Raw genomic sequence first — 54,402 nt, forward strand, 5'->3', positions numbered from 1 at the left:
TGATATTGATGGGTTCAAAGAAAAAATATGGTCGTTGGTTTTTGATACCTGCTTTAATCTGCATCAGATTACCTTAGCTGATTCCCTCATCCTCTTACAGCAGCAATACCCTGAGCATACAGCTGAATTAATAATGGTAGCCAAGTATCACACCAGAAAATGTGCTGAAATGAGCTCATAAAAATATCACTGTAGGGTGCAATAAGCGTAGCGCATTGCACCTCTTGCATTTTTAATTAGCGGTGCAATTCACTTCGTTCATTGCACCCTACCTTTCCCCTCTGGCACATAAAGACTCCATCGCAGCCAAACCGCATCCCCTTTGCCATCCTGCCAGCATTTAATTAGCGATTACTTTATCGTCTATTTATTATACGTTTTGGTAAAAGAGAGTAGCCAAACCACTTCGCTAGATAAAACAAACAGTTGCCTGGATTATCGCGGCCCATTTCAATCGCCGGATAATTAATTCTCTTACTCAAATTGAACTTTTGATTATTTATAACTGAGCATAGTCCCGCAGAGTGTGTGTCATTATAAGCTTAATGACAGATGAACAGACTGTGTTCCATGACAAGCAGATCACTATTCCGTTAGCGCCCTTTCCCATCGCAATCCATTAATTCTCTCCCGATTAAATATCACGACTCTCTTGGTAGGTCGGGCAGCTGTGCGTTGGCAAACGTGTAAACATCAAACTGACAAGATGAACTCATGAACTGTGATAAACAACAAGCCACTCCCGGCGTTATGCTGGCGGCGATTGGCGTAGTCTATGGCGATATCGGCACCAGCCCGCTCTATACCTTGCGCGAGTGCCTGTCAGGTCAATTCGGATTCGGCGTCGAGCCGGCCTCCATTCTCGGCTTTCTCTCGCTGATCTTCTGGCTGCTGATCCTGGTGGTGTCGGTCAAGTACCTCTCCTTTGTGATGCGGGCCGACAACGCCGGCGAGGGTGGCATTCTCACCCTGATGTCGCTGGCGACCCGCAACGCCTCCACCCGCTGGACGCCGCTGCTGATCATCCTCGGCCTGATTGGCGGCAGCTTCTTCTATGGCGAGGTGGTGATCACCCCGGCGATGTCGGTGATGTCGGCCATCGAGGGTCTGAGCATTCTCACCCCCGCCCTCGACCCCTATATCGTCACCCTCTCGGTGCTGGTGCTGACCCTGCTGTTTGCCATCCAGAAACATGGCACCGCCATGGTGGGCAAGCTGTTTGCCCCCATCATGCTGATCTGGTTTATGACGCTGGCGGTGCTGGGGCTGCGCGGCATCATCCACAACCCCGAGGTGCTGGGGGCGCTCAACCCCATCTGGGCGGTGCGCTTCTTTGTCCAGTACCAGACCACCTCCTTCTTTGCTCTCGGCGCCGTGGTGCTGGCCATCACAGGGGTGGAGGCGCTCTACGCGGATATGGGCCACTTTGGCAAAAATCCAATTCGCCTCGCCTGGTTTATCGTGGTGCTGCCCTCGCTGGTGCTCAACTACTTCGGTCAGGGGGCGCTGCTACTGAGTAACCCCGCTGCCATTGCCAACCCCTTCTTCCTGCTTACGCCGAAATGGGCGCTGGTGCCGCTGCTGCTGCTGGCAACCATGGCGACGGTGATCGCCTCCCAGGCGGTGATCTCCGGGGTCTTTTCGCTGACCCGGCAGGCGGTGCGCCTCGGTTATCTCTCACCCATTCGCATCGTTCACACCTCCGAGCAGGAGTCCGGCCAGATCTATATTCCGGTCATCAACTGGATGCTCTATATCTCGGTGGTGATCGTCATCATGAGCTTCGAGCACTCCAGCAATCTGGCGGCGGCCTACGGCATCGCGGTGACCGGTACCATGGTGCTCACCTCCATCCTCTCCTGCTCGGTGGCCAAGAACAGCTGGCACTGGAACAAGTATCTGGTGGCCATCCTCTTTGCCGCGCTGCTCTGTATCGACGTGCCGCTGTTTGCCGCCAACCTCGCCAAGATCTTCTCCGGCGGCTGGCTGCCGCTCACCCTGGGCGCGGTGATGTTCACCGTGATGACCAGCTGGAAGAGCGAGCGTTTCCAGCTTATTCGCCGCCTGAACGAGCACGGCAACTCGCTGGAGCCGATGATCGCCTCGCTGGAGAAATCCCCGCCGACCCGGGTGGCCGGCACTGCGGTCTATATGTCGCGGGTGGTCAATGTGATCCCCCATGCGCTGCTGCACAACCTCAAGCACAACAAGGTGCTGCACGAGCGGATCATCCTGCTCACCCTGCGGGTGGAAGAGGTGCCCTACGTCCACAATGTGCGCCGGGTCTGCATCGAGCAGCTCTCCCCCACCTTCTGGCGGGTGGTGGCGAGCTACGGCTGGCGCGAGACCCCGAACGTGGAGGAGATCTTCCACCGCTGCAACGCCGAGGGGCTGAGCTGCCGGATGATGGAGACCTCGTTCTTTATGGCCCACGAGTCGCTCATCATGAAAGACCGCCCATGGTATCTCTATCTGCGCGGCAAGCTCTTTATGCTGCTGCAGCGCAACGCCCTGCGCGCCCCGGATCAGTTCGAGATCCCGCCCAACCGGGTCATCGAGCTGGGCTCCCAGGTGGATATCTGATGGCGGGTTGATGGCCTCTTGATGACATAGAAAACATCAGCAAATAGAGAGGGAGGCATTGGCCTCCCTCTGTTGTTTCCGTTAACCCCAATTACCGCGCCCCTCATCCCCAGCCCTTCTCCCGCAAGGGGAGAAGGGAGCAAACCACATCCCCCCCCCACAGACATCCCACCGTAGGGTGCAACAAGCGCAGCGCCGTGCACCGCGACCAGATGGCTGACTTCCCCTCATCCCCAACCCTTCTCACACAAGGGGAGAAGGGAGCACACCACCGCGACCAGATGGCTGACTTCCCCCTCATCCCCAGCCCTTCTCCCGCAAGGGGAGAAGGGGGCACACCACCGCGACCAGATGGCTGACGTCCCCCTCATCCCCAGCCCTTCTCCCGCGAGGGGAGAAGGGAGCAAACCACCACGACCATATGTTGCCAACGGTGCAATTCACTGCGTTCATTGCACCCTACTCCCGGTATGCTGCCGATATATTTCCGTTCTCGTGCGTCCGATTACGCTTCGCTAATCGAACCTACGGTTTCAACACAGACGGGCTCTATGCGAACAGACAGACCGCCGTAGGGTGCAACAAGCGCAGCGCCATGCACCGCGACCAGATGGCTGACTTCCCCTTATCCCCGGCCCTCATCCCCTGCCCTTTTGGTGCAAACCATGGCGAGCAGAGGGTGGCTCACTGCCGATAGCTTCCTTTTTCAAACAACGGCACTCAGGATCATGACGCCCAAGTCGTTACCCCTTGCAGCACTTCTTCACCGCCCGCACCACGTTCTGATAGCCGGTACAGCGGCAGAGGTTGCCCGACAGCCCGCGGCGGATCTCCGCATCGGTCAGCGGACGGCGCTCGGTCTTGTCGAGCAGGGCGGCGCTCGCCATCACCAGGCCCGGGGTGCAAAAACCGCACTGCACCGCCCCCTCGTCGATAAAGGCCTGCTGCACGTCGGAGAGCTCATTGCCTTTGCGCTCCCCCTCCACGGTGCGAATGGATTTGCCATCGGCCCAGACCGCCAGATAGAGGCAGCTGTCGATGGCAGTGCCATTCACCCGCACGGTACAGGCGCCGCACTCACCGACACTGCACCCCTCTTTCACGCTGATCAGCCCCTGCCCACGCAGGAAGTGGAGCAGCGACATGGTGGGCGACACGGCATAAGAGTAAGGCTTGCCGTTGATCTCGCACTGGATCTCTACGGCGGGACAGCTTTGCGGTTGCATCATAGGATCTTCCCTCCGGCACGTTCGACTGCGCAGGCGACCACCCGCTGCGCCAGGGTTTTGATAAGGTGCAGGCGAAACTCCTTCTCTGCCCGCCAGGAGGATCGCGGCGCCACATCGGCTACCACCGCCTCGGCAATCGCGGCCAGCGTCGCCTGGGTCAGGGGTTGCCCCTCGGCCACGGCTTCCGCGTGAGGGGTGCGCACCGGGGTCGGGGCTGCCACCCCATAGGCCAGCCGCAGGCGCTTGAAATGGCCATGCTCAATCTGGCAGTAGGCGGCGCAGCCGATGGTGGCGATATCCATGGCATCGCGCATGGCGTATTTGAAGTAGTGGGAGCCCACATGGGGGTGAGAATCCGGCGCAAAGTGAAATGCTACCAGGATCTCCGCCGGTTGCAGCGCCACCTTGCCCGGGCCGGTGTGAAAACCGGCAATGGGGATGCGGCGGGTACCATTGGGGCCGGCGATTTCCAATTCGGCTTCCAGCGCCACCGTGGGCGCCGCCGAGTCGGCACTGGTGGCGCCGTTGCAGATATTGCCGCCATAGGTGGCGACGTTGCGGATCTGCGGCCCCGCGATGGTGGCGGCCGCTTCGGCCAGCATTGGCAGGCGGCGCTGCACCAGCTCGTTTTCGATGATCTCGGTAAAGGTGGTGCCAGAGCCGATGCGGATAGAACCGTCAGGCAACTCGCTCACCCCTTTGAGCTCGGGCAAGTCGTGAATATCGACGATATGGCGATAGGCGGCGTTGAGGTGATGCAGCTGGATCATCACATCGGTGCCACCGGCCAAGAGGCGCGCCTCGGGGTCGGCCTGACGCAGGGCGACCGCCTCGGCGACACTGTGCGCCTTGTAGTAACGGGCAATATCAAACATGGTGTTGCTCCTCCCCTGATCCCTCGCCAATCAAACCCGCGGCGACAAACTCCCGGAACAGGGTCTTGGGGGTGATAGGCAGCTCGTTGATAGCCACCCCGGTCGCCATGCGAATGGCGTTACGGATAGCGGGGCCCGGCGAGATGATGGGCGGTTCCCCCAGAGATTTGTGACCATAAACCGACTGGGGCTCATAGGTCTGCACGAAGTCGCACTCGAGCTCGGGCAAGTCCAGCATGGTGGGGAACTTGTAGTCGAGCAGGTTGGGGTTGCGCACCACGCCGGTTTTCGGGTCGATGATCATCTCCTCGAACAGGGACCAGCCGATCCCCATCCCCATGCCGCCGTGCACTTGCCCCTCTGCCAGCTGCGGGTTGAGGATCTTGCCCGCATCGTGCAGGTTGATGATGCGATTGATGGTCACCTTGCAGAGATCGATATCGACGCTGAGATCGACAAAGGTACAGCCGAAACTGGGCGGGTTGGTGGTGGTCTTGTGGGAGACTTCCGACGTGATCTGGCCGCCGATGGTGAGGTGGTAATAGGCGTTGACCGACACCTCGGCGACGCTTACCAGCACCTTGTCCGGCGCACCGGCCAGCACCACGTACCCGTCGATCAGGGTGAGCGATCCCACATCCTGATGACAGAGCTGGGCTGCCAGCGACAAAATGCGGGCCCGCAGTTGCAGCGCCGCCTGATGGATGGCGGGCGCCGCCACATAACTCTGGCGCGAGGCGAACGAGCCCGGATCATAGGCGGTAATGTCGGTATCCTGAGTCGAGATGACCCGGATCTGCTCAAACGGAATGCCTAACGTCTCGGCCGCCATCTGGGCAAAGACGGTATCCGATCCCTGCCCTATCTCGGTGGCGCCGATCTGCAGATTGACGGTGCCATCCTGATTGAGCAGCATACGGGCGCCGGCAATTTCGACCCCCACCGGATAGGTGTTGGAGCCGTAGCTGAAACAGGCGACCCCGATGCCGCGCCGCACCCGGCTGGCAGGATCCTGTGCCAAGCATTCGGCCTTGAGTCGATCCCACTCAAACAGTTCGCGACCACGGAGCAGGCACTCCGGCAGCCCGGCGCTGTAGATGGTCTTCTGGTTGACCTGATTGACGTCCCCCTCCCGCGCCACGTTGGCGATCCGCACATCGAGCGGGTCCAGCCCCAGTTCGGCGCAGCCATCGTCCAGCATGCATTCGAGGGCAAAGATCACCTGCGGCGCGCCGTAACCGCGCATGGCACCGGCGGTGGGCAGGTTGCTGTAGAAGGTTTTGGCGTCATAACCGAAGGCGCTGCGCGGATAGAGGTAGCTGATCTTGTTGGCACCGGCGCTGGCGATGGAGTGGCCGTGGGAGGCATAACCGCCGGTGTTGGAGAGCACGTCCAGCTGATAGCCCTTGAGGGTGCCGTCGCGGTTGAGGCCCATCTTGCCGTCGATGGCAAAGCCGTGGCGGGTGCGAGAGGCAAAAAAGCACTCTTCCCGGCTCAAGGTCACCTTGACCGGCACGCCGCCAAGCTTGTAGCTCAAAAATGCCGCCATCGGCTCTTCCAGCACATCCTGCTTGTTGCCAAAACCGCCGCCCATATAGGGCTTGATCACCCGCACGCTCGACCAGGGCAGACCGAGGGACTTGGCCACTCGGCTGCGCACTATCTGGGGGATCTGGGTACTGCTGACGACGATGATGTGGTCCGGTTGATCCATATAGGCGTAACAGGTCACCGTCTCCAGATGGCAGTGCTGCACCACAGGTGTTCGATAGTCGCCCTGAAACTGCAGATCGGCCGCAGCGATAGCATGCTCCGGGTCATTAGCACGAAGTTGGCTTTGGCGTAGCAGATTGCCGCTCGGGTGGATGGGATAGGCACCGTCGGCCAGCGCACTCTGGGCATCCGTCATCACCGGCAGCGGCTCGTAAGTTACCTTGACCAGGGCGGCCGCTTTTTCGGCCACCAGCGGATCCCGGGCCACCACGATGGCGACCCCATCGCCGAAGTGGCGCACATGGTCGGTGAGCAGACGGCGGTCTTTCACATCCCGCTTCGCCTCATCGAGGGACCAGGCGTGACCGGCGGTGCGAAAACAGGTGGTGGGGACATCTTCATGGGTGAACACGGCTTCGACCCCGTGCAGGGCCAGCGCCTCGGTCGCATCGATGGCAAGCACCTTGCCGTGGGCGATATGGCTTCGCACGTATTTGGCGTGGCGCATCCCGAGCATGATGTTGTCATCGGTATAGCGGGCGCTGCCGGTCACCTTGGCCTCGGCATCCACCCGCTTGAGCGGTAATCCTATGGACATATGCAAGTCCTTTTTCGAAGGGAAAAATCTGGAACCGGCATTAAAAACAGCAAGATATGCGCCTGTTTCCCGCCATCGCCAGAACAATGGGGATAAATGTGAAGGGGATCCCATCTAGCCTGCCTTTGCTGGCCCGCAGCGACAAGCCAAGGGCAACCCCTGAGCACACGGGGCACATCAGCGGTGAAAAAAGCGGCAGAGCGAAGAGAGCAAGGGCGGGCCCCTATCAATCTGGTAGGGGGATTTATCAAAATGGTATCGCGATGACACCGCTTACTGCAGGCAGCACAGGCGTGTTAGTCGGCGCAGACGGTCAACGCTCAGCAGAGATAACCGCCGCAGCGATAAAAAGTAACAGGCAGAACAATGGGGCCACCGTGCGGCCCCAAACGGGCGGGTTATCTCTAAATAGCCCACCCCCCAGCATAAAAGAGCACCAGTGCCAGGGCGATGACCACGGTGCCGACGTTGAGCTTGTGCCACTCCTTCGAGCAGAGGCGGCCAATCACCAGCGAGCTGAATCCCAGCATGATGCCGGTAACGATATTGCAGGTGAGCACGATAAAGACGGCGCACACCAACCCGGACATGGCACCGACCGAATCATTGAAATCGAGCTTGGTGACATTGCTCAGCATCAAGAGCCCCACATACATCAGGGCCGGTGCGGTGGCATAGGCGGGCACCAGATAAGAGAGCGGCGAGAGGAACAACATCAGCAGGAACAGGCCGCCGACCACGGTCGCGGTGAGACCGGTCTTGCCCCCCGCCGCCGTGCCCGCTGCCGATTCGATATAGACGGCAGCCGGTGCCGCCCCCACCAGACCGGAGAAGATGCTGCTGACCGAGTCGGCACTGAGCGCCTTGCCGCTGTTGATGATGTGACCCTCTTTATCCAGCAGGTTGGCCTGCCCCGCCACGGCGCGAATGGTGCCGGTGGCGTCAAAGACCGCCGTCATCACCAGTGCCAACACGCTGGGCAGCACCAGCGGCGAGAGGGCCCCCATGATATCCAGACTGAAGATAAGGGACTGACCCTGATCGTCCGAGAGGCTCGGCAGGGCGAACAATCCCTGATAGGTCACCGCCGGATCGAAGATAAGGCCGAAGATGGAGATGGCGATGATCACCAGCAGGATCCCCCCCGGTACCTTGAGCTTCTCCAGCCCGACGATCACCGCAAGGCCGATCAGGGACATGATGACCGGCATGGAGGTGAAGGCCCCCAGCGCTACCGGCAGCCCCTCAAGCGGGTTCTTGATCACCAGCCCCACCCCGTTGGCGGCGATAAGCAGCAAGAAGAGACCAATCCCGATGCCGGTACCGTGGGCAATCCCCATCGGCAGGTTGTCGAGGATCCAGCTACGCACCCCGGTCACCGAGATGGCGGTAAAGAGCACCCCCATCAGGAAGACCGCCCCCAACGCCACCGGAATGGGGATCTGCTGCCCCAGCACCAGACTGAAGGCAGTAAACGCCGTGAGGGAAATAGCACAACCGATGGCCATCGGCAGCTTGGCCCAGAGCCCCATCAAGAGCGAACCGAAACCCGCCACCAGACAGGTGGCGACAAACACGGCGCCGGGAGGAAAGCCCGCCTTGCCGAGCATGCTCGGTACCACGATCACCGAGTAGACCATGGCAAGGAAGGTGGTGAGGCCCGCCAGCACCTCCTGTCTGACATTGCTGCCCCGCTCGCTGATCATAAAGTAGCGATCAAGAGCCGTGAGCGGTTGCTGCTTGAGTGTGCTCTGGCTGGCGTCATCATTGGCCAGCGCCTCCATACTCTCGGTACTGCTATTTGTTTGGGTCATACCCAACTCCTTTACAGGCATCTGAATGTTCCATGACGAAATGGCAACAGGATCTGCGGGTCTGCCTTGCGCCAGTCTGATGAGAAACAGGCGATGGCGGCAGAGAGTGCTGCAGACAGACCAGGGTGGGCAGCCTTGACTCAAACGTTTGCCTTTCTGATCAAAAAAACCGGGCCATTTCACCTTCTATGGGGGGAGCCCCCCTGTCGTGCGGCAAGACTGGCGTCCCTGTGGGGCACGCCAGCCGCCGTATTCGTTGGGCTGCGCCGCGGCAGCCCACTACAAGCCCTACCCTCGTTCATGCACCAGTTGGCCATCCACATAGGTGCGGTAGATGGATCTGTCATCCCCCAGGGTCAACAGCACAAAGAGCTTGTCCCGCAGGGTGGTGGAGTTGTCATAACGCAGCTGCTGCAGCGGGGTGGCGACCGGGTCGAGCACCACGAAGTCCCCCTCCTTGCCCACCGCAAAGCTGCCGATCTTCTCATCCAGCCCTAGCGAATGGGCGCCGCCCAGGGTGGCCAGATAGAAGGCCTGATAGGCCGAGAGCCGCTCCCCCTGCAACTGCATCACCTTGTAGGCCTCGTTGAGGGTCTGCAGCATGTTGAAGGTGGTGCCCGCGCCGATGTCGGTGCCCATCCCTACCTTCACCTGCTTGCGCCACGCCTTGTGCAGCTTGAACAGACCACTGCCGAGATAGAGATTGGAGGTGGGACAGAAGGCGATGGTGGAGCCGGTCTCCTTCAGGCAATCCCACTCCTGCTCTTCCAGATGGACGCAGTGGGCAAAGACGCAGTTGTGACCGGTCAACCCATGCTGGTGATAGACATCGAGATAACCCTTGTGCGCCGGGAAGAGGGATTTCACCCAGGCGATCTCGTCCTTGTTCTCGCACAGATGGGTGTGCAGATAGGTGGTGGGAAACTCTTCGCGCAGTCGCTGCGCCATCGCCAGCTGCTCGGGTGTCGAGGTGGGTGCAAATCGTGGTGTGATGGCATATAGCAGGCGACCATTGCCGTGCCAGCGCTCGATAAGCTGCTTGCTCTGCACATAACTGCTCTCGGCAGTATCGAGCAGATAATCGGGCGCATTGCGATCCATCATTACCTTGCCGGCGATCATCCGCATATTGATGCGGCTGGCCGCCTCGAACAGGGCGTCCACCGACTCGGGGTGAACGGTGCCGAACACCAGCGCCGTGGTGGTGCCGTTTCGCAGCAACTGCTTGATAAAGAAGGTGGACATCTCGCGGGCATATTCGAGATCGTTGTAACGCCGCTCGGCCGGGAAGGTGTGGCGGTTGAGCCACTCCAGCAGCTGCTCGCCATAGGCCCCTACCATCTCGCTCTGGGGATAGTGAATGTGGGTATCGACAAAGCCCGGCACTATCATCTTGCCGCGATAATCCCGCACCCGCACTTCGGCCGGAATGCGATCTTTCCCCTCCTCCCACTCACCGAACCAGTCGATGCAACCGTTGCGAATGATCAGCAGACCATCCTCGATAAGGCGGGCGTTGGACTCAATCTCCTCGGGCTGATCCACCACCCGGGTGATATCGAAGAAGCTGCCACGCACCGCTTTGACAGAGTTATCGTTTTTCATCACTGTTTCCCTGTTTCTGTTGTTCTGTTGACGTTTTTTGCCGGTTTAACCGTCAGAACCGTTCCACTTGTGGCGCCACCGCCTGCCCGGGCACTGGCTCTGGTGAACCCTCCCCCTTGCTGGCCGATGACAGGCCCGCGCTGCGGGCGGTAAAGATCACATCCGGTTTGTCGCTCAGCTGGATCACCTCCACCGCCTCGGCATCCCTGACGGCCGCCTTGCGTTTGCGGCTTTGCGGCAGCACCAGATTCATGATGATGGCGGTGATGCCGCCGGCGCAGATGGGATTCTCCACCAGCATGTAGATACCCGCCGGCAGCACCTTGAAGACGTTCGGGTCATAGGAGACCCCGAGCCCAAGACCCAGCGAGGTGGCGACAATCAGGGTCTCCCGTCGATCGAAGCCGTGGCTGATGATGATGCGACCACCGGCGATGGCGATCATCGAGAACATGATGACCATGGCGCCCCCCATCACAGGTGACGGTATGGTGGTAAAGAAGCGCCCCACCACCGGGAAGAGCCCCAGCAGCACCAGAATGACGGCGATAAACTTGCCCACATGGCGTGACGCCACCCCGGTCATCTGGATGACGCCGTTGTTCTGGGCAAAGGTGGTGAGCGGCAAAGAGCCAAGGGCCGAAGCAATGACCGAGACCAACCCATCCGCCAGCACGCCGCCGGAGAGTCGCTTTTGAAACTCGGGGCCCTGAATATCCCGGTGGGAGACCATGGCGGTGGCGGTGATGTCCCCCACCGCCTCCAGCACGCTCAACAGATAGATGGTGCCCGCCAGCATAAAGGCGTGAAAATCGAAGGAGAAACCGTACTTGAACGGAACAGGCACAGTGATAAGCGGCAGGTTCTCAAGGGCGGAGAAATCCACCATGCCAAGCATCAGGGCCACCGCATAGCCCACCATCAGACCGATGGCAATGCCGCTCATCCGCAGCAGCGGGCTTTTGCTGCAGTTAAAGGCGACGATGACGCAGAGCACCAAAAGCCCCAGCCCGATGTGCTCGTATTTGCCAAAGGTGCCGCTGCTCATGGCGGAGAAGCCGCCGCCAAAGTCGATGATCCCCACCTTGATTAGGCTCAGGCCAATCATCAGTACCACCACACCGCTCACGGTCGGGGTGATCACCCGCTTGAGGTAGGGCAGCACGAAGGAGGAGCCCATCACCAGAAAGGCACCGACAAAGGAGACCCCGAGCAGGGTCGAGACGATCAGCTCCTCGTGGATGCCATCACTCTTCATGGCACCGCCCAGCGCGATCATCACGGTGACGAAGGAGAAGTTGACCGACTGGATGGAGAGCAGCCCAGAACCGATGGGGCCATAACGGTTCACCTGCAACCAGGTGCCGATGCCGGAGGCGATCATCGCCATGGAGACCAGATAGGCGGTGGTCTCGGTAGATAGGCCCAGGGCGCCGCCGACGATCAGCGCCGGGGTCACCATGGGGACAAAAATGGCCAGCAGATGGGTCACTGCGCCCATCAGGGTTTGATAAAACGGGGGTTTGTCTTCCAGCTCGTAGATAAGATCCGAGTGCTTGCGTGTTGTTTTAGACATCGTATTTGTCCCATCACACAGAAGGTAGGCGGAGTACTCATTCCGCTGTCAGGCGCTGGGGGCGAGCTGGCGCCCGCCCCTCACCTTTTCTTTTGTTATGCCGACACGTGTTGCTCCAGCTTGCCCAGTTCGCGCAAGATCTGCTCCGGCGTGAAGTGCCACTTGCGCAGCCAGACACCGCAGGCGTCGTGGATAGCGGTGGCGATGGCGGGCGCCGCACCGTTCACCCCGATCTCCGAGATGGACTTGGCGCCGTAAGGGCCGACCTTGTCGTCACTCGGCACCAGAAAGGCCCGGAAGTCGCGGGGAATGTCGCCAATCTTGGGCGCGCCATAGCTCTTCAGATCCCGGGTGAGCGGGATGCCCTTGCTGTCGTAGCAGATCTCTTCGGTCATGGTGTGGCCGATGGCCCGCATGGTCGCCCCGTAGATCTGGCCGAGGGCCAGCTCCGGGTTGATGGGGGTACCGCAGTCGAGCAGGGCGTAGAACTTGTCGAGACGGATCTCGCCGGTTCTGAGGTTGACCGCCACCTCGGCGAAGTTGGCCCCATACGGGAAGGCAAGCTCAGAGGTGATATAGCTGGCGGTGCCCACCAGAATACCGAAACCGGTACCTGTCTCCGCCTTGTGGGCCAACTTGGCAAGGCTCACCTCCCCCTGCTTGCCGCGCACGATACCCGGGTGAACCAGATCTACGTCTTCGACCGGCTCGCCCAGCATGGCGGCACCGTGGAACAGGATCTTCGCCTTGAGGTTCTCGGCCGCCATCTTGGCCGCGTTGCCGGAGAAGCAGGTACCGGACGAGGCGTAGGCCCCCTTGTCGAACAGGGCGTGGTCGGTGTCACCGGAGATCACATGCACATCGCTGAGCGGGCAACCGAGCACCTCGGCGGTCAGCTTAGCCACCACGGTATCGAGGCCGGTACCGATATCGGCGCCACCGGAGTGGACGATAAAGGTGCCGTCCGATTCCAGTTTGACCATGCAGTTGGCCTGATCGATATCCGGGATCCCCGATTTTTGCATGATGATGGCGACGCCACGACCGATGCGCCAATCCCCGTCGGCGGGTTTGGGGCTATCCCAGGCAATCAGCTCCCGTCCCTGCTTGAGGATGGGCTCGAGGGCGCAGCTGGCGGCGTGGGGCACAGAGGTCGGCATCTTGCCCTCGCCGATGGCACCCAGCACCTTGAGGATGTCCCCTTCGTGCACCCGGTTGTGCTCCACCATGTCGAGCTGATCGAGGCCCAGTTTCTCGGCAAGCTCGGCAATGGCCATGGTCAGCGCGAAGTTGCCCTTGGGCGCGCCATAACCCTGATAGGCGCCGGTCGGGCAGATGTTGCTGTAGTAGGTGTTGACGGTAAAGCGCACGTTGTCGCACGGATAGAGCGGCAGGGAGAGCGCCGGGCCGTTGCTTGGTACCGTCAATGAGTGGTTGCCGTAAGGGCCGGTGTTGGCACGAAAATCCATGTCGATGGCGGTGATGGTGCCATCTTTCTTGGCCCCCACTTTCACCTTCACCTTGGCCACATGGCGCGAGGTGTTGCTGATGAACTCCTCTTCACGGGTGTAGCGGAAGGTGACCGGACGGCCGGTGACCCTGGTCGCCCAGGCGCACACCTCTTCCAGCAGGATATCCTGCTTGGAGCCAAAGCCGCCTCCTACCCGCTCCTTGATCACATGCACCTGGTGCTGCTTCATGCCGACAATGCGCGCCACCTGACGGCGCACGTGCCACGGCACCTGGGTGGAGGCGTGAATAACCAGACGATCCCCATCCATATAGGTAAAGCAGATGTGCGGCTCGGTCGGGCACTGCTGGGCCTGGGTCGATTCGTAGGTGCGCTCGACTATCTCGTCCGCCTCGGCAAAGCCTGTTGCCACGTCACCGATCTGGCCATGGACGCTGGCGGCCAGGTTCTCGTGGGGGCGGGAACCGATGGGGAAGTTGATGATCATGTGCTCGTTACCACGACGTACCGAGCAGGCGTTCTGCTGCTCGAGATCCGCCGGCGCACCGGCCATGTAGACGATGGGTTCGTCGTGGACCAGGGGTGCATTGGGGGCCATCGCCTCATCGATGGTCATGACCGCCGGCAGCACCTGATACTCGACCTCGATGAGCTTGAGCGCGGCCAATGCGATGGCTTCGCTCTCGGCCACCACAGCGGCGACCCTGTCACCTACGTGGCGCACCTTGCGGCTGAACATGCGGCGATCGAGGGGTGACGGCTCGGGCGCGCTCTGGCCACCCGGGGTGTAGTAGATATCCGGGCAGTTGAGGTGAGTGATGACATGAACGACGCCCGGCAGCGCCTCGGCGCGGCTCACGTCGAGTTTGGTGATCACTGCATGAGGATGGGGACTGCGCAGCATCTTGATGATCAGCGCATCCTCGGTAACCCGATCCTCCACGTAGCAGGGCTTGGCCTGCACCATCTTGGCGGCGTCCACTTTCGGACAGCTCTTGCCGATATGGCGCAAATCGTCGCGAAACTCCGGGGCGATCTGGCACAGATAATCCGGGTCCTTCATCCGTGAGCAGGCAAGCTCGATGGCCTGATAGAACTGCTGGTAGCCACCGTCCCGGTGAAACAGGCCCGAGAGGGCATCGTCGATTTGATCACGGCTGGGCTCGGGGTGGCGATCAAGCAGGTCGGTGACGATAAGCGCCGCAGCCGGATCGTTGTAGCCGGACTGCACCACCCCCACATCTACCATCGCCTGCTGTACCAGACTGAGCTGGTTCCAGCTACCCAGCGACTCGGCGGTGCGCACCTGCGCCCCCTCCAGCTGGGCGGCAATCAGCAGGGAAGCGTTGATCACCTTGCCGTTGAAGAGGATGGCGTCGGAGCCGGCGAAACCAAAGCCATCGTCACTGTTGCGCACCGAGTGCATCCGGCACTGGTTGAACAGCACCCGCTGGGCATTGTCACCAGCCTTGCAGATGACGGTGCGCAGGGCACCGTTCAGGGTAAAGTTGAGTTCCATCATGCTTGCACCTCCTGCTGCTGGCACTCCACCAGCAGATCCGCCACTACCACGCCGCTGATATACCGCTTGTAACTTATGCTGCCCGCCAGATCCTCACGGGGCGCCACCAGCTCGCTCACGGCTGCTTCCAGCACGGCATCGTGCAGTTCGCGGCGCTCCAGATCCCGCAGACGCATCGGTTGCGGGGTAACGCCAGCGACGGCGACCCGCATCTCGCCAAGGGCGTCGAGGGCCACGGCGGCGGTCATCACCGCCAAGCCATCGGCATTGCGGCTGATGCGGCGAGTGGCGCAGCGCAGTTCGGGCTCCGGCAGCACAACTCCCAGCACCAGGGCATTGCGCTGCCCCGTCAGATAGGCGTCGATGGGTTGCAGCAGGTTATTCTCCAGCACCACCACTGCTTCAAGCACCAGCAGTACCGGCAACAGCGGGGAGTCCTGCTGCTGGCAGGCAATCTCGCCGCCAATGGTGGCCTGATTGCGCAGATGGCGGGAGTAGACAAACCCCAGCGCCTCGCACAGGGCGGCCGGGGTACGGGGATCATCTTTCAGGGTCTGCAGGGTGACGGTGGCGCCGATATGGAGCTGGCCATGCTGTTGCTCAATCTGGTTCAGTCCCAGCTTGTCCAGCGAGATAGCGACCTTCTTGTCGGTGCGAGTCGGAGCGGCGTTAAGCTTGCTGCCGCCCCCCATGTAGACGGCGTCGTTGCCAAAGTGGGCCTTGAGTTCCAAAGCCTGACCCAGTTGCTCGGGTCGGAAGAATTGCTCAATCATGTGTCGTCCTTACTCTTGCTGCCCGCCGCCGGGAAAATCCACCGGGCGGGCAATCCGGTCCAAAACTGTGGAAGGTGGCCTTAGGCCAGCTGATCCATCCGTTGCCACAGGCGGCTCGCCACCTTGCTGGCCTGCTCATAAATGGGCGCGACATCGAACGGGAACTCGCGATCCTGATAGACCATGCGCCCCTCTACCATCACGCTGTTGACGCTGGCAGATCCCATGCTGAAGGCGAGATGGCCACCGAGGTTGCGCGGCGCCAGCGGAGTCGGCGCGTCGTAGTCGCAAATGGTGAGGTCGGCCTTGTAGCCGGGCTCCAGGCGGCCAAATTTGGCGCCGAAGTTGCGTTCCAGCAGGGTGTTGCCGTTCCAGAGGAAGCGGGCAAAGCTGTCGGGCCACAGGGCGCCACCGGCATCCTTGTGCTTGAAGTAGGCGAACTTGAGCTCTTCGAGCATGTCGGAGCCGATGCCGTCGGTGCCGAGCGCCAGATTGCGATACTCCGGCAGGTGCATGTTGTAGCCCACGTGGTTGTTCATGTTGGAGCGGGCGTTGTGCACCAGGAAGGCATCGCGGCTGTTGAGCAGCTCGATGTCAGCCGGGCTCAGGTAAATACCGTGGGCGATCAGGGTCTTGCTGTCGACAAGGCCAAACTCGTCCAACCGGGCGATGGGCTCCTTGCCATAGTGGTGGTGACCATGGGCCATGTCGTAACGGTCTTCCGCCACATGGATATGCAGCCCGCGACCGGTGACCTGCACCGCTTCGCGCAGCATGGCGAGCCCCTCGTCGGGCACGGTGAAGGGGGCGTGGGCGCCGATATGGGCCTCCACCAGATAGGGTTCGCTCCCCTTGGCTTTGGCCGCATCGATCTGTTGGGCAAACAGGATGTTCTCCTCCACCCCGGCCTGCAGCTCGGCAAGGCCGCCGTTGCGATCCGTGGTCTCGAAGCAGGTCATGCCGCGCAGACCCGCCTCCACAAACCCTTTGCGCAATACATTCAACGAGCCCTTGATGAAGTTGGGCGAGGCGTGGTGGTCGATCACCGCACTGCAACCGCTTTTGAGCGCTTCCAGCGAGCAGATGAGGCCGCTGTAGTAGAGGGACTCTTCATCGAGCGCCCGATCGAGCCGCCACCAGAGGTTTTTCAGGGTCGAGATAAAGTCTGGGCAGGGGGCAATATTGGCCATGATCCCCCGCGACAGGCCGGAGTAGAAGTGGTTGTGGGCACAGACGATGCCCGGCATCACCAGCTTGCCCCCCATCTCCCGATAGTTGGCTTCCGGGTAAAGGGCCCGCAGATTGGGCCCCACCGCTTTGATAAGCGATCCTTCGATGGCGATATCCACCCCTTCCAGTACCCGGGTCGGCTCCAGCTGGACGGCGGTGACGTTTTTCAGAATAAACATGGTGTGCTCCTTCGCTTATTCGTGGTTCGCTCAGGCCTCAACGGCCCCCAGCAGGTAGTGGTGATGGGCATGGACATGGCTGATGATGCGGCACATGTCAGCGAGCGCCTCGGGGGCATCCTTGATACGGCTCTGTGCATCGATAGTCAGGCGATAGGTCTCACCAGCCTGACGCACCCGCAGCTCACCCTCCCCTTTGCCACCATCCGCCAGATAGAAACCGGGGTTGCGGCTGTTGTCGAAGTCCTCGGGCAGGCTGAAGATGGTCACCTTGTCCTGATAGGGCTTGCCCTGCCACGGGCAGAACTGGGCGCAGTTGCCGCACTCGTTGCAGTAGGCATCCAGGTGCAGGGTCTGGAACTGATCCTTGAAGCCCGGCACCGCGATGGCGACGTTGGCCCGGTTGGGACAGACATCCACACACTTGCTGCAGAGGTAGTTGCACTCGAGGCAACGGTGCGCCTCTTGCGCCACGAAGGCATCCCGCTCGCCCTTGTCAACCATGGTGACGGCGATGCTCCCCTTGCGGCGGTAGATCTCATCCTTGCCCGACGGCTGGATGGTCACTTCACTCTGCTGGCTGGCGACATGCTCGCGAGAGAGCACCAGATCCGCGGCGCGGCGAGCACCACCGATGGCGCCGACGATGGAGGACGGACCGCTCTGCACGTCACCGATGAGGAAGACGTTGCGACGGCTGGTTTCGCCGGTCTGGCCATCCACCTCGGGCCAGCCATCGCTGCCAAGGGGAATCCCCATCGCGTTGAGCACCTCGCAGTCAGGCTGCTCGCCGATGGCGGTGATCAGGGCATCCATCTGCATCACTTCAGTCTGCTCGGTGGGCACCGGTCGGCGGCGGCCCTGCTCGTCAGGATCCCCCAGCGCCATCATCCGCACAGTGAGCTTGCCATCTTTCTCAAAGCGCTCCGGATTGGTGAGGAAGCAGAAACGCACCCCATCCTCCACCGCTTCCAGATACTCCTCGCGATAGGCGGGCATCTCTTTTTCGCTGCGGCGGTAGATCACGGTCACATCGCTGACACCCGGCACCTTGAGGGCGGCACGGGCACAGTCCATGGCGGTGTTGCCGGCACCGATCACCGCCACATGGCGGCCCAGCGGCAGCGGTTTGCCCTGATTGAAGCTGCGCAGGAAGTGGAAGGATTTGTAAATCCGATCATGCCCCCCCTCGAGGCGCATGCCGCCATTCTTGTCGGCGCCGATGCCGACGAATACATAGGTAAAGCCCTGGGCGTGCAGCTTGTCGACGGTGAGCGCCGGATCGCAGCCAAACTCGAACTTGACCCCGTGGGCGGCAACAAAGTCGATGTCATGCTGGATCAGTTCAGCCGGAATGCGGAACTCGGGGATGATGTGCTTGACCACGCCACCGGCATCGGCTTCACGCTCGAACACGGTGACCGGATGACCGGCACGGGCCAGGAAGTAACCGGCGGAGAGACCGGCCGGACCGGCACCAATCACCGCAACCGGGTGCTTGTCACCGCTGCCTGCCGGTTTGTGCCAGCGCGCCTTGTACCCTTCCCAGCCGCGCTCTAGCGCCACTTTTTTCAGCTCGCGGATATTGAGCGGGCTGTCGTAGTCGAGACGGGTGCAGTTGTACTGACACTGGTGATCGCAGATATGGCCGGTGATCGCGGGCAAGGCGTTGCGCTGATAAATCAGCTCAAGGGCCGCCACATACTCCCCCTCGCCCATCAGGCGAATGTACTCGGGGATATCCTGATGCACGGCGCAGGCGGTGACGCAGGGCGCTACGTAGCAGTCGGTCAGCGGCAGGCCGCCGCCCACTTCGATACGATCGTCGGACTTCCACTCCTTCTGGGTGTAATCCATGGTGAGGGCCTTGGCGGCAAGCGCCTCCAGCTTGGCCACATCCACCTGACTCATGCCCCAGCAGTCCGACGCATCTATCTCTTTGAGGCACTCGATCTGGCGCAGGTAGCCACCCGGCTTGAGCAGGTCGGTGGCCATGGTGATGGGACGAATACCGGTTTCGAAGATCTCCGCGATGTTGAACTTGCTGGCGCCGCCCGAGTAGGAGATAGGCAGCTTGCCATCGAAGGCGCGGGACAGCACGGCGGCCACGTTAATAGAGAGCGGGAACAGCGCCCGGCCGGACATATACATCTCATCGCCGGGCAGCGCCCCTTTGCGGTTAATGGTGCCGAGGGTGTTGGTGAGCTTGACCCCGAAGGTGAGCCCCTTCTCGGCCCCCAGCGCCATCAGGCGAACCAGCATCCCTTTGGCCTGATCCAGCTTGAGGTCGTGATCGAACGACGCTTCGCTCAGACCGATGTAATCAAAACCGCAGGTATCGAGGATCTCGCGTACCCGCGGGTAACCCAGCAGGGTCGGGTTGAGTTTGACGAAGGTGTTGAGCCCCTTCTCTTCCAGCATGTAGCGGCAGATGGCCTCGATCTCGTTGGGCGGGCAGCCGTGCATGGTAGAGAGGGTGACGCCGTGCACCAGATTGGCCGGGATACGATCCACCAGCTGTTGCAGGCGATCGCGGCGGCTAGCCAGTCCCAGCTCGGCGATAAACTGCTCATCGGCCACCAGCTCGCGAACCACCTGCTGGTACTCGGCAAACTTCGGACTGCTGCTGGCATCCTTCAAACTGTGGATGAACTGCTGCATCGGCGGCTGTTTGATGCCATCGAGGTTGTACCCCACGCTCATGTTGAAGATGAAGGACTTGGCCTCTCCGTCGAGGCGTGGGTCAAATACCTCCTCTAGCAGGTAGAGGGCAAACCAGGCTTTCAGATACTCGTCAAACGCCTTGGGCAGGGTGAACTCGGTGGACCACTCGGTGTTGAAGCACTCGTCTTCGGCATCGATGCAGGGCTTTGCCAGTTCGAGACGGTCCAGGATCTGCACCGTCTTGAGCTCGATAAAGCGCCCGCCGGTCAGCCAGGAGGTGACGATATTCTGGGCCAACTGGGTATGAGGGCCGGCTGCCGGGCCAATGGGAGTCTCGCAGGTTTCACCGAACACCTTGATCTTGCGTTCGTCCTGCTTGCGATAAAATTGTGCGGCGGGAATACCGAAAATGCTCTGACTCTCTTTATATTCCGCAAAAATACGGGTCAGCAGGTTCTTGAAGGGAACGGGTCGCATAATATCGCCCATGGCTATCTCCTTGCAGCTGTGCTGCTCATTGGCAGCATGAATAAATGGGGTATCCCGCACGGGTGTTCCCCCTTGGCAAGGAGAAGGGCAACTATCAGGCCACTACAGTTACAAAACGAGCTACAAAACTATTTTTTAGGATAAAAGCGTGAGACAGCTCCAATTAATGATGAAAATTTACGATGCCACCATTATGGGTGTTGCGAGTAATTATCAATCACCCTGGAATTTACTTACTGAGCTGATTCAGAAGAACTCGCCCTATCAGTTTAAGTGCGAGAAATATCACTTTGATACGCCATTTATCTCCCCGTTATCCTTTAAACAGCGTTATTTCGTGGGCTCGCGCTCATTTTCAAGAATGCCACCCAGCAGCGCCTGATAGCGCGCCGGGGTATCCACATCAAACAGGATGGCGGGGCTGTCGACGGGCACCATACGGTGCGGCTGCCCTTGCAACCAGCGCCGTACCGACGACTGCACCGGGGCCGCTGCCAGCTCGCGGACAAGGGATTTTGGCAGCAACACCGGATGGCCCGCCTCCCCCTGCCAGGTGGGAAAGAGCGCCTCACAACCCCGTGCCTGCCAGAGCTGTTGATAGACCTCGCGCGGGATACAGGGGAGATCCCCGTGGCTGATAAAGAGGTAGTCAGCGTCACTGGCCGCCAGGGCGCAGCGGATTGAGCTGCCCAGCCCCAGCCGATAGTCTGGGTTGTGGACGACAACGATATCTGGCCGTGAGCCGTAGCGTGCTTGAAGTTCCTCGCCACGATGACCCACCACCAGAATAACCCGCTGACAGAAGGCCAGGGCATTTTTGAGACTTGCATCAAGCATTGTCCCCTGGCAATAAGGTAGCATCATTTTCCAGGTACCCATTCGGGAAGATAAACCCGCAGCCGTTATTATACAGTCACACTGTACTTGTTCCTGGCAACGTTGTTTCCCACTCCCTTCGATATTTATTTTGGTCGTCATTATGTCGCTACCACAGGTTGTTGCTGTCACATTTCCAGATATAGAACTGCTATTAAACCCGCTCACCAAAAATATTGATAGCCATACCACCTTAATTAGCCTCTGCGGGGCCGGTGGCAAAACCAGCACCCTGTTCTGGTTGGCGGAATATTTTTATCAACAGGGTAAAAGGGTGCTAATTACCACCACCACCCGGATGTTTCTGCCTACCCCGTCACACTATCGGGAATTGATTATTGAAGCCGATCCCGTCCGCCAGCTGACCCGCTGCCAGCAACTGCCCGATAAACCGACCCTGGTCGCCCTGTTCAGCCATATCGACCAGGCCAGCGGCAAGGTGGCGGGCCCCACGCCCCAGCAGGTTGATCTCATCAAGGGGCAGCAGCGCTTCGATCTCATCCTGGTCGAAGCGGATGGTGCCAATCACAAGTTATTGAAAGTGCCCGCTTTGCACGAACCTTGTATTCCACACCAGAGTGACTGGGTGATCGCCCTGACGGGCGGCGCCATGGTGGGGGCCAAGGCCGACCCGCAGCAGATCCACCGCTGGGCAGAGCTTCAGACCCTGTGCGGGATAGAGGCCGGTGACCCCCTCGACTGGGCGCTGTTTCACCAGCTGCTCTCTCACCCCGAGGGGCTGTTCAAGGGCACCCCGGCCAGGGCGCGCCGGATCTGGTTTATCAATGGGGATTATCAAAATGAGGCGTCGTGGCTCGATGAATTGATAAAGCTGCATAGCCGCCACCCCGAGATCCATGCCATCTGGCAGGGGGCGGTTCGCGAGCCACAGCCCATTCGCCACGCACTCGGTGACTTCGCTCAGGATGGGGCACAGCCGCCTCGCCCATGATGGTTTAAGGATAACAAGAGGTACCTTATGAATCTGTTTGCACACGCAGCCCGACTGGAACAGGAGAACACCCCCTTTGCCATGGCCCAGATCATCGAGAGCCGGGGCTCCACCCCGCGCCATCAGGCCCAGATGCTGGTGATGGCCGATGGCCGGATCCTCGGCACCATCGGCGGCGGCATGATAGAGCGGCTGGTGATAGAAGAAGCGATGGCCGCCATTGCCGAGCGCAAGTCGCGCATCTTCCACGGCCGGATGGCGCGCAACGGCGAACATGCGGTCGGGTCGGATTGTGGCGGCGCCATGTCGGTCTATATCGATGTCTATGGCCTGCGCCCCCGTCTGGTACTGATCGGCGCCGGTCACGTCAACCGGGCGCTGGCCCATGCCGCCGCACCGCTGGGTTTTGATATCCATGTGGGCGACTGTTTTGAAGGGAGCCTCAACCCCGATCACTTCCCAACCGGCACTCACCTCAAACAGGCCGATACCATCGGCACGGTGATTGAGGCGCTGGCCATCGAGCCCGCCAACTTCGTCATCATCGCCACCAACCATCAGGACAAGGAGGCGCTGGATCGGCTCATCAGCCGTCCCCTCGCCTATCTGGGGCTGCTCGCCAGCAAACGCAAGGTACAGACCTTCACCCAGGCCCTGCGCCAGCAAGGGGTGAGTCAGGCCCAACTGCAGCGGCTGCACGCCCCCATCGGCTACAACATAGGTGCCGAGACCCCCGAGGAGATCGCCATCAGCATCCTCGCCGAGCTGCTGCAGGTAAAAAACGGTAAAGCGGGTGGCCTGATGCAGGATGATGTGCGCCTCAAGCGGGATCAGCTGGTGGTGATGCGTGGCTCCGGTGATATCGCCACCGGGGTGGCGCTGCGCCTCTACCATGCCGGCTTCAAGGTGGTGATGCTGGATCTCGACAAGCCCACGGTGATCCGCCGCACCGTCGCCTTCGCCCAGGGGATGTTCGACGGTGAAACCAGTGTCGAAGGGGTGCGAGCCAAGCGGGTCGAGAGCGTCGAGCAGGCGTTCGAGCAGCTGGATCGGGGCGTCATTCCGCTGCTGGTTGACCCCGACTGCGCCACCCTCGCCGAACTCAAGCCCCGCTATCTGGTGGATGCCATTCTCGCCAAGCAGAATCTCGGCACCCACAGGGAGATGGCCCCCATCACGGTGGCCCTTGGACCGGGGTTTGAAGCGGGACGCGACTGCGATGCGGTCATTGAGACCAATCGCGGCCACCATCTGGGGCGGGTCATCTATCAGGGCCCTGCCCAGCCCAATACCGGCATTCCCGGGGTGATCGAGGGGCACTCCGCCCGCCGGGTGGTGCGTGCCCCCGTCGCCGGGGTGATGAAGAGCCTGATCAAGCTCGGCGATCTGGTGCAGGAGGGGGACGTGATCGCCCATCTGGGGGACGCCCCCATTATCGCGCCGCTCTCTGGCATGGTGCGGGGGCTGCTCAGCGATGGCATTGAGGTCACCGTCGGCTTCAAGATCGGTGACATCGACCCCAGAGGCGAGCGGGCCGATGCAACTACGGTATCGGACAAGGCTCGCGCCATTGGCGGCGCCGTGCTGGAGGCCATGATGCATCTGGCCCAGCGCAGATAAGAGAGTGTTCTTAAAACCAGAAGGGCCCGCCATGATGGCGGGCCCTTTTTATCTCTTAGCTGGCAATCGGCTCAGCCGTGCTTGATGCGAGTCTCCCCCGCCACCGACACCACGGAGCGTTTGCCCTTGCGGCTAATCACCAACAGCGCCAGCACGATAAGGGCGATACCGCTCCCCTCCACCGGCCCCGGGTTTTCTCCCAGCAGCCACCAGGAGAGCAGCACGCCGGTTACCGGCACCGCCAGGGTGCTGAGGCTGGCAATCCCCGCAGACAACTTTTTCAGCACAAACAGCCAGAGACTCCAGGCGATGGCGGTGGCAAAAATAGCGCTATAAGCCAGCGCCCCCATCACATAGGGTTGCCAGTCGATGGGACGCTCAGGCACCAGCGCGGCCACCAGCGCCATCACCAAGGTGGCGTAGATCATCTGCCAGGTGGTGAGGGACATCAGATCCACCCCGGGGTGGCGGGCATACATCCGCTTGGCGATGATGGCGCTGATCCCCCAGCAGATACCGGAGAGGATTGCCAAGAGGGCGCTCTTGAGGGATTCATGATGCAGCAACCAGGGCTGGATCACCAGCAGCAGCCCGCAGGCCGCCGCTCCAACCGCCAGATAGTGCAGCTTGCGCATCCGCTCGCCGAGAAAGAGCGCCGCGAAGCTCACCACCCAGAACGGCATGGTGTAACTCAGAATGGCCACCTTGCCCGCCCCGCCGCTGATGAGCGCCCACTGAGCCAACCCCACCATGCCGCAGGTCTGGAACAGGGCGATGGCGAGGGTATAGCGAAACGGGGTGGGTTTGAGATAACGGCGCCCGCGCAGGCACTGCACCAGCAGCAACACCAGGGATCCGCACAGGCAGCGCAGGGCGGTGAACTCGAACGCCCCCGCGTAGAGCATCACCTGCTTCATCACGATCCAGCTGTAACTCCAGATGGCGGTGAGCAGGACCAATCCCCCCAGCGCCGCCATGTTCAACTTGCTATTCATTGTGTTGCCTTGTTGCTGCGGCCGGTGCGTCCGCCATTCGGGGCGCCATCTTACTCCTCTGCCGTCCCCCTGCCCACCGCAGATAAGAGCTGGCCGGCCCATGCATCCCTCTGCCAACCCCCTGCACCAACCAACAGAAAGGGGGCCAACGGCCCCCAGGTTACAACCTTGCTCGCTCCTACTGGCTTATCAGGGTGCCGGTCTTGCCGGCAATGCCATCGGCGGCCTTCTCCAGCAGGGTGATCAGGGATTTGCGCCCCGCCATGGAGGTGGCGAACGAGAGCGCCGCCTCCACCTTGGGCAGCATGGAGCCTTTGGCAAACTGCCCCTGGGCGATAAAGCTGTTGGCATCGGCCACGCTCAGGGTATCGAGCCACTGCACCTCGGGCTTGCCGAAGTTGATGGCGACCTTCTCCACCGCGGTAAGGATGATCAGCATGTCGGCATCGATGAGCTCCGCCAGCCTGGCACTGGCCCAATCCTTGTCGATCACCGCGCTGGCACCGCGCAGGTGATTGCCCTCCCGCAGCACCGGAATGCCGCCGCCACCGACGGTGATCACCACCTGACCGGCGGCCAGCATGGCAGAGACGGTCTCTTTCTCGATGATATCGATGGGTTTGGGAGATGCCACCACCCGGCGATAGCCGCGGCCGGCATCCTCTTTGAGCCGCTCGCCCTTGGCCATCAATGCTTCGGCCTCCTCCTTGCTGAAGAAACCGCCAATGGGTTTGCTCGGGTCGAGGAAGGCGGGATCGTTTTTATCCACCTCCACCTGGGTCACCAAAGTGGCAACCGGCTTGTGAATACCACGCGCCAGCAAGGCCTCGCGCAGGGCGTTTTGCAGGTCATAACCGATATAACCCTGACTCAGGGCCACGCAGACCGACATGGGCAGATGGGGCGCCTTGGGGTCGTGGCGGGCCGCCACCTCGAACGCCTGCTGGATCATCCCCACCTGCGGGCCGTTGCCGTGGGTCACCACCACTTCATGCCCCTGAGCGATCAGGTCGGCAATGGTGCCCGCCGTGCTCTGCACCGCCTTCATCTGCTCGGGCAGGTTGTTGCCCAGCGCATTGCCACCAAGGGCCAGTACGATTCTCTGTTTCATCTTGTTCTCTCCAGTGAGGGGACAAGCCGGCGCAATGCCGGCTCACCTTTCGTTGTTCACATACCCTTGCTGATCTGCCTGTTTCGAACGAATTGTCAGCCTGCCACCAAGGGGCAAGGCGAGCACAGATCCGGCGCCAAGGCCGGATCAAAGGGCGCTCTGGCCAGAAAGCGGCCATGACCACGCCGCCCCAGAAACTCGCCATCGCGGGCGACTATCTCGCCACGGCTCAGAGTCATTCTGATCCGGCCGGGGCAGCGCATCCCCTCGTAGGGGCTGTAGTCACCGTTGTCGTGCAACTGTTGATGGGAAATCAGGGTGTCACCGCGGGGATCCATGATCACCAGATCGGCGTCAGACCCCGGTTGCAGGTTGCCCTTGCGCGGCCAGAGGCCAAACAGGCGCGCCGGATTGGCGCTGGTGAGAGCTACAAAGCGTGATGGCGAGATACGCCCGCCCAACACCCCGTGGGCAAAGAGCAGCAGCATCCGGTTTTCGACCCCGGGCAAGCCGTTGGGACAGCGGCTGAAATCGCCCCCCGAGAGGGTCATGCGCTGGGCGTGGGAGAAGTTGCAGTGATCGGTCGCCACCGTGTCGATGTCACCCGCAGCGATACCGACCCACAGCTTGTCCTGCTCGCGGCGCGAGCGCAGCGGCGGACTCAGCAGATAGTCGACCCCGTTCTCCTTGTAATAACACTGCTCATCGAGCAGCAGATATTGCGGGCAGGTCTCCACCCAGACCGGTTGCCCCTGACGGCGCGCCAGTTTCAGATACTCCAGCCCCAAGCCGTTGGAGAGGTGAACGATATAGAGCGGCGCATTGCCCGCCAGCCCCGCCAGATTGATCATCCGGGCGATGGCCTCCGCCTCGCACTCCAGCGGGCGGCTTTGCGGGTGAAACCAGGGCTCATGATGGCCAGCGGCCAGCAGGGCCGACCGGCGCGCCGCGATGGCAGCATCGTTCTCGGGATGGACGGTGGCCAGTGCCCCCACCTCGTTGAGGCGGGCCAGCGCGCGCAACACATCGTGATCGCCGAGCTTGTACTGGTAGGTGAGATAGAGCTTGAAGCTGCTGATCCCCTCCTCCTGCACCATGGCGGCCATTTCATTGAGGATGGCGTCATCCACATGCTGGATCACGCCGTGAAAGCTGTAATCGATCACCGCCTGTGTGGCGGCGTAGTCGTGATAGCGGGCCAGCTGGTGATGCAGATTGCACCCCGCCGGGCCAAATCCCATGTGATCGATGATGGAAGTCGTACCACCACAAGCGGCGGCACGGGTACCGCTGAAAAAGTCATCGCAACTGCGGGCAATCCCCACATCGATGTTGAAGTGGGTGTGAACGTCGATGCCACCCGGCATCACGTAGCAGCCGCTGGCATCGATCACCCCGATTTCGCCATCGGGCTGGATATCGGCGGCGTGCGCGCGGATCACCCCGTTCTCGATCAGCAGATCCTGACGATATTCCCCCTGCGCATCGACCAGCACGCCGTTTTTGATCAGCCGTTTCATCCCCACCACCTCGCATGCATTTTGCCTTCAAACAGCAAGGCCCCGCCTCAACACAGACGGGGCACTTGCCACATTTGCAACAGCCGGGCAGTGATGATAGTCACCACCCGGCTGACCCCTTACTTGTCCAGCTCGGCCAGATAGAGCATGGGGATCACGGCGTACATGGCGGCGCACTTGACCAGATGCTCCTTCCAGGTCTTCTCGTTCGGTGCGTGGGCTTCCGGCTCTTTACCCGGACCAAAACCGATCACCGGAATACCGTGGCGCCCCATGATGGAGACCCCGTTGGTCGAGAAGGTCCACTTGTCCACCACCGGCTCCTTGTTGAACAGCTCGCGATAAGCCTTGGAGAGGGTTTTGACGGTGATGTGATCCTCTTCCACCTTCCAGGTCGGGAAGTAGCACTCGGTCGGATAGACCAGACCGGTATAGGCCGGACGGTCGTACTGATACATGGAGACCTCGGCACCGGCGGCTTGCACCGCTGGCAGGGCGCGGATCTCGTCCAGCGCACCTTGCCAGGTCTCGCCCCAGGTGAGGCGGCGGTCGATGGAGACGGCGCAGCTGTCCGCCACGGCGCAGCGGCTTGGGGAGGTGAAGAAGATCTCGGAGACGGTCAGGGTGCCCTTGCCGAGGAAGTCGTCATGGCCGAGGTTGTGGCTCAGCTCCTGCAATTCGCCGAGGATCGGGCCCATCTTGAAGATGGCGTTGTCACCGCGCTCCGGTGCGGAGCCGTGGCAGCTCACCCCCTGCACTTCCACGCGGATCTCCATGCGGCCGCGCTGGCCACGGTAGATCTGGCAGTCGGTGGGTTCGGTACTGACCACGAACTCGGGACGGATCTTGCTCTGCTCGATGATGTACTGCCAGCAAAGACCGTCGCAATCCTCCTCCTGCACGGTACCGGTCACCAGCAGGGTGTAGTGATCTTCCAGCCCCAGATCCTTGATGATCTTGCCCGCGTAAACCATGGAGGCCATGCCCCCTTCCTGATCGGATGCACCGCGACCACCGATGATCTCGTGATCTTCCATCCCCTCATAGGGGTCGAAGGTCCAGTTGGCGCGGTTGCCGACACCGACGGTATCGATATGAGCATCCATGGCGATCAGGTGCGGGCCATGGCCGATATAGCCCAGCACGTTGCCCATGGGGTCGATCTCGACCTTGTCAAAACCAACCTTCTCCATCTCCTGCTTGATGCGCAGCACCACGCGCTCTTCATCGCAGCTCTCGCTCGGGATGGCGATCATATCGCGCAGGAACTGACTCATCTCGGCCTTGTACTGGTAGGCCTTCTCCAACACCATTTCAAACGGAATGTGCTTGCTCATTGTGATTCTCCAAACATTCGAGAATGCGCGGCCTGTTCGTCGGCAGCGCCCTGTGCCCGTTACCGCGCCCCGTTGGCGAGGCGCGATCAGTTCTTCAATTCGTCTCTCTGCTCTTGCAGGGAGTGACTCGCAGCCGAAATTACTCGCAGGCAGGATGTTTGCCTTCCCACACCACTTCCCGGTAGTGGGTCACATCGGTGTCCCCTTCGGTGTTGATGATGAGTACCACCGAGTTGCTATCCAGCCCCAGACGCGCCATCAGCGCGGCGCGATCCGGGTGGTGACGCACCGCCGCCAGCACGCCGGTGCCGACCGAGCCGGACTCACCGGAGATGATGCGGGGGTCATTGCCAAGGGGGTTGCCGAGCACCCGCATACCCAGCGCCGACACCTTGTCGTGGCAGGAGATAAACTGGGTGGTGCAGCTCTTGAGCAGCGGCCAGCCGAGGGGGTTGGGCTCACCGCAGGCGAGACCGGCCATGATGGTGCCCATATCGCCCCCCACGTTGACCATCTCCCCCGCCACACCGGAGCGGTAGATGCAGTCAGCCTGATCCGGTTCGACCACGATACTGTGCAGGTTTTTCGCCCCGAAGCAGTCCACCAGATAACCGAGCACCCCGCCCGCCAGTGCCCCGACCCCGGCCTGCAGCAGCACGTGGGTCGGCTGCTTGATGCCCATATCCTGCATCTGCTCGACCGCTTCGTCGGCCAGGGTGGAGTAACCCTGCATGATCCAGGTCGGGATCTTGGTGTAACCCTCCCAGGCGGTGTCCTGCACTATGTGCCAACCGCGCTCTTCGGCCATCTTCATGGTCAGGCGCACGGTGTCGTCGTAGTTCATGTCGGTGACGATGCACTCGGCACCGAGATTGAGAATGTGGTCCACCCGCTCCCGGGCCGAGCCCTTGGGCATGTAGACCACCGCATGCTGGCCCACCTGCTTGGCGGCCCAGGCGACACCGCGACCGTGGTTGCCATCCGTGGTGGTGGCGAAGGTCATCGGCTCCTTGATGGTGCGTTTGATGAGCTCGAAGGAGAAGTCCTCGATGGCCACCCCGTACTTTTCACAGAGCAGGTTGGCGATGGCATAGACGCCACCCAGCATCTTGAAGGCGTTGAGACCAAAACGCTTTGACTCGTCTTTGACCAATATATTTTTCACCCCGATATAGGCGGCCAGATCTTTCAGGTCGCACAATGGGGTCGGCTTATAACCGGCCAGTTTTTTATGAAAAGCGCGAGCCTTTTGTGCTTCGGCGCGAGAAAACAGCGGTGATGGCTCGGCGGTAAAAAAGCGGTTATCGGCAATATCCATCTTCAGCGAAAATTGGGACATGCTTACCTCACTAGACGTTACCTGAGAAAGAGCTGCCTCGCCGGGAGATCCGTTATTCAGATACCACGGGGAGAAAACTCGAAATAATGGGTTAGACAGTGTGGGCAGGGTGAATATTCATCCTGCCCTGCCGTTATTTATTTCACCCGCTTTTGCGCCTCTTTAATCAGATTCTCCAGGGTTTCTGCCGGGGCAGAGAATTTACGGGCCATGATCATGGCGGCGATAATATAGGGCTTCCAGCTCGCCTCTTTGTAAGTGGCGATACGGTATTTCTCGAATACCCCCTCGGTTACTTCCCCTTCCTTGCAGGAGACACCGGAAATATCGGCGGGCAGGCAGTGCATATAGAGCGCCTCGCCACCCTTGGTGAGCTTCATCATCTCCTCGGTGCAGTGCCAATCCTTGTGCTTGGCGTTCTGCTCAAGGCAATGTTTCTCCAGCTCTTTGAGGCCGGCGTGGTCATTGGCACGCAGCAGCTCGGTGCGCTGCTCCATCACCTTGTAGGGGGCCCAGGACTTGGGATAGACGATATCTGCATCCTTGAACGCCTCTTCCATTGAGGTGACCTGACGGAAGCTGCCGCCGGAGGCCTTGGCATTCTCCTTGGCCACGTCGATCACGTCCGGGATCAGATCATACCCTTGCGGATGGGCCAGGGTTACGTCCATGCCAAAACGGGTCATCAGACCTATGATGCCCTGGGGCACGGAGAGCGGCTTGCCGTAGCTCGGGGAGTAAGCCCAGGTCATCGCAATCTTCTTGCCCTTGAGGCTCTCCAGGCTGCCGAAGTGCTCCTGCAACCAGGCGAGATCAGCCATCGACTGGGTCGGGTGATCAATGTCGCACTGCAGGTTGACCAGTGCCGGACGCTGGGGCAGCACCCCCTTCTCGAACCCTTCGTCCAGTGCAGCCCCCACTTCGCGCATATAGGCATTACCGGCACCGAGGAACATGTCGTCACGGATCCCGATGGCATCGGCGCAGAAGGAGATCATGTTGGCGGTTTCACGGACGGTCTCACCGTGGGCGATCTGGGATTTGCCCTCATCCAGATCCTGCTGGGCCAGACCGAGCAGGTTCAATGCAGAGGCATAAGAGAAGCGGGTTCGGGTGGAGTTATCGCGGAAAACCGAGATACCGAGCCCGCTGTTAAACAGTTTGGTGCAGATATTTTCGGCGCGTAGTGTCTTGAGTGATTCAGCCAGTTTCAATACCAGCTCCAGCTCCTGAGGGGTTTGCTCCCAGGTCAGCAGAAAATCTTTTTCATGCAGGTTGGATTTGAGTGCCCTGATCTCTTTGATTAATTCGTTAACTGCTTTCATCGTTCGCCCCAATCATTGGATGAGATATGGATAGCTCCCCTTTCACTCACGATGTCACCAGTATCCCGGTTGTGGGTGAGCGCGTCGGTTAGCGTCGACATGAAGCAATCAATAACCATGCCAAACCAATAAAATGCAGGCAGATATTAATAAAAGGAAAAAGTGTGTGACGTCCCCCACAAAATTAGCGGCTATTTCAGCGATGTATTCCATAAAAGGAGGGATGGGGCGACCAAGCGATAAAATAGCCGAATGATAATAATCAGAGGCGATATCCCGGCATCAGTGAGAATTATCATCAAAGGCCGGTTTCAGGGGCTGAAATGATATCAGCGGGGCTGCCGTTATCATTATGATAATGCCCCTGTTGGATTTAACTGCCCACAGCGGCCAATGGCCAACACTGCCAGCGCGCAGCCAGGATCAACACCTCTTGTTCCAGCCAAGTCCCGTCTGTGATCAGTTTATCGAGCCAGGGCACTCCTGCCGGCGAGTCATGACCATCGACCTGATCAGCCTGCTTCGTCACACGCCAGGGCACCTTGCCACTGTTCGTCGCAAAGGTGCGTACCGGACGGGCGTAGTGATCCAGATAAGGTTGCAACTCACAGGGGAGCCAGAGCATGGCCGGTCGATTTAGCTCGCGCGCCAGCTCGATGGCAATATCGATACCCCGCTGATCGAGATCGCCAAAATGGGCCCACTGCACGCTTGCAGGCAACAGCGGGATCAGCCGTTTGGCCAGGGTGGTATTGCGACCAGGAGCAAAGAGCAGTAGCTGCCCCGGTTGCAGCGGGTAGTCGACAAAAGCCCCCTTGTTCTCCACCGTAATGACCCGCTCCCCTTGCCAGCCGATGGCCGCCAGCGTGCCCAGAGCCCGCTCCGGCAACGCCAACTCCCCCAGCAACGTCATCATTGCCGTCATATCGTGCAGTTGACCCTGCCGACCGACCAGCAAGAGCGGCTCGAGGGTGCGGATGCGCAGCACCTCATCCTGCATAAGCGTCAACTCCGCAAGCTGAGGCGCTGCAAAGGATGCTGACCGAGGATGCTTGCTGTCCCCATGCCAAAGGGCATAAAAGCTGGCCTGATTGAGGCAAGTTGGCAAACTCACCCCCAAGCTTCGCAGATCTTCACGCTTGTCCGGTTCGGGGGGAACGACCTGCGCTAACTGTCCAGCCAGATAAGCTCGGCCTGTGTCGGTCAGTGCATATAGCGCACCACGGCCAACCGGCCTAAGCCCGCCAACTGCCTGCAACAGATCCTTCAACTCGCGACCATGCCTGCTCTCCAGGGAGCAGCCTTTCCCGCTCTGGCTATCGAGCAACCGTGCACACAGCTCCTGTACCCGCACTGCATCAAACAACGACATCCTTCGATCTTCTCCTCATCACTTTCTATAACGCAGTAGAAGCGATTTTCTTCCTTGTTACCGTGACCAGCTTCGCACAGGGTACCATCAGTTTCACCCTGGCCGGCACCGACACTGGTAAACCGGCGCCAAACCGCGCAAGCTGGTTGATATCAGGCCGATCCGTTGGCAACCCTCTTTACACAAGGCGTTCCCATGACCGACACCACAGAAAAGTCACCCCCCTCCTCCTGGCATCTGTCAGATATCCGCGAGCTGGCACACCTGCTGACCCTGGCGCTACCCGCCGTAGTGCAGCTCACCGAAGCGGTACATCAGGCAGTGCTCAGCGGTATGGGGATCAAGGGGCGGGATGAGGGAAAAACCGCCGGGATCACCGGGCTGGTCTACAAGGGGGTGCATGGCGCCGCCAACACCCTGGGCTGCGGCATCAACCATCTGCTCAGCCGGCTGCCAGCCACACCGCCGCCCCACCAGATCCCCGAAACCCCGAAACGTGCGGCCCTGATCGCCACGCTCAACGGCGTGTTGGGGGACAAGCTGGTCGAGCACCACAATGCTCTCGCCACCCCCATGACCCTGCGCTATCAGGGCCAGCTCCTCGATTGGCAGGCGATGCCAAAGGATCTCCCCCGCGAGGGACGGGTGCTGCTGATGATCCATGGCCTGTGCATGAACGATCTGCAGTGGCAGACCGAGCATCAAGGCAAGCCGGTCAATCACGGGGAGCAAGTTGCCGCCGCCCTTGGCTATCTGCCTCTTTACCTGCGCTACAACTCGGGCCTGCCCATCGCACAAAACGGGCAGCAACTTGCCCTGTTGCTGGAGCAGCTGCTCGCCCACTGGCCGGGAGAGCTCAAAGAGATCACGATAATGGGCTATAGCATGGGGGGGCTGGTTGCACGCAGCGCCTGCCACCATGCCAGCGAGGCCGGGCTCAGCTGGCCTGCACGCCTTGCCAATCTGATCTTTCTTGGCACGCCACACCACGGCGCACCGCTCGAACACGCCGGACACTGGCTGGAGCAGCTGCTGCCCGCCACCGCCTACAGCGAGCCCTTCGTCAAGCTGGCACGGCTGCGCAGTGCAGGCATCAAGGATCTGCGCCACGGCAAGGTGACCGATGCCGTTGCACGGCCGGATCCCGCCGTCCCCTCACAGGATCCCCGCGAGCCGCTTCCCCTCCCCTGCGGCGTCAACTGCTATGCCATTGCCGCCACCACAGCCGCCAAGCGCAACCTGCTGGCCGACCGGCTGATTGGCGATGGACTGGTGCCGCTTCGTAGTGCCCTCGGCCAGCACAGGGAGGCGCGCCACCAGCTGGCCTTTCTTCCCGCCCATACCCTGATTGTCTATCGCACCAGCCATATGGCCCTGCTCACCAGCCCGCAGGTTGGCCAGCAACTGCTGCGCTGGCTCCGCCCCTTGCCGACATAGCGACGGACTATCACAGCAACAGAGTGCTGGTCTACCAGGTAGCCCTGTGGCACTCTGAGACGTCAAAGGAAAGACCCACCCTGACACCTCATGTGTCCCCACTGCAAAGGAGCGCCACCGATGGCCAAAGCAAGCAAGAAAGAGATCAAGAAGAAGATCGCCGCCCGTCTTGAGAAAATTGCCAAGCATGAAGGCAAGATCAAGAAGCTGAAGAAGGCCCTGAAGTAGGGCCCAACGCATAAGAGAAACCGCCAGCTGGCGGTTTTTTCATCCCCCTTTTCGCTCCTTTACCATCGTTTTGATACCAATGGCCTTGATGTAAACACCTCAAGCGCACCTCAGCAAAACAACCCGACTGAAGCTACGCTCATTCTCATCGCTGATATTTGGTCTAACAGCGCCAATCGGGCGCCGCGCGCGCCTATGCCAGCAACTACCTTCAACGGAGTGTTTGATATGAGCCAGCAGTGGAGCGCCATATGTACTCTTACACCCTCACCTTCAAGAAAGATGTCGATCGCCTGACCGCCCCCGAGCAGGAGGTCTCCTTGCAAAGCCCTGCCCAGGCGGGCGATTTCCTTATCCTCTCCGACGGCAGCCGCCATCAGGTGATGTTTGTCACCCACCGCGCCCACTACAGCAGCCTCTATCTCGATAAAGGGGTCAGGGTGCCACAGAGTTAGTGGCTATCGCCTTCAATTGATGGGGCTGAGTGAAATATTCACGCTGTTGACATAATAATCATCGCATCATGTCAATGTTCCTTTATCTCTATCACGATATATCTGAGAAAGCGCGATGAAAAAATACAACATTGTCTTATATCAAATTCAATTTATTTAGCCACGAAAAAGCAAATCATACCTCACAAAAACGAACCACCATCACTCAATATCATTGACCACATCCTTGGTGCGCTATAAAAATTACTTTGCTGAACATATTTATTCGCAAGTCATTATTATTGATGGAGTTATCACAATGAATAAAGTTATCTTACCCATAGCATTAATTACCTGTGCCACGCTCGCTCACGCAGAGTCCAGCACTATTATCAACGGTCTGGATTTTGGTCCATTAGCTCAGTTGGCTGGTACATGGAAAAGCACCGATGCTGGTGGTGTAGATGTAGCACCCGGCCAGGAGGGCAGCAAAGTTGGCAAAGGGGGGCCAGCAGTGGAACCCTTTTACGAAGTCATTACTTTTGAACCGGCTGCCGATGCTAAAAATGCCAGCGAACAATATCTGGTAGCCATGTATTACAAGCAGGAAGTATTCAGAAAAAGTGATAATGGGAAATTTCATGACCAACGCGGTTATCTGATTTATGACAAGAGCAATAAGCTTGTTTACAACTCATACTGTATACCCCGCGCAGTCTGTGTGGTCACTGAAGGCAAAGCGGGTAACAAAATCGAGTTCAAGACGGGCAAGCGCGGTATTGCGGAAAGCAATTATATGACCATTAATGATTCCACCGCTGATTTCTCGATGACACTGGACTTCTCAGAGAAAGATCTCCTCAAATACAGTCAAACCACCAACCTGATGGTGTATGGCAAGCCATTCGCACACTCCGATAGTGCATCCCTGACCAAAACCAATTGATGTTTCATGGCCAAGGTATTCATTACCTTGGCTTTTTTATATTCGTCGATAATCTATCCTGATGGCATCCCTATCCCACTCGGGATTGAGCACACCGGCATACCAGAGTGTCAGAATGACATCCATCTGATTGTTATGCTTCACAACCTTACCGCTCTTACAGGCCGAGATCACTTCCAGCCATAACTGCTCGGGATTGATCGGTTTGGTAATATCCTTGTGTGACAATAAATCAATAGCAGCCAACACATATGCTCTGGTTTTGGTCGCAGCTACATAATGAACTGGCATGATGCAACTGATACAACCAAGACTGCAAAGAGTCAAAAAAGTTACCTTTGGATTATTTTTGAATTTTCCTGTGCTGATATCACCACCAAATGCTTCAGCAATAGCCATATCCCAGGCGGTGGCATGCCCATAATTATTCTGCACCATCAGATGAACAGCTCTCAGCGCTGCACCACCATATTTACCATAGATAATCATCACTAATCCCTCCGTTTGCCCCATAGTAAGGCCGAACAGGCGAGATAAGCTAAAATAAATATCAATCACGATCATCGATTTTTCCCATTGATAACAAATCCATTTTTTAGCTGAATTAAATATTAATCCATATCAATGTTATATCTTTATCTACCGAAAGGCTGACTGGTCGATGTCAGCCTTCCATTATCATTCATCAACATCCATTTTCGTGTATAAACGGGTTCACCCAGCCTAGAGCACCTCTATTTTTACTTTGATAATCCCGTCGCGAATATTGCCGATGGTGCCAAAGGCCGATTTGGAGAGATCGATAATACGTCCCCTTTTAAAGGCACCGCGATCATTGACCTTGACCACTACGCTCTTGCCGTTGGCGAGGTTGGTGACCCGCACCATGGCGCCAAAGGGCAATTCCATATGGGCGGCGCTATTGAGGTTGTTGCGATAGATCTCGCCGCTGGCGGTCTTTTTGCCGTGATAACGGTCGGCATAATAGCTGGCGTAACCGGTCTCGCTATAGCCGCGCCAGCTGCCGCCGTGGCTCTCGTCATAACGGCTGCTACAGGCCGCCAGCAGCAGGCAAAGAGATAACAGCAGTCCTTTCTGGATATGTTGCACCTTTCCCCTCTCCTCTCTTCTTTTCGCTCTGCGCACTTTTTACTCTTCGATTCAACCGATAATGCTGGCGACACATTTACAGGCGGGAGCTCTCACCTTGCCATAGCTCCAAGGCACTCACCATGTTACTCGCCTTGTTGTCAGGCAGCAGCGACCGTGCGGCTACTTTGCCATATCTTCCATGTAAAAAGGGAGGCAAATGCCTCCCTTTTAACTAGTTACCGTTCATCCCGTGTCGGGATGGGCCAGAGACTTCTCAGGCAATCAGCTTGTCATCGCTAAAGCCAAAGCCACGCAGCCCCACCACATGCACGTGCTCGTGCTTGCCCTGCACCTTGCGGATGAGCTTGTAGGTGGTGCCCTTCTCGGGGCTGATGTTCTCGGGCGCCGCGATAAGCAGCTGCATATCCTGCCGCTCGCACAGCTCGAACAGGGTGGCGATGGATTTGCCATCCAGACGGGCCGCTTCGTCGAGGAACAGCAGACGGCAGGGGGCGATATCCTTGCCGCGCAGACGGCGGGACTCCTCCTCCCAGCTGATCAGCACCATCAAGAGGATGGCCTGACCGGTACCGATCGCCTCACCGGTGGAGAGCGCGCCGCTCTCGGCACGCAGCCAGCCATCGGCGCCGCGCTGCACCTCGATCTCCAGCTCCAGATAGTTGCGATAGTCGAGCAGCACGTCGCCCATCACCTGATAGCTGCGATCTCCCTGCTCTACTTGCGGGTTCAGGCGCTGGAACAGCTTGGCCATCGCCTCGGAGAAGCTGAGCTCCTTGTCGGCGAACAGATCGTTGTGCATGGCAGTTTGGTCGGCCAGCGCCGTCAGCAGACGGGTATGGGCCTCGCGGATATTGACGTTGAGGCGCACCCCGCGCACCAGACCGAAGGCGATGTTCTGCAAACCCTGGTTGAGCACCCGAATGCGGTTCTGCTCGCGGCGGATGATGTTGGTGATCTTGGCCGCCACCTCGTGGGAGGAGAGCGACAGATGGGTTTCCCGCTGCTTGAGCTCGTCAGCCAGACGGGCCAGTTCGATCTCCATCTCCTCGATCGCCTCCACCGGATCATCGGAGCGGATGATGTCGTTGCGGATGCGATCTTTAAGGTAACGGTAGACCTGCACGTAGAAGGCGACCTTCTGCTCGGTGCTGCGGTTGCCCTCCGACAGTCGCAGCGCATCGCGCAGGGCCTCGTCGTGGGCCACCGCCACCCGCAGGGCGCCGAGGGCCTTGTCCGACATGGAGCGCAGCTCGTCGCTGTCAAGATACGCCAGCTCGCGCTTGTTTAAACGCTTCTCGACGTCGGTCTCCCGCGCCAGCCGCACCACCCGCGACCAGCTCGCCTTGTGACCCACCAGAGATTTACGGGCGCTGTAGTAATCCTTGCCTTCCAGCTTGAGACGACCGCCCAGGGATTCGATCTCCCGCTTGGTCACCTGCAACTGGGCCTCGGCGCTGGTGCGACGGGAGCGGGTGCGAATGAGCAGCTCTTCGATCTCTTTCTTGTGGGCGCGCGCCTTCTCTTCCATATCGTCAGAGAGGGTCAGCCCCATGGCTGCCAGCTCCTGCTCGAACTCGGTCAGGGTCTGGCGCTTGGCCGAGGCGCTGGAATCGAGGGCGGTGCGCAGTTGCAACGCCTCGGTGTGGCGCTGGGCAATCTGCTTGTGCTGCTCGCCAGCGGTGCGGGCCGCCAGCTCGGCCGCTTTCAGCTTCTCTTTGAGTCGCTCGCTCATCTCGGAGGCCTTGCCCAGCAGGTCTTGAGCATCCTGATAGGCAAAGTGCGGCAGGCGGGCCACCAGCTGATCGAGGGCGTAGCACCGGCGCTTCTGCTCGGCCAGCAGGGTGTTGGCTTCATCATAGGCCGCCTGCAACGCCGCGAGATCCTGCGGATCCTGACGCAGCACCTGCACCATGGTTTCCAGTTTTTCCAACGACTTGCCGTGTTTGGCGATAAAGGCTTCGGCTGTTTTAAGGGCCTCCACATCGGCGTGTGCCGCCTCGAGGCGAGCCGCCAGCTCTGTCTCGGCAAACAGGTGGGCAAAGGGCAGCATGCCCTGCACCAGCTGGATATGGCGGGTCAGCTGGGCAGCGGCTGCTTTGGCATCACTCAGCTGCTTGTCGCACTCGCCGATGGCTGCTTGCAAGGCGCGCAGTTCGGCCTGTTTGGCCTGCACTTCGGCTTCGGGGTCGGGGCGGAAGGCGATATCCAGATGCTGACCGATAAAGTCGCGAAAGTGACCGTAGAGGCGGTGGTACTTCTGCTGCTCAAACGCAGCCTTGGCGTAACCCTCGATCAGCCCTTCACGCTCAAGGTCGAGCTGCTCGATCCGTTTTTCCCGGGCGGCGCGGCCAAACAGCGGCAGCTCGGGGTAACGGGAGAAGCGCACCTGACGCTTGCTGGTGCGCACCAGCACGGCGTCCCCCAGCTCGTCCGCTTCCACCAGATCCTCGTCAAAGGAGTCTGGGTTGCCCTGAATCAGGTAGATATCTTCCGGGCAATCTTCCAGCTTTTTCAGCCGCTCGATGGCACCCTCAAGGTCGAGCACCACCAGGGCGCTGCGAGCCGGGCCGTAGAGCGCGGAGTAGTAAGGGGCATCGTCGATGGAGATGTCGTCGTAGACATCGGAGAGCAGCACCCCCCCCACCTGCTCGGCGATGCGGGCAAGGCGGGGATCCGCCTCGCCAGCACCCAGCTGCAGGTTGCGAATTTGCAACTCCAGCGCCTGTTTCTGCGCCGCGATGCGATTGCTCTCCTGTTCGAACTCGCGCTCCTTGTCGAGCACTGTCTGCATACCGGCCGAAAGCTCTTCGGCGGTAGTCAGCGGCAGACCGCTCTGCTCACGCAGCTGCTCGAGCTTCTCGAACGATTTGAGCCAGCGCGGCGCCAGCTTGGTCAGCTCCGCAATATCGCGGCCGAGCTGGGTGCCCTGATGCTCGAGGCTGGCGCGGCGCTGGTTCACCTCGGCCTGCTGCTCGGAGAGCTCCTCCTGACGGGTGCGCTGGGCTTCGAGGAAGATCTCCAGCTCATCGCTGCTTGCAATCAGCTGGCCGGAGGCCTGCTGCAGCTCGTCACGCAACTTGAAGAGGCTCTTCTGGCTTTCGCTCTCTTTCTCGAGGCGAGCCAGCGCAGCGCGCAGCCCCTGCCCCTGGGCAATGCGAGCCTTGTCTTCGATGTGACGCTTGAGCAGCGCCTGCGCGGTGGGCCAGGCAGCCTCGCGCACTGTCTCGGGGGCGATGCTCAAAAGCAGCGCCAGCGCCGCTTCGTGCTCGGCCACTGCCGCCTTGGCCAGCGCCAATTGCTGTTCTGCCCCCAGCACCCGGCTGGTGAGGCTCTGCTCGGCGGCGCGGAACTGGTGCAGGGTGTCGCTCGCCTGTTCGGCGGTCAGCCCCGGCAGCTCGCACTGCTCGCGGGCAGCCTCCAGCGCCTGCACCGCCTGACGGTACTGGATGGCGCGGGTCTGCTGGATATCGAGCGCCTGCTGGTAGTCGGCAAGCTGGGTCTTGAGGCTATCGACTTCTGCCTGCGCCAGCTCCTTGCGCTCTTCCACTTCCAGCAGTTGGCCGTGGATCTCCTCCACCACCGCCTGCTGCTGTTCGAGTTTGTCAGAGAGATCCGCCAGATCGGCGCGGTACATCTCGATCTTCTTCTGCAAGCTGACAGCCGCCATCACCTTGGCCAGATGCTCGGAGGCAGACTCCAGCTCGTCGGTCAGCAGTTTCTCGCGGTTGGTGAGCTGCTCCACTTCATCGGCCAGATAGATGGCGCGCTGTTTCTCTTCGGCCAGAATGCGGCGCTTGTCGGCCAGCTCCTGGCGCGCCTTGAGGGCCAACTCGGAGAGGCGGCTCTTCTCGGCGGCGTTGCGCACATAGTCAGCGGCCACATAGTGGGTGGTCTCGGTGATCAGGTTCTTGAACAGATCCCGCTGACCCTGGGTCTCCTTGATGGCTTCCAGCGTGCGGCGGTTTTCATAGATGGCCGCCTCCATGTCTGCAAACGCCTTGCGCACCCCGGAGTTCTCCGGCAGCAAGTATTCGCGCAGGGAACGGCTGATGGACGAGGAGATACCGCCGTAGAGAGAGGCTTCGATCAGGCGATAGAACTTGCCGCGATCTTTTTGATCACGCAGCTTCTTCGGGGTGATGCCGAACTCGAACATGAAGTTGTGATAGTCGGTCACCGTATTGAATTTGGCGACTTTCAGCGCCCCCAGCTCGGCGGCCGCCCCTTTCAGGTCGGTAAAGGCACGTACCCGCCCCTTGCCGCCATCGAGCTTCTCCAGCAGCAGATCGGTCGGTGCCAGATTCTCCGGCACATCCACCAGCGCGAACGGGGTGATGTTGACCTTGTTGTCGCGGTTGGCCACCTGCTCGAGGTGCACGCCGACCCAGATCCGCTGTTCGCGGCTGTTCATCACTTCCAGCAGCGAATAACAGTGGCCGCGCTGCAGCTTGCCGTAGAGCCCCTTGTCACGGGAGGCGCTGCTGGAGCCCGCTTCCGTGGTGTTGCGGAAGTGAAGCAGTGACTGGTCGGGGATGAGCGCCGCGATAAAGGCCGCCATGGTGGTGGACTTGCCCGCGCCGTTGCCGCCAGAAAGGGTAGTGACCAGCTGGTCGAGATCGAAGGTCCGGGCAAAGAAGCCGTTCCAGTTGACCATGGTCAGGGATTTGAACTTGCCTCGCACCGGTTATACCTCCAGATCCAGTTGTTCTTCATCGAGATCCGCCTCGATGTCATCAAAGAGCGAGTCGCTGCTCGGCATTTCGTCGTCGTGGAAGATGGCTTCACCCTCCTGGATCATCCGCAGCTGAACGGCGCGCGGATCTTCATCGGAACGCACATCGGCGGCGAAACGGAACACCGATTCGTTGACCCGGAATTTATCGCCGTTGCCAAGGGCGGTGATCATGCCAAGACGGCGCAAACGGCGCATGGAAGTACGGATCTTTTCGAGCAACTTCTTCTTGTCGAGATCGGTACCGCCGGAGCGGCTGTTGACCATCCGCAGCAGCTGCTTCTCGTCGGCGAGGCTCAGCACCTCTTCCTGCAGCTCGGCCATGGCGAACACCCCTTCCGAAGCCAGACGATCCGGGCTCAGGTAGAGGTAGCAGAGCACCTTGCCCACCAGCATATCGAGCTCGGAGAGCACGGTAGTGCCGATGTCGGCGCTCGGGCGCGGGCGCAGGTAGAAGAAGCCTTCCGGCGCCTTGATCAGCTCCACCTGATAGCGGCCGTAGAAGATCTCCAGCTCGCTGTGATATTCGACCAGCGCCGAGTGCTGCTCGAACTCGTCGGCACTGATGTGGCGGCCGGAGCGCAAGGCGGTGTCGATGCGCGGAAACAAGGGGTTGGCAATCGCCTCTGCGAGCCGCAGCGGCAAGGGAAACTCAGTATTGATCAATGACATAGGCCTGAACCTTGGATCCAGCTTGGTTAATGGGTTTCCATGCGGGTTGGCGATGCAGTTCGCGCTCGCCGCTGGCATGGCCCAGGCGCACGGCCTGGTCGATCAGAAGACGCGCCACATCGAAGTGGGCATGGGCCGGGTAGTCCAGCAGGTATTCCCGCAGCACATCGGCCAAGTCCAGCTGCTGGCCCTGCTCGGGGTAGCGGGCCAGATAGCGCTCGATGCGCTCGGCCAGCTCCTGGTTGATGTCCACCATCTCCATGTACTCCATCTCGAGGGGCACCTCGCCGGTCACCTCCTCGTCGTGGATGGCGATGGTTTCGTCGCGCAGCTCCAGCAGACGGGGCTCTTCGGCCACCCGCAGTTGCCAGTTGTGCTGCTCGAAGTTGCGGATAGACTCGCGCAGCCGCTGGCTGAAGGCGCGGTTCTTGTCCATGTCGATGGCGTTGCGGATAAATTTGTGGACGTGTCTGTCGTAGCGGGACCAGAGCTCGATGCACTGCTGACCCCAGCTGGTAATGACGTCAAGACGCCCTTGCAAGGCGTGAGTCAGCTCCTCGACGTGGAACAGATCGTCGCGCCCCTGCGCCGCCTCCTGAATGTTGAGCAGCCCCGCCTGCAAGCGGTGGCCGGCGGCATCCAGGGTATCCTGCAGCTCGCGCAGGGTCTGGCCGGTCTCGTGCAGCAGCTTTTCGCAGCTGTGAATGGCATCGACCCAGTTCTGGGTCAGCAGGGCCGCAATCTCGCTTTTGACCTGATTCTGCTGCTCATCCATGGCGCGCTGGGTGAGATCGATGCGGCCCAGGGTCTCTTCCAGCGAGAAGGTGAGGCGCGGCAGCACCTCGGCATCCCACTGCTCGCGGGTGTTGGTCTCGAGCGCCGCCTTGCGGGCGGTGTCGAGCTCGGCCGCCAGGTGCTCGAGCAAAATGGAGAGCTTGATGGAGTCGACCTGACGCTGATCGAGAAAGAAGTCGACGATGCTCATACCAAGGCGAGAGAGGCGGTAGAGGCTCTCCCCCGCCACCATGTCGGTGTTAAAGCGCGACAGCAGTTGCTGGCGAATGAGATCGTTGATGGCGTTGTTGGCGCGACCGGTGAGGGTCTCGTCCATCTGGCCAAAAGCATTGCTGACATAGCCGAAGGCATCGTGCAGCGCCGCTTCTGACAGGTCCGACTCATCTTCGGACAGGGTCTTGATTGCAATCAGAAAGGCCAGCCGGTCGGTCGGCAGACTCAACGCCAACCCCTCCTGCCTGACCCACCCTACTATCTCCGGCAAAGAACGCTCGGGCAGGGTACGGGATGTACTCATCATGATGTTGTCATCTCGTTGTTGTCATTGAGCGCACAAACTTGCGCGCGGCTACATCCGGTAGCATCGAAAAATCAGGCCCATCAACTGGTGGGTTTCTGCGCCATCACATGGATATAGCGACCGAGGGCGACAAAAGGCTCCTGGCGGCAATATTGCTGCTCCATGGCCAGCAGATCGTCGAACTTCTCCACCTGATCCTGCTTGTGACGCATATAGTCGTGGATCACCCGCACCCCGGTCTTGCCGATAATGCGCAGCCCCCCGCGGCCAATCCAGTCATAGACCTGCTCCGGCAGCTGGGGATTGGTGGGGGTGAGCGCAGTCTGGCGCTTCTTGCGCAGGCCCAGCCGCACATAGTCAAAATTGCCCACCACCAGGCTCTGGAACAGCAGACCATGACGGTTGTAGAAAAGCAGCGACAGTATGCCCCCGCCATTGACGAAAGGGAACAGACCCAGCAAGGTCTGGCGCGGCTCGGCGAGCCACTCCAGCACCGCGTGGCAGAGCACCAGATCAAAGGTACCTGTCACGTGGTGCTTCAGATCCTGAATGGGGCAATGGATAAGACGGATCTTGTCTTCCAGCCCCTTCTCGGCGATCTGGCTGCGGGCCAGTTCCAGCATTTCTGCTGACAGATCGCACAGCTCCACCTGATGGCCCATGGCCGCCAGCTTCTGGGCGAAATAGCCAAACCCGCCTCCCGCATCCAGGATGCGCAGCGGTCGGTTGCCAAGGCGGGCCAGGCAGGCTTCGATGTCGCTCCAGACAATGGTGGTGCGGATGCGCCCCTTGGTGGAGTCGTAAATGTTGCGGGCGAACTTGTCGGCGCGTCCGTCAAAACTCTGATCGTGCTTCAAGAAGAAACTCAACTCTCTGCGCCACAGGGTTGTGGCCATCCCAAAAAAGAGAGGTATTCTGTCACATCCCGAATTTGCTGAAAACTCAAGGAAGTGTCTGCCATGTTTGTGGTTAAAAAGTGGCTGGGTCAACTACTGATGCCGCTCCCCTTCTCCCTCTCCCTGCTGCTGGTTGCCCTGCTGCTGCTCTGGTTCACCCGTTTTCAGAAAACCGGCAAACTGCTGGCCACCCTCTCGCTGCTGATTGTGGCGCTGATGGGAATGCGGCCGATGAGCTATGAACTGGCCCGCGGGCTGGAGCAGACCTACCCGCCGTTCGAGGTGAGCCAGCATCCCAACATCGAGGCCATCGTGGTGCTTGGCAATGGCCATGTCAGCGATCCGGCGGTGCCGATGCGCAGTTGGCAGAACAATATTGCCCTGGCCCGCACTCTCGAAGGGGTGCGTCTCGCCCAGGCCTATCCCGATGCCGAGCTGGTTTTCTCCGGCTATGTGGCAGGGGATCCCCTCTCCAATGCCGAGGTCAATGCCCGGATGGCCGAGAGCCTCGGCATTCCCCGTTCGCGGATGACGTTGTTTGAAAACAACAAAGACACTCATGATGAAGCGGTCAGTATCAGCCGCCACCTCAAGGGAAAAGAGGTGGCATTGGTCAGTTCTGCCACCCATTTGCCGCGCGCCATGGCCCTCTATCAGGGTCAGGGACTCAATGCCGTGCCGGCCCCCACCAACTACACCGCCAAGCAGAGCCAGGTGCCTCAGCCGCTCTATAGTTATTTACCCAAAGGGCGTTATCTGATGTATTCCGAAGCTGCCATCCACGAATGGATTGGGGTATGGTGGGCTCGCTTGCGGGGGCAGGTTAACGAATGAGCGATCAAGCGTTTCATTCCTGATTTGGATCAGGAAAGCGAAAAAAAATTACGTCATTTGCCGCCGGGTCAGCTATCTTGGGCTCGGTTCAATTCATATAATGTCGCGCAATCAAATGCCTAGGAGATTAAGAAGATGAGACAGCACCTGGTAATGGGTAACTGGAAACTGAACGGCACCAAAGCTTCTGTTGAAGCTCTGATCAAAGGACTGACCCCGGCTGCTGCCGCTCATCCTTCTGTACAAGTCGCCGTCTGCCCGCCGGTTATCTTTTTGGGTCTGGTTGAGCAACTGACCGCTGGCAGCAAGATCGCCTACGGTGCCCAGAACGCTGACGTTCACGAGTCTGGTGCCTTCACCGGTGAAAACGCCCCCTCCATGCTGAAAGCCTTTGGTTGCACCTACTCTCTGGTCGGCCACAGCGAGCGTCGTACCCTGCACGCAGAGAGTGACGACGTGGTTGCAGCCAAGTACGAAGCCATCCAGAAAGGCGGTCTGGTGCCGGTTCTGTGCATCGGTGAAACTCTGGAGCAGTTCGAAGCCGGCGTGACCAAGAACGTGGTTGAGACCCAGCTGAAAGCTGTTATCGACCGTTGCGGTATCGCCTCCTTCAACAACGCCGTTATCGCTTACGAGCCGGTATGGGCCATCGGTACTGGCAAGACTGCCACTCCGGAGATCGCTCAGTCCGTTCACGCTCACATCCGTCAGTACCTGGCCGGTTTTGATGCCGCCGTTGCTGCCAAAGTACAGATCCTGTACGGCGGTTCCGTCACTGGCGCCACTGCAGCCGACCTGTTCGGTCAGCCGGACATCGACGGTGGCCTGGTGGGTGGTGCGTCCCTGAAAGTGGATGACTTCTCCCAGATCATCGCTGGCGCTGCCAAGTAATCCCTGATTACGGCAAAGAGAGGGGCAAGTCCCCTCTCTTGTATCGCTTTTCTTATGGCTGCCCCGCATCCCATACGAAAGCCGATATAGTAAAAGTGGCTTGTCTATTCAAACATTCGTATTTGACAACTCAGATCCAGAGGCACTCATGACCAAACAAATCAAACGTATTGGTGTTTTGACCAGTGGTGGCGACGCACCGGGTATGAACGCAGCCATTCGCGCCGTGGTTCGCGCCGGTTTGCATCATGGCCTGGAAGTCTACGGTATTTATGATGGCTATCTCGGCCTGCACCAGGATCGCATCGTCAAGCTGGAGCGTCACAGCGTCTCCGACGTGGTAAACCGTGGCGGCACCTTCTTGGGATCCGCACGTTTCCCAGCCTTCAAAGACCCCAAAGTACGTGCCGAAGCGATCGAAAACCTGAAGAAACACAGCATCGATGCCCTTGTTGTCATCGGTGGTGACGGCTCCTACATGGGTGCCAAAAAGCTGACCGAAGAGGGTTTCCCCTGCATCGGCCTGCCGGGCACCATCGATAACGACATCGCCGGTACCGACTTCACCATCGGTTTTGATACCGCCCTGAACGTGGTTGTTGATGCCATCGACCGCTTGCGTGATACCTGCAGCTCTCACCACCGTATCTCCGTGGTCGAGATCATGGGTCGTCACTGCGGCGATCTGGCCATGTCTGCCGCCGTTGCCGGTGGTGCCGAGTATGTGATCGTGCCGGAAGTGGCGTTTGACAAAGAGAAGCTGCTCAAGCAGATCAAGGAAGGCGAAGCCAAGGGCAAGAAGCACGCCATCATCACCATCTGTGAGCACATCACTGACGTCAACGTGATGGCCAAAGACATCGAAGCCCTGACCGGTCGTGAAACCCGCGCCACCATTCTGGGCCACATCCAGCGTGGCGGTGCCCCGACTGCTCGTGACCGCATCATGTCCAGCCGTATGGGGGCTTATGCCGTTGAGCAGCTGCTGGCTGGCCACGGTGGCCGCTGCGTCGGTATCCAGCGCAACGAGCTGGTACACCATGACATCATCGACTGCATCGAGAACATGAAGCGCCCGTTCGATCAGGAGCTTTATAACCTCTCCACCACCCTGTTCTAAGCTGCACGGCTTTTTACCGGCTGTTGATGACAAAAACCCTCCATCGGAGGGTTTTTTTATCTCTCACGCAAGCGGAACCATGATCACTCCGAGCTCAGCTCACCATGCACATGGTCCTGCATCCCAGCTTTTGTACCGCCGCGCTGTTCGCTAGCCCTCACCCCCATCGGCACCCGCCTTAGCAGTGCCGACCTTGCCATGCATGCTTCATCACGGGTGAACCGGCTTGCTGTGGCCTGTTCTCTACAGACGCTCAGGCAAGCATGTGTGGCATCCCCATCAATACACCTCAATATTTATCTATAACTGGTTGCAGGTATCCAGCTACCTTCCCCCAACCATGCTCCTGCCCGGCTCTCGAATTACGTCTGCATTATTGATGCAAGATGCACTGACCACTCAGTTCGCTATTCGCTACCAGTCAGAACAGTTGCCGATGATAAAACAGCCAACTACCAACCCGTATCCTCCCATCCATGGCACCTTCTCACTGTAAGCCGTTGTTTAGCTGTAAAAGTGCGAAGAGCTCTTCCTGATAAAGGCATGGCACGACAGGGTTTTCCAGTCATGCCTCCTTGACTGACTTGCTAGGAGTGGACTATCTGCATCAGGTATCGTCAAACTATGGCCACACACACTTTTCATGACCTTTGCGAGGCATTTTAGAGGGGGATAACTTATAAAAAACAGAAAAAACCCATATGAGACCCACCTGGAAATCACGCGGCATCATGACAAGTTATTGAATTTAAATAAAATAATAAGTTACCCAGAGAGGTTTATACGCACCAAGTCGTGACGGGTGATAAAACAATCTCAATACGACAAAAATAGCCTTTTCATCACCATGCAAGACAAAAACCACCATTTTATCAACTTATGTCTTGTTTTAGCTTCTTGTTATGGTATCTTGACAACATCAACAACCAATATAGGGAGAAAAAAATGAAAGAGTTTGTCGTTACTGCCGTTTTCACGGTGTTTTTCACCCTGGTTGCTGTCTCTCTGCCGTCACTGTCACAGTTCTGAGCCGGATAGAGAGGCATCAATCCGGACTGACCCTCTTCGCCATGTCTGTTTAATCGCCACCAACTGGCGCTTTTCAGCAGTAATGCCGAGATGGTCAACATAGATATGATTTCATCAGGTTGACGCTGTTTCTTTCGCCATAAGGGGATAACCAGGATGGTTTAACCACATGGCCTGATGGAGTAGAACCGGCACAAATCATATCCGAGGGGAGCAAGGCTCCCCTTTTTGTTACCCGCCATTTGACAACCCCATTGCCCCGGCTGCCACAACAGGCTGTCATCCGTCACAAGGCCCATGCCCACGACTGTTGTTTTCCCTCCCGTGCTCTCCATTCAACACAACTACATCCGTCAGCAATCTCTTGTGCACACCTTTGCTCTGATACTTGTCCGGCAGATATAAAAAACCCCCGCCATCATGGCAGGGGCTCGCGTTACACCGTTTTAGCTCAGGTTGTATTGCTCGGCTCGGTTATGCCTTATTCCAACGTTCTGAGTCATATTCCGGGCTGAAACGGTCAACAATGACCGCACAAGCTGCATCACCGGTGATATTGAGGGAGGTGCGGATCATGTCAAACAGTCGATCCAGTGCAAACAACAGCGGCAACCCTTCGATGGGGATACCGGCCGCCAGCAGCACGGCCACCACCAGGAAGGTCGGACCCGGCACACCGGCCTGACCGATGGCCCCCAGCGTAGAGGTCAGAATGATGGCCGCCCAAGCGCCCACCCCCAGATCCACGTTAAACACTTGTGCAAAGAAGATAGCAACCAGACCGTAATAGATGGCGTTACCGCTCATATTGATGGTGGCCCCCAGTGGCAGCACGAAGGAGGCAGTGGCATTGCTGACTTTCAGTTCCTTTTCGCAAGTCTGCAGTGTCACCGGGAGGGTCGCCATGGAAGAGGCGGTGGAGAAGGCCACGATCTGTGGCTTCTTCATAGCCGAGAAGTAGTTGCGTACCGGTGTATTGGAGAAGAGCGCCACCAGCAGCGGATAGACCACAAAACCAAAGATGAGGATGGCGGCCACATAGACCACGAACAGCTTGAGCACCAGCATCAACACATCGAAGCCATAGGTACCGATGGCATCCGCCATCAGACCGAATACCCCGAGCGGCGCAATGATCATCACCTTGTTGATCATCCAGACGAAGGCATCCACCAGGGTATTGAGCCCGTCTACCAGCGGCTTGGCTCGCTCACGCGGCTGTTTGGCCAACGCAATACCGAGGAACATGCAAAACACCAGGATCTGCAGGATGTTTGCCTCGTTAAGGGAGTTAAAGACGTTAGTGGGGATCATGCCCAGCAGGGTTGCTATCGCATCCGGCAGCGCCCCTTTATCGGCGTAGTTACCACCAAACATGGAGGAGACGGAAGTGAAATCGACTCCGACACCCGGTTTGAAAATCTGCCCCATGACCAGCGCCAGCAACACGGCCAGGGCGGACGTCCCCAGGAAGAAGGTAAGCGTCGCTGCACCGATCTTGCCCGCAGCCGGACTGGCCCCCAGATTGGCGGCGCCAGAGAGGATGGCAACCGCCACCAACGGGATCACCAACATCTTGATAAGCTGAATAAACAGGGTTCCGAGCGGTGCAAACACCGAGGCTTGGTCACCCATGAACGCCCCGACCACAGCGCCCAATACCATGGCGACCACAACCTGGAAACCGATGTTTTTAATGAGTCCTTTAGTTAACACAATATGTTCCTTTATGTAGCAAAATTCACACTTTCCCAGTGCAATTAACCAAACAGGGGAGTGAGCAGCCGCCCATTCCCCTGTTTGTGCGTGTTATCTCACATTTAATTGCTGTTTTAAATCAGCAAATCGTTAACCCTGGTTATTAATAACTTTGCAAAAAAGTGAAGATTCAAAGCGGCCTTGTCGATTTTCACCCCATATCCTCATGACAACCGACAAAAGATTGTGCTAGCTTGGCTACACAAACGTACACACAGGGATGTAAAGATGCTGAAAGTTAACGAGTATTTCGATGGAAATGTAAAATCTATCGGTTTCGAACAAAAAGGTGAGAAATCGACCATCGGGGTGATGAACACGGGGGACTACCTGTTCAATACCGCCGCACCAGAGCGAATGACGGTGATCAAGGGTGCACTCACTATCCAGTTGGCCGATGAAGATGAGTGGCATACCTACAATCAGGGTGAATCCTTTCTGGTGGCCGGCCACTCCTCATTCAAGCTTCAGGTGAAAAACCCTACCGCCTATCTGTGCGAATTTCTCGACTGACCCGGCCGGTTGAAGGGGGACGCCCCCTTCAACCTTGCCAAACCGTCGTCGGTTATTTTTATCGGTGCCCAAGTCACAGCACCACATCTCCCCCCTTTCCATCCACAGTAAAAAACCTAGAATTAACAGACATAAACCATCACCGGATTGATGTCATGATCAGCGTGTTTGACCTGTTTTCCATCGGAATAGGCCCCTCATCTTCCCATACCGTTGGCCCCATGCGTGCCTCTTATGCCTTTACTCAGCAGCTCAAGGCCCACGGCCATCTGCCTCATAGCGAACGGGTTGAGGTAGAGTGTTATGGCTCATTGGGCCAAACCGGCAAGGGCCACGGTACCGGCAAGGCGATCATTCTGGGGCTGTCGGGCTTTGAACCGGAATCGGTCGATATCGATGCGATTCCCGCCATTCTGGCTCGAGTGGAAAAGGAACAGAGCCTGCTGCTGGCAGGCGAGCAACCAAGCTATTTTCCCCGCACCGGTGCCATCATCTTCAACCGTCGCAAAACCCTGCCGGCCCACACCAATGGCATGACCCTGCGCGCCTTTGATAAAGAGGAAAACCTGCGCTTCAGCCAGACCTACTACTCCATCGGGGGCGGCTTCATCATTGAAGAGAGCCACTTCGCTACCGCCAAGGAAGAAGCGGCCAAGTCTGATGCCGAACATCCTGTCCCCTACCCGTTCGACAGCGGCGCCCAACTGCTGGCCCACTGTCAGGATAGCGGCCTCTCCATCTCGGGGCTGATCCTTGCCAACGAGCGGGTCTTTCGCAGCGATGAACAGATAAAAGTCGGTCTGCGAAAAATCTGGCAGGCGATGCAAGGCTGTGTCGAGCGGGGTTGCAAGAGCGAAGGGGTGCTGCCGGGCGGGCTCAAGGTAAGGCGCCGGGCCCCGGGGCTGTTTCGCCAGCTCAGCTGCGAGACCAACTTTAACAAGGACCCCCTGATGGTGATGGAGTGGGTCGACCTGTTTGCCCTGGCGGTCAACGAAGAGAACGCAGCCGGTGGCAGAGTCGTGACAGCGCCCACCAATGGCGCATCAGGCATCATTCCTGCTGTGCTGCATTACTATGATCGCTTCGTTCACCGCCTGGATGATGACATGTTGGTGCGTTTCTTCCTCACCGCGGCGGCCATCGGCATCCTCTATAAGAAGAACGCCTCCCTCTCCGGCGCAGAAGTGGGCTGTCAGGGAGAAGTGGGGGTCGCCTGTTCCATGGCGGCCGGGGCGCTGACTGAATTGCTGGGCGGCAGCCCGGCCATGGTGGAGAACGCCGCCGAGATCGGCATGGAGCACAATCTGGGATTGACTTGTGATCCCATCGGCGGACTGGTACAGGTCCCCTGCATCGAGCGCAACGCCATGGGGGCGGTCAAGGCGATCAATGCCGCCCGCCTCGCCCTGCGCGGCACCGGTGAACACAAGGTGTCGCTGGACAAGGTGATCAAGACCATGTGGGAGACCGGCAACGACATGAAGACCAAATACAAGGAGACAGCCCGTGGCGGTCTCGCCGTTAACATTACCGAATGTTAAAAAATAGAAAATGACTCCATTTGGTTCCGAAATGCCCGGCATCGCCGGGTATTTTTATGGGCAAACGCTTAACAAAATGGATAAGCACCAAAATAAATTTTATACTCACGCCTCAGATTCAACAAAAATAGATCTATTTCAACTTTTTTTAGGTCTGGAGCCGTTACACTACGGTTATCTGGTTCTGTGACCGGCGCTGACAAGCGCGCTCTATGGATCTCCCAAATTTCTGTGAGTGGGCATGCCGCCCCCTTCTACCCTGAGGTAATAGTGACATGATCAGCGTTTTTGATATCTTCAAAATCGGTGTAGGCCCCTCTTCTTCCCACACTGTTGGTCCGATGAAAGCGGCCAAACAGTTTGTTGACGAGCTGCGCGCGAGCGGCAAGATCCGTGATGTAACCCGGATCAATGTCGATGTCTACGGCTCCCTCTCCTGGACCGGTAAAGGCCACCATACCGACACCGCTATCATCATGGGCCTGGCTGGCAATCTGCCGGAAAATGTCGATATCGATGCTATCCCCGAGTTTATCTCTCGCGTAGAACAGACCGAACGCCTGCCGATCGGCCTGCACTGCCACACCGTCAGCTTCCCGCGTGACGCCATGGTATTCCACGACGAAGCCCTGCCGCTGCACGAAAACGGCATGAAGCTGACTGCCCTGATCGAAGACGAAGTGGTTTACAGCAAGACCTACTACTCCATCGGTGGTGGCTTTATCGTTGACGAAGAGAACTTCGGCAAGGCTGACAGTGGTGACATGTCCGTGCGCTACCCGTTCAAAAGCGCCGCTGAACTGGTTGCCCACTGCAGCCAGACCGGCCTCTCCATCTCCGCCCTGATGATGGAGAACGAGAAGTGCTTCAACACTCCGGAAGAGATCTACAAGAAGTTCGGCAAGATCTGGAACACCATGCGCGAAGGTATCGAGCGCGGCTGCCGTACCGAAGGCGTGCTCTCCGGCCCGCTGCGTGTACCCCGTCGTGCCGCGCCGCTCTACCGCCAGCTCAACACCAACGAGAACCTCTCGAGCGACCCGATGAACATCGTTGACTGGGTCAACATGTTCGCCCTGGCCGTGAGTGAAGAGAATGCTGCCGGTGGCCGCGTGGTTACTGCCCCGACCAACGGCGCTGCCGGTATCATCCCGGCCGTACTGGCCTACTACGACAAGTTCATCCAGCCGGTTGGCCGCGACGAGTACACCCGTTTCTATCTGGCTGCCGGTGCCGTCGGCATCCTCTACAAGATGAACGCCTCCATCTCCGGCGCCGAAGTGGGCTGCCAGGGTGAAGTAGGTGTCTCCTGCTCCATGGCCGCTGCCGGTCTGACCGAGCTGATGGGCGGTAGCCCGGAGCACGTCTGCGAAGCTGCCGAAATCGGCATGGAACACAACCTGGGTCTGACCTGTGATCCGGTTGCCGGTCAGGTACAGGTGCCTTGCATCGAGCGTAACGCCATCGCAGCCATGAAGGCCGTCAACGCCTCCCGTATGGCTCTGCGTCGTACCTCCAAGCCGCGCGTCTCACTGGACAAGGTGATCGAGACCATGTACATCACCGGCAAGGACATGGACTCCAAGTACCGTGAAACCTCCCGTGGCGGTCTGGCCATCAAGGTGATGCAGGTTGCCTGCGAATAAATAGGGTTGCGACCCTCATCTGCACAAAGGCGGGATATCCCGCCTTTTTTATTGTCCGAATGGGAGGCCGGGCATTTTATACCGGCATACCAGCCATTTCACGGTATGGCATCGCTGATATGCCCCTGCTACGCCACCGCCCTGGGGACTGCCTTGCCTAAATGCCTCTCTGATTACATACCTTGATTAACTCATCTCCGTGCATTAGAAGCGCCATTAAGCCCCTACATGAGACCGTTACCTGCTATCTTGCCCCTGCCACGATTTCACACCTAATCGATATCGAGATGGCCCCTCAGTTCAATATCAGCCTCGTTGGCCCCCCCTTTTTTGGCAAAACCCACACCCTTGCGGATTATCACACCAGCGCCCGCCGCGTTGATTGCCAGTTGTGTAGCTGATGCAGCTCGGTCTTCTTAAGAAGGGTAAACAATCAAGCACACAAACAGGGGGTTAGCTCATCACTTCTGTCACATAACCTCGCGGAAACCAAGTTCAGCACAGTTATCACCGACATTCCGCACCTGAT

The 54,402-nt window shown here is 59.1% G+C and carries 37 protein-coding genes and 1 pseudogene; 13 read left to right on the top strand and 25 right to left on the bottom strand.

Annotated elements, in window-relative coordinates; all coding sequences use genetic code 11:
* Positions 1-181 (top strand): annotated as a pseudogene (locus BN1117_RS19710) (hypothetical protein); the annotation flags it as partial.
* Between the two features lie 533 nt (positions 182-714).
* The gene (kup, locus tag BN1117_RS01010) at positions 715-2,583 is read left to right on the top strand and encodes a low affinity potassium transporter Kup (RefSeq protein ID WP_040094174.1); all 1,869 of its coding nucleotides are present in this window, start codon (positions 715-717) and stop codon (positions 2,581-2,583) included.
* 743 nt (positions 2,584-3,326) lie between these two features.
* Here the strand turns inward: kup and xdhC are convergent.
* The 11 genes from xdhC to mocA form a co-directional block, all read right to left on the bottom strand.
* Positions 3,327-3,812: a xanthine dehydrogenase iron sulfur-binding subunit XdhC gene (gene xdhC / locus BN1117_RS01015; protein WP_005345665.1), complete on the bottom strand. Its 486-nt coding sequence runs from the start codon at positions 3,810-3,812 to the stop codon at positions 3,327-3,329.
* Positions 3,809-4,687: a xanthine dehydrogenase FAD-binding subunit XdhB gene (gene xdhB / locus BN1117_RS01020; RefSeq protein WP_040094176.1), complete on the bottom strand. Its 879-nt coding sequence runs from the start codon at positions 4,685-4,687 to the stop codon at positions 3,809-3,811. Before xdhB ends, xdhC begins: the two co-directional genes overlap by 4 nt.
* A complete protein-coding gene (xdhA, locus tag BN1117_RS01025) occupies positions 4,680-6,998 on the bottom strand; it encodes a xanthine dehydrogenase molybdenum-binding subunit XdhA (protein ID WP_040094178.1) in 2,319 nt (772 codons plus the stop codon). Before xdhA ends, xdhB begins: the two co-directional genes overlap by 8 nt.
* Positions 6,999-7,402: 404 nt before the next feature.
* Positions 7,403-8,704: an NCS2 family permease gene (locus BN1117_RS01030; protein WP_280135992.1), complete on the bottom strand. Its 1,302-nt coding sequence runs from the start codon at positions 8,702-8,704 to the stop codon at positions 7,403-7,405.
* A 396-nt stretch (positions 8,705-9,100) separates the two neighbouring features.
* Positions 9,101-10,417: a guanine deaminase gene (gene guaD, locus BN1117_RS01035; RefSeq protein ID WP_040094180.1), complete on the bottom strand. Its 1,317-nt coding sequence runs from the start codon at positions 10,415-10,417 to the stop codon at positions 9,101-9,103.
* Positions 10,418-10,469: 52 nt separating this feature from the next.
* The gene (locus tag BN1117_RS01040) at positions 10,470-11,993 is read right to left on the bottom strand and encodes a nucleobase:cation symporter-2 family protein (RefSeq protein ID WP_040094183.1); all 1,524 of its coding nucleotides are present in this window, start codon (positions 11,991-11,993) and stop codon (positions 10,470-10,472) included.
* 95 nt (positions 11,994-12,088) lie between these two features.
* Positions 12,089-14,986, bottom strand: coding sequence for a molybdopterin-dependent oxidoreductase Mo/Fe-S-binding subunit (locus tag BN1117_RS01045; protein ID WP_209435218.1), 2,898 nt, complete (start codon positions 14,984-14,986; stop codon positions 12,089-12,091).
* The gene (gene ygfM / locus BN1117_RS01050) at positions 14,983-15,759 is read right to left on the bottom strand and encodes a molybdopterin-dependent oxidoreductase FAD-binding subunit (protein ID WP_040094185.1); all 777 of its coding nucleotides are present in this window, start codon (positions 15,757-15,759) and stop codon (positions 14,983-14,985) included. The genes BN1117_RS01045 and ygfM overlap by 4 nt, the downstream gene beginning before the upstream one ends.
* Before the next feature lie 80 nt (positions 15,760-15,839).
* Positions 15,840-17,168 carry a putative aminohydrolase SsnA gene (gene ssnA / locus BN1117_RS01055; RefSeq protein WP_040094187.1) on the bottom strand — a complete coding sequence of 443 codons (1,329 nt, stop codon included), beginning with the start codon at positions 17,166-17,168 and terminating at the stop codon, positions 15,840-15,842.
* Positions 17,169-17,198: 30 nt separating this feature from the next.
* Positions 17,199-20,321, bottom strand: coding sequence for a putative selenate reductase subunit YgfK (gene ygfK / locus BN1117_RS01060; RefSeq protein WP_040094189.1), 3,123 nt, complete (start codon positions 20,319-20,321; stop codon positions 17,199-17,201).
* A 330-nt stretch (positions 20,322-20,651) separates the two neighbouring features.
* Positions 20,652-21,299 (bottom strand): molybdenum cofactor cytidylyltransferase, encoded by a 648-nt coding sequence (gene mocA / locus BN1117_RS01065; protein ID WP_280135991.1) that lies wholly within the window; start codon positions 21,297-21,299, stop codon positions 20,652-20,654.
* A gap of 1 nt (position 21,300) precedes the next feature.
* Between mocA and yqeC the strand changes: the two genes are divergently transcribed.
* Both yqeC and yqeB read left to right on the top strand, forming a co-directional pair.
* Entirely contained in the window at positions 21,301-22,149 is an 849-nt protein-coding gene (gene yqeC, locus BN1117_RS01070; protein ID WP_040094193.1) for a selenium cofactor biosynthesis protein YqeC, read from the top strand.
* A gap of 27 nt (positions 22,150-22,176) precedes the next feature.
* Positions 22,177-23,769: a selenium-dependent molybdenum cofactor biosynthesis protein YqeB gene (gene yqeB, locus BN1117_RS01075; RefSeq protein WP_040094194.1), complete on the top strand. Its 1,593-nt coding sequence runs from the start codon at positions 22,177-22,179 to the stop codon at positions 23,767-23,769.
* A gap of 71 nt (positions 23,770-23,840) precedes the next feature.
* Here yqeB and BN1117_RS01080 read toward each other — a convergent pair whose 3' ends face one another.
* The 7 genes from BN1117_RS01080 to BN1117_RS01110 form a co-directional block, all read right to left on the bottom strand.
* Positions 23,841-24,764, bottom strand: a complete 924-nt coding sequence (locus BN1117_RS01080; RefSeq protein WP_040094196.1) for a DMT family transporter — start codon at positions 24,762-24,764, stop codon at positions 23,841-23,843.
* A gap of 178 nt (positions 24,765-24,942) precedes the next feature.
* Positions 24,943-25,875 (bottom strand): carbamate kinase, encoded by a 933-nt coding sequence (gene arcC, locus BN1117_RS01085; protein ID WP_040094198.1) that lies wholly within the window; start codon positions 25,873-25,875, stop codon positions 24,943-24,945.
* A 95-nt stretch (positions 25,876-25,970) separates the two neighbouring features.
* Entirely contained in the window at positions 25,971-27,395 is a 1,425-nt protein-coding gene (gene hydA / locus BN1117_RS01090) for a dihydropyrimidinase (protein WP_040094200.1), read from the bottom strand.
* Between the two features lie 119 nt (positions 27,396-27,514).
* On the bottom strand, positions 27,515-28,732 hold the full coding sequence (locus BN1117_RS01095) for a YgeY family selenium metabolism-linked hydrolase (RefSeq protein ID WP_040094202.1): 1,218 nt from the start codon (positions 28,730-28,732) through the stop codon (positions 27,515-27,517).
* 139 nt (positions 28,733-28,871) lie between these two features.
* Positions 28,872-30,071 carry a diaminopropionate ammonia-lyase gene (gene dpaL / locus BN1117_RS01100; protein ID WP_040094203.1) on the bottom strand — a complete coding sequence of 400 codons (1,200 nt, stop codon included), beginning with the start codon at positions 30,069-30,071 and terminating at the stop codon, positions 28,872-28,874.
* A 137-nt stretch (positions 30,072-30,208) separates the two neighbouring features.
* Entirely contained in the window at positions 30,209-31,396 is a 1,188-nt protein-coding gene (gene ygeW / locus BN1117_RS01105; RefSeq protein ID WP_040094206.1) for a knotted carbamoyltransferase YgeW, read from the bottom strand.
* Positions 31,397-31,769: 373 nt separating this feature from the next.
* Entirely contained in the window at positions 31,770-32,768 is a 999-nt protein-coding gene (locus tag BN1117_RS01110; RefSeq protein ID WP_040094208.1) for a Wadjet anti-phage system protein JetD domain-containing protein, read from the bottom strand.
* 195 nt (positions 32,769-32,963) lie between these two features.
* Between BN1117_RS01110 and BN1117_RS01115 the strand changes: the two genes are divergently transcribed.
* The 3 genes from BN1117_RS01115 (at position 32,964) to BN1117_RS01125 (ending at position 35,813) form a co-directional block, all read left to right on the top strand.
* On the top strand, positions 32,964-34,205 hold the full coding sequence (locus BN1117_RS01115; protein ID WP_040094210.1) for a lipase family alpha/beta hydrolase: 1,242 nt from the start codon (positions 32,964-32,966) through the stop codon (positions 34,203-34,205).
* 479 nt (positions 34,206-34,684) lie between these two features.
* Positions 34,685-34,888: a hypothetical protein gene (locus tag BN1117_RS01120; protein ID WP_040094212.1), complete on the top strand. Its 204-nt coding sequence runs from the start codon at positions 34,685-34,687 to the stop codon at positions 34,886-34,888.
* A gap of 298 nt (positions 34,889-35,186) precedes the next feature.
* Complete coding sequence (locus BN1117_RS01125; protein ID WP_040094214.1) at positions 35,187-35,813, top strand: heme-binding beta-barrel domain-containing protein; 627 nt, start codon at positions 35,187-35,189, stop codon at positions 35,811-35,813.
* Between the two features lie 36 nt (positions 35,814-35,849).
* Here BN1117_RS01125 and BN1117_RS01130 read toward each other — a convergent pair whose 3' ends face one another.
* The 6 genes from BN1117_RS01130 to cmoM form a co-directional block, all read right to left on the bottom strand.
* Positions 35,850-36,377 carry a DUF6979 family protein gene (locus tag BN1117_RS01130; RefSeq protein WP_230599627.1) on the bottom strand — a complete coding sequence of 176 codons (528 nt, stop codon included), beginning with the start codon at positions 36,375-36,377 and terminating at the stop codon, positions 35,850-35,852.
* A 159-nt stretch (positions 36,378-36,536) separates the two neighbouring features.
* Positions 36,537-36,923 carry a septal ring lytic transglycosylase RlpA family protein gene (locus tag BN1117_RS01135; RefSeq protein ID WP_040094216.1) on the bottom strand — a complete coding sequence of 129 codons (387 nt, stop codon included), beginning with the start codon at positions 36,921-36,923 and terminating at the stop codon, positions 36,537-36,539.
* Positions 36,924-37,179: 256 nt separating this feature from the next.
* Positions 37,180-41,607: a chromosome partition protein MukB gene (gene mukB, locus BN1117_RS01140; protein WP_040094218.1), complete on the bottom strand. Its 4,428-nt coding sequence runs from the start codon at positions 41,605-41,607 to the stop codon at positions 37,180-37,182.
* A gap of 3 nt (positions 41,608-41,610) precedes the next feature.
* Positions 41,611-42,330 (bottom strand): chromosome partition protein MukE, encoded by a 720-nt coding sequence (gene mukE, locus BN1117_RS01145; protein ID WP_040094220.1) that lies wholly within the window; start codon positions 42,328-42,330, stop codon positions 41,611-41,613.
* Complete coding sequence (gene mukF / locus BN1117_RS01150; protein ID WP_040094222.1) at positions 42,311-43,645, bottom strand: chromosome partition protein MukF; 1,335 nt, start codon at positions 43,643-43,645, stop codon at positions 42,311-42,313. The genes mukE and mukF overlap by 20 nt, the downstream gene beginning before the upstream one ends.
* Positions 43,646-43,725: 80 nt before the next feature.
* Complete coding sequence (cmoM, locus tag BN1117_RS01155; protein WP_040094237.1) at positions 43,726-44,502, bottom strand: tRNA uridine 5-oxyacetic acid(34) methyltransferase CmoM; 777 nt, start codon at positions 44,500-44,502, stop codon at positions 43,726-43,728.
* A gap of 102 nt (positions 44,503-44,604) precedes the next feature.
* Here cmoM and elyC point away from each other — a divergent pair, with 102 nt between their 5' ends.
* From elyC to pfkA, 3 genes are all read left to right on the top strand, one after another.
* Positions 44,605-45,375 carry an envelope biogenesis factor ElyC gene (elyC, locus tag BN1117_RS01160; protein WP_040094223.1) on the top strand — a complete coding sequence of 257 codons (771 nt, stop codon included), beginning with the start codon at positions 44,605-44,607 and terminating at the stop codon, positions 45,373-45,375.
* 135 nt (positions 45,376-45,510) lie between these two features.
* Positions 45,511-46,266, top strand: a complete 756-nt coding sequence (tpiA, locus tag BN1117_RS01165) for a triose-phosphate isomerase (protein WP_040069280.1) — start codon at positions 45,511-45,513, stop codon at positions 46,264-46,266.
* 148 nt (positions 46,267-46,414) lie between these two features.
* Complete coding sequence (gene pfkA / locus BN1117_RS01170; protein ID WP_040094225.1) at positions 46,415-47,386, top strand: 6-phosphofructokinase; 972 nt, start codon at positions 46,415-46,417, stop codon at positions 47,384-47,386.
* A gap of 1,503 nt (positions 47,387-48,889) precedes the next feature.
* On the opposite strand, the gene BN1117_RS01175 is transcribed toward pfkA, so the two are convergent.
* Complete coding sequence (locus BN1117_RS01175) at positions 48,890-50,131, bottom strand: dicarboxylate/amino acid:cation symporter (RefSeq protein WP_040094227.1); 1,242 nt, start codon at positions 50,129-50,131, stop codon at positions 48,890-48,892.
* A 270-nt stretch (positions 50,132-50,401) separates the two neighbouring features.
* On the opposite strand from BN1117_RS01175, the gene ppnP reads away from it, so the two are divergent.
* The 3 genes from ppnP to BN1117_RS01190 all read left to right on the top strand — a co-directional run bounded on the left by ppnP (position 50,402) and on the right by BN1117_RS01190 (position 53,873).
* Positions 50,402-50,686, top strand: coding sequence for a pyrimidine/purine nucleoside phosphorylase (gene ppnP, locus BN1117_RS01180; protein WP_040094229.1), 285 nt, complete (start codon positions 50,402-50,404; stop codon positions 50,684-50,686).
* A 155-nt stretch (positions 50,687-50,841) separates the two neighbouring features.
* Complete coding sequence (locus BN1117_RS01185; RefSeq protein ID WP_040094231.1) at positions 50,842-52,227, top strand: L-serine ammonia-lyase; 1,386 nt, start codon at positions 50,842-50,844, stop codon at positions 52,225-52,227.
* 275 nt (positions 52,228-52,502) lie between these two features.
* A complete protein-coding gene (locus BN1117_RS01190; RefSeq protein ID WP_040094232.1) occupies positions 52,503-53,873 on the top strand; it encodes an L-serine ammonia-lyase in 1,371 nt (456 codons plus the stop codon).
* Positions 53,874-54,402: the final 529 nt, after the last annotated feature.

The organism is Aeromonas australiensis (assembly GCF_000819725.1).
Classification (GTDB): Bacteria; Pseudomonadota; Gammaproteobacteria; order Enterobacterales; family Aeromonadaceae; genus Aeromonas; species Aeromonas australiensis.

Bases quoted from the DNA above. Each gene is read 5' to 3' on its own strand.
- dpaL (WP_040094203.1), bottom strand. From the start codon at position 30,071: ATGTCCCAATTTTCGCTGAAGATGGATATTGCCGATAACCGCTTTTTT.
- ygeW (WP_040094206.1), bottom strand. From the start codon at position 31,396: ATGAAAGCAGTTAACGAATTAATCAAAGAGATCAGGGCACTCAAATCC.
- ygfK (WP_040094189.1), bottom strand. From the start codon at position 20,321: ATGGGCGATATTATGCGACCCGTTCCCTTCAAGAACCTGCTGACCCGT.
- BN1117_RS01040 (WP_040094183.1), bottom strand. From the start codon at position 11,993: ATGTCTAAAACAACACGCAAGCACTCGGATCTTATCTACGAGCTGGAA.
- tpiA (WP_040069280.1), top strand. From the start codon at position 45,511: ATGAGACAGCACCTGGTAATGGGTAACTGGAAACTGAACGGCACCAAA.
- BN1117_RS01120 (WP_040094212.1), top strand. From the start codon at position 34,685: ATGTACTCTTACACCCTCACCTTCAAGAAAGATGTCGATCGCCTGACC.
- ppnP (WP_040094229.1), top strand. From the start codon at position 50,402: ATGCTGAAAGTTAACGAGTATTTCGATGGAAATGTAAAATCTATCGGT.
- yqeC (WP_040094193.1), top strand. From the start codon at position 21,301: ATGTCGCTACCACAGGTTGTTGCTGTCACATTTCCAGATATAGAACTG.
- BN1117_RS01095 (WP_040094202.1), bottom strand. From the start codon at position 28,732: ATGAGCAAGCACATTCCGTTTGAAATGGTGTTGGAGAAGGCCTACCAG.
- BN1117_RS01110 (WP_040094208.1), bottom strand. From the start codon at position 32,768: ATGTCGTTGTTTGATGCAGTGCGGGTACAGGAGCTGTGTGCACGGTTG.
- xdhB (WP_040094176.1), bottom strand. From the start codon at position 4,687: ATGTTTGATATTGCCCGTTACTACAAGGCGCACAGTGTCGCCGAGGCG.
- xdhC (WP_005345665.1), bottom strand. From the start codon at position 3,812: ATGATGCAACCGCAAAGCTGTCCCGCCGTAGAGATCCAGTGCGAGATC.
- ssnA (WP_040094187.1), bottom strand. From the start codon at position 17,168: ATGTTTATTCTGAAAAACGTCACCGCCGTCCAGCTGGAGCCGACCCGG.
- mocA (WP_280135991.1), bottom strand. From the start codon at position 21,299: ATGACGACCAAAATAAATATCGAAGGGAGTGGGAAACAACGTTGCCAG.
- BN1117_RS01130 (WP_230599627.1), bottom strand. From the start codon at position 36,377: ATGATCGTGATTGATATTTATTTTAGCTTATCTCGCCTGTTCGGCCTT.
- mukF (WP_040094222.1), bottom strand. From the start codon at position 43,645: ATGATGAGTACATCCCGTACCCTGCCCGAGCGTTCTTTGCCGGAGATA.
- elyC (WP_040094223.1), top strand. From the start codon at position 44,605: ATGTTTGTGGTTAAAAAGTGGCTGGGTCAACTACTGATGCCGCTCCCC.
- BN1117_RS01045 (WP_209435218.1), bottom strand. From the start codon at position 14,986: ATGATGGAACTCAACTTTACCCTGAACGGTGCCCTGCGCACCGTCATC.
- kup (WP_040094174.1), top strand. From the start codon at position 715: ATGAACTGTGATAAACAACAAGCCACTCCCGGCGTTATGCTGGCGGCG.
- xdhA (WP_040094178.1), bottom strand. From the start codon at position 6,998: ATGTCCATAGGATTACCGCTCAAGCGGGTGGATGCCGAGGCCAAGGTG.
- ygfM (WP_040094185.1), bottom strand. From the start codon at position 15,759: ATGATTGAGCAATTCTTCCGACCCGAGCAACTGGGTCAGGCTTTGGAA.
- BN1117_RS01030 (WP_280135992.1), bottom strand. From the start codon at position 8,704: ATGATCAGCGAGCGGGGCAGCAATGTCAGACAGGAGGTGCTGGCGGGC.
- BN1117_RS01190 (WP_040094232.1), top strand. From the start codon at position 52,503: ATGATCAGCGTTTTTGATATCTTCAAAATCGGTGTAGGCCCCTCTTCT.
- yqeB (WP_040094194.1), top strand. From the start codon at position 22,177: ATGAATCTGTTTGCACACGCAGCCCGACTGGAACAGGAGAACACCCCC.
- arcC (WP_040094198.1), bottom strand. From the start codon at position 25,875: ATGAAACAGAGAATCGTACTGGCCCTTGGTGGCAATGCGCTGGGCAAC.
- BN1117_RS01080 (WP_040094196.1), bottom strand. From the start codon at position 24,764: ATGAATAGCAAGTTGAACATGGCGGCGCTGGGGGGATTGGTCCTGCTC.
- BN1117_RS01185 (WP_040094231.1), top strand. From the start codon at position 50,842: ATGATCAGCGTGTTTGACCTGTTTTCCATCGGAATAGGCCCCTCATCT.
- guaD (WP_040094180.1), bottom strand. From the start codon at position 10,417: ATGAAAAACGATAACTCTGTCAAAGCGGTGCGTGGCAGCTTCTTCGAT.
- mukE (WP_040094220.1), bottom strand. From the start codon at position 42,330: ATGTCATTGATCAATACTGAGTTTCCCTTGCCGCTGCGGCTCGCAGAG.
- BN1117_RS01115 (WP_040094210.1), top strand. From the start codon at position 32,964: ATGACCGACACCACAGAAAAGTCACCCCCCTCCTCCTGGCATCTGTCA.
- BN1117_RS01125 (WP_040094214.1), top strand. From the start codon at position 35,187: ATGAATAAAGTTATCTTACCCATAGCATTAATTACCTGTGCCACGCTC.
- pfkA (WP_040094225.1), top strand. From the start codon at position 46,415: ATGACCAAACAAATCAAACGTATTGGTGTTTTGACCAGTGGTGGCGAC.
- hydA (WP_040094200.1), bottom strand. From the start codon at position 27,395: ATGAAACGGCTGATCAAAAACGGCGTGCTGGTCGATGCGCAGGGGGAA.